The sequence below is a fragment of the Leucobacter sp. OLIS6 genome (assembly GCF_002752355.1).
Classification (GTDB): domain Bacteria; phylum Actinomycetota; class Actinomycetes; order Actinomycetales; family Microbacteriaceae; genus Leucobacter.
The window spans coordinates 111,814-168,373 of the sequence record NZ_MRAV01000008.1 but is presented as its reverse complement, the minus strand read 5'-3'; the positions used below and the strand labels follow the sequence as shown (position 1 = coordinate 168,373).

The following is a 56,560-nucleotide window of genomic DNA, read 5'->3' as shown; positions in this document are numbered from 1 at the left end:
GACAGCTCGAGCGGCTGGCGCACCGCGGTCGAGATCATCCCGGGCAGGATCGCGCGCAGCGCGATCTCGCCCGCGCCCGCGAGCACCGCGAGGATGACGACGATCCAGAGGATCCTCAGCCACCAGCGCGGTCGGCGCTCCCGCTGCTCCGTCATCGTGCCGGGCCCATCAGAGGCGCTCGGGCGCCGAGACGCCGATCAGGTCGAGCCCGTTGCGCAGCACCTGCCCCGCGGCGTCGTTCAGCCACAGGCGGGTGCGGTGCAGGTCCTCCACCGGGGCGTCGCCCAGCGGGATCACGCGGCAGTTGTCGTACCAGCGGTGGAACGCGGCGGCGAGCTCCTCGAGGTAGCGCGCGATGCGGTGCGGCTCGCGCAGCTCTGCGGCGCCTGCCACGATCCCGGGATACTCCTGCAGCTTGCCGAGCAGTTCGGTCTCGGTCTGGTGCGTGAGCAGCTCGGGCGCGAAGGCGCTGCGGTCGATGCCCGCGGCGGCCGCGTTGCGGTCGACCGCGCAGGTGCGGGCGTGCGCGTACTGCACGTAGAAGACCGGGTTGTCGTTCGTCCGGCTGCGCAGCTTCTCGCCGTCGAGCGCGAGCGGGGAGTCCGCCGGGTAGCGGGCGAGCCAGTAGCGCAGCGCATCGGAGCCGAGCCACTCGAGCAGATCGTCGAGCTCGACGATGTTGCCGGCGCGCTTCGACAGGCGGGCGCCGTTCAGGTTGACGAGCTGGCCGATGAGCACGGTGATGTCGGTCTCGATGTCGTCGCCGGCAGCGCCGGCGATCGCCGTCAGACGGCCGATGTAGCCGTGGTGGTCCGCGCCGAGCAGGTAGATCTTCTCGCCGAAGCCGCGATCCTTCTTCGTCAGGTAGTAGGCCGCGTCGGCCGCGAAATAGGTGTAGATCCCGTTGCCGCGGGTGAACACGCGATCCTTGTCGTCGCCGAAGTCGGTCGTGCGCACCCAGATCGCGTCGTCCGCCTCGAAGACGTGACCCTGCTCGCGCAGGCGGTCGACCGCCGCGTCGATGGGGCTCTTCTCGCCGTTCTCGCCCGGCGCGTGCAGCGAGCGCTCCGAGAAGAACACGTCGAAGTGCACGTTGAACCGCTCGAGCGATTCCTTGATCTCGGCGAGCTGCTGCTGGTAGCCGATCTCCTGCGCGAGCTCGAGCGCGCGGTCGCGATCCTGCGCGGCGATCTCGGCGAGATCGGGCTGCTGGGCGAGCACGTGCGCACCGAGCGACTGGATGTAGGCGCCCGGATAGGCGTCTTCCGGTGCGGGTTCGCCGAGTGCGGCGGCCAGCACGGAGCGACCGAACTTGTTCATCTGCGCGCCGGCGTCGTTGATGTAGTACTCGTTCGTGACCTCGGCGCCCGCGGCGCGGAGCACGCGCGAGATCGAGTCGCCGAGCGCCGCCCAGCGGGTGTGCCCGAGGTGCAGCGGTCCGGTCGGGTTCGCGCTCACGAACTCGAGGTTGATCTTCTGCCCGGCGAGCGCGTCGCCGCGCCCGTAGGCCTCCCCCTGCTCGACGACCCGGCGCGCGGTCTCGCCGGCGCTCGCGGCGTCGAGGGTGATGTTGATGAAGCCGGGGCCCGCGATGTCGGCAGCGGCCACGCCGTCGATCTCGGCGATGCGCTGCGCGATCTCGGTCGCGAGCTCGCGCGGGTTGGTGCCGATGCGCTTCGCGAACTTCATCGCGGCGTTCGACGCCCAGTCGCCGTGCTCTCGGCTCTTCGGTCGCTCCACCTGCGTGTCCGCGTCGGTCACCGGGACCTCCACGCCGCGCGCGGCGATGAGGTCGGTGAGGATCCGGGCGATGGCGGTGGCAAGTTCCTGTGGCGTCACAAGCACCGATCCTACCGGCCGTCGGACGACCGGCGCGCGCGGGCCCCGAGAAGTGCGCTAGGCTTGCGGAGTCGCCTCCGTAGCTCAGGGGATAGAGCGCCGGTTTCCGGTACCGTAGGTCGGGAGTTCGAATCTCTCCGGGGGCACGAGACATCAGCCGGGTCGGTTCGCAGAAATGCGGACCGGCCCGGCTTTTTCGTGCGCACCCGCGGCGATCCCTGAAGACTCAGCTCAGCGCGCCCGCACGGAACGCCTCGCGGTAGCTCGCAGGAGTCGTACCGAGCTCGGCACGGAAATGCTCGCGCAGGATCGCGGCCCCGCTGAACCCGCAGGCATCGGCGATCGCCTCGACGGCGAGATCGGTGCGCTCGAGGAGCTCGCGCGCCCGCGACACCCGCTGCCGAGTCACCCATCGGGCGACCGAGCTGCCGGTCCGGCGGCGGAAGGCCCGGGTGAACGTACTCCGGCTCAGGTGCGCGCGTGCCGCGAGCTCGTCGATCGGGAGCGGACCGTCGAGATGCGCGAGCGCCCACTCGCAGGCGCGCCCCACCGGGTCGTCCGATTCCGATACCGCGGGCTGCTCGATGAACTGCGCCTGCCCGCCTCGACGGTGCGGCGATGCGACGATGCGGCGCGCGACCCGGTTCGCGGCGCTCTGCCCGACCCGCGAGGCGAGCAGGTGGAGGCAGGTGTCGATCCCCGCGCTGGCGCCCGCACCGGTCAGCACGGCGCCCGCATCGACGTAGAGCGCAGCCGGATCCAGCCGCACCTCGGGGAATCGTCGCCGGAAGGTCTCGACCCACTTCCAGTGCGTGGTCGCGTCCTCGCCGTCGAGGACTCCGGCGTCGGCGACCGGGAACACGCCGAGGCACAGGCCCACGATCGTGGCACCGCGCCGGTGCGCTGCGCGGATCGCGGACACGACCGGAGCAGGCGCGGGCGTCGCGGGATCGCCCCACCAGGGAACGATGACGATGTCGGCGGTCTCCGTCGCTTCGAGTCCGCGCGGGACGAGGATCTCGTACCCGGCGGAGGTCCGCAGCGGGCCGGGGCGTTCCGCGCATATCTCGATCGGCCAGGGCTCCGCCTCGCCGGGAGGGTTCTCGGGCCCGAGCACGAGCGAGGGCACCGAGAGGTGGAAGGGGCTGATGCCATCGAAGGCGACGACGGCGACCGATGGTGCGGGCATGGGACTCCTCGGAGGCTCGGCCGCTTCGCACGCGAAGTGACCCGATTTCACCTGTTCATGCTATTTCAGCTCACGGATACTGGACCGCAGCACCCACGATCCCGACGAAAGGCCGACCATGACCGCCTCCGCCACCCTCCGCTCGCTCAGCGGACTCCCCCAGAAACCCGCATCGCTCGCCGACGCCACCCTGGTCCTCATCGACTTCCAGAACACCTACACGACCGGAGCGATGGAGCTCGAGGGCTGGGCGCCGGCGCTCGAGGCTGCTGCGGATCTGCTGGCGCGGGCCCGCGCCGCCGGTGCCACGGTGATCCACGTCGTGCACGACGACGGGCCGGGCACCCCGTACGACATCCGCAGCGAGATCGGCGCGATCCACCCCGCCGTCTCGCCCGTCGACGGCGAACCCATCGTCGTGAAGCACGCGCCGAACGCCTTCGTCGGTACGGAGCTCGGCGACCTGATCGATGCCGCGGGCCACGAGGAGGTCGTCATCGCGGGGTTCATGACCCACATGTGCGTCACGTTCACCGCCGAGGGCGCGTTCCTGCGCGGCAACAGCCCGACGGTGGTCGCGGACGCGACCGCGACCCGATCGCTGCCGACACCGTACGGCGACGTGCCCGCGGAACAGCTCCACCGTTCGGCGCTCGCGACGATCGGCGACCTCTACGCGGTCGTGGTGCCGAGCGCGGGCGACCTCCGCTAGCCGGGAACGGGGCTTCCGGCACGCCCGGCCGGGAACGGGGCTTCCGGCACGCCCGGCCGGGAATGGATCCCGGCCGGGCCTGTTATCGTCTTCCGGCGGTTGCCGGTTCGGATCGAGCCCGATCGCCCACCGTCGCTCTCCGAAGGATCCCACCATGCCCCGGACTCCCCTCCTCCGTCGCGCCCGCACGCGAGCCGCCGTGCTGGCACTCGTCGCCGCGTTCATCGCAGCGCCGCTCGCGGCGAACCCGGCCGCGGCGAACGCCGCGGCCGCCGCTCCGACGCCTCCGCCGCAGTACGAGGTCACCGGGTCCGCGGACATCGGCCGGGCGAACGAGGGCATCGCGGTCGACCCCGACCGCGACCTCGTCTACGTCGCGTCCCGCTCGGCCGGCCTGCTCCGGGTCATCGACGGCGCGAGCCTCGACACTCTGCGCACGGTCGACCTGCCGCAGCAGCCGTATCAGGTGCTCGTCGGTCCGAGCGGAGTCGTCTACGTCACGCTCTACGGCGGCAACAACGCGCCGGGCTCGATCGCGGTGATGGCCCCGGGCGCGACCGGCACGCCGACGGTGCTGCCCGCCGGCATCTCGCCGGCCGGGCTCGCGATCTCCCCGGACGGCTCGCGGCTGTACGTCTCGAGCTTCGCGAGTCCGGGAGGCATCCGGGTCTTCGATCTGAGCGTCCCGACCGCTCCGGTGGAGCTCCCGACGCTCGGCTCCCCGTCCTGGGTCGACAGCCTCACCGTCTCCGCGGACGGAGGAACCGTGTACGCGGCCGGATACAACGCGGGCGCGGTGCAGGCGATCGACACGCGTACCGGCGGGAGCCGCGCGCTCTGGCCCACGGGACGGTTCCCGCACAAGATCGCGCTCACGTCCTCCGGGAACCGCGCGGTGATCGCGCTCCAGGGCGAGGCCGCCGCGACCGTGCTCGACACGGGCACCGGTGTCGCCTCGGCCTCGATCCCGCTCGCGAACACCTACTTCCAGGACGAGGACCCCGGGCTCGGCGCGATGTTCATCACCGCGCCCTTCACCGGCACCGTAGGAGTGCTCGACCGCAGCACGGGCGAGCTCGCGCAACGGGTCGACGGCGTCGACGGCGCGTTCTTCATCGCCGCGAACCCGAGGACCCACGCGGTGTACACCACCTCGGCGATCGGCAGCCGACTGACCCGGATCGAGCCGGCCGTGCGGGTGACGAACCCCCAGGGCGTCGTCGTCACGGAGGGCGATGATGCCACCTTCACCGCCGGGATCTCGGGGATCGCCGCCGACGGGGTGCGGTGGGAACGGCGCAGCGGCGAGTCCGCGCCGTGGGCCCCGATCGCCGAGGCCTCCGCCGCGAGCTACACGCTGCCCCGCGCGGAGCTCGCCGATACCGGCGCGCAGTTCCGGGCCGTGTTCACCGCGGGTGCGGCGAGCTGGACCACCCGAGCGGCCGTCCTCACCGTTCGCGGCATGGCGCCGAGCGTGGTCGCGCACCCGGAGGACCGCAGCATCCGTGCGGGTGGCCGCGCCGTCTTCGAGGCCTCCGCGACGGGCTCCGCCCCGCTCTCGGTGCGCTGGGAGCGCAGTTCCGACGATGGCGCGAACTGGGCCGTGGTCCCGGGAGCGACCGGCACCGTCTTCGAGGCGGACTTCGGCACCGCGGATTCCGGAACGCTCTTCCGCGCCGTCTTCGAGAACCCCTTCGGCGCCGCGGTCTCGGATCCGGCCGAGCTCACCGTCACCGCGGGGTCGGACTCGAGCGCCTCTTCCACGGCCGATGCGGCGGCGAGCGCGTCCGCCGGCAGCGACGGCGGTCCTGCAGGGAGCGGGAGCGACGGTTCGCACGGGAGCACCGGCGCCGGCGGGGCGGCCGAAGCGACGGCGGCCGACGGCGGCACGCACCGCGGCGGCCTCGCGACGACCGGGGCGCCGGCGCCCACCGCTGCGCTGGCGGGAGCGGTGACCGTCCTGCTCGGCGGTCTCGCCCTGCTGGCAGCGACTGCACGGGGGCGTCGCCGACCGAGGTGACCGGATCTGCGGATCCTTGCTCGCCGAACGGGGGTCATGGCTACTCAACGATTCACATGAATTGTCATGTTTCGGACGTACCATTGAGCCGTCGATCCACGGGCAGTGCCGCTCACCGGGTCCTCAGGCGGGTGGTGCGGGATGGTGTCGGAGAACGAGGTCGGGCGTGAGATCGGATCCTCCGCGGACCCCGCTTTCGTTCCGGCCTCGCCGCACTCGGCACCGTTCTGGGGACGGAGCGCGTTACTGGCCGAAGCTCGGGGCGCGCTCGAACCCGACGGCGCGAGCGCGATCATGGTGGGCGCTGCGGGTTCCGGGAAGACCCGCCTCGCGAGAGAAGCGACGCTCGGCTTCCTCGAGGCCCGTCCGAACACCCGCATCGCTCGATTCGCGGCCACGACCGCGACGCAGCGCACGCCGCTCGCCGTCTTCGCGCCCGCGCTGCGCGCGCTCCGCGGGCCGGCGGGCGACTCTCCCGAAGAGGTCGCGCGGTCGCTCGTCCGCGCCTGCACGGGAGGCGCGAAGGGGATTCCGCTCATCGTCCTGATCGACGACACGCCCCAGCTCGACCCGATGAGCGAGGCCGTCACCGATCTGCTGCTGGCGCTCCCCGATGTCCGCGTCCTCCTCACCTGCCGCAGCGTCCCGGGCCCCTCCGCCCTGCTCGCCCGAGCCTGGCGCGATGGAGAGCTGCGGCGGATCGAGGTTCCCGAGCTGACGCAGCCGGAGACCGCGGAGTTCTCTGCCGCGATGCTCCCCGGAAAGCCCTTCGCTCCCGACACGATCCACCGTCTGCACCAGTCGACCGGAGGGAACCCGCTGTTCCTCGCCGAACTCATCGGCGCGCTCGACCGGTCCGGAGCATTCGAGGACCGGCACGGTCTGCGGGTCTGGCCCGGCTCGCTCCCGCCCGGCACCTCCCTGCACGACGTCCTGCGCGCCGAGATCGCCCGGCTCCCGGCCGACGAACGGACGGCGTTCGAGACGACGGCGCTCTGCTCCCCGGCACCGCTCCACCTGCTCGACGACTCGATCTCGCCCGACGCCCTCGAACGACTGCTGGAGAAAGAGGTGGTTCGGATCGTCTACCGGACCGACGGCAGACCCGTGCTGGAGCTCGCCCATCCGATCTACGGCGAGACGGCGGAGACGATGCTCAACCGGGTCCGTATCAGGCAGCAGTACCGCGAGCTCTACGATCGGGCCGTCGAGCCGCTCATCGCGGAGGACCTCGAACGCACCACCGGCGGAGGGACGATCCCCACTGAAGACCTGCTGACGGTCGTCGACTGGGGTCTGCACGGCGATCGCGAGGTCCCGCTCGAACTCCTCGAGCCGGCGTTCCGATTCGCTCGCCCGCTCGTCGACCACGGGTTCCGGGTGCGCATCGCCTCCGCGCTGCTCCGGCGCCCCGGACTCGACCCGTCGCTCCGGATCGCCGCGCTCGTCAACCGGCTCGAGGCGTTCCGGTACCTCGGCGATCCCGAGGCCGTGGCCGCCGACGAGGCCGCCGCACGGGCCCTCATCGAGACCATGCCGGCGAGCGCCGAACGCACGGGCCTGGCCGCGGACCTCGCAATCGCTTTCGCCGACGCGGCGGTGCTGATGGTCGGGCGCTGGGAGGACGCGGTGGCCGCGCTCGACTGGGCGGATCGGCTCGGCGCCGCGGGCCCGCCAGCAGCGGCGACGACCGCCGGGATCCGTGTCGAGGCGCAGCGCGGCATCGCGCTCTGCTACGGCGGTGAGATGGTCGCCGCCACCGAACTCGAACGGCGTCTCTCCGAAGCCACGCAGGGCACCCCGGGGTTCCTCCCGTTCGCCCCGACCTCGATCCTGCTGCACGGCCAGCGGGGCGAGACCCGGCAGGCGCGGCAGATCGCTCGGCAGCAGCTCCGCTTCGCCGTGCAGGTCGCAGCCGACTATCCGCTCGCCGCCGGCGAGATCATCGGAGTCTGGTGCCTCGTCGACGTGTTCGCCGGGCACAGTCGCGAAGCCGCGTTCATCTACGGGGTGATGGAGCAGGCGATCGCCCGGGGTGCCGGCGGTCCGCGACTCCGAGAGACGGTCGTCTCATCCGGACGGGGCCTGCTGGCGCTCATGCAGGGCGATTGGACGCGAGCGTCCGAGTGCCTGGCGATCGCGTGCTCGGAGCTGGACGACTTCACCGGTACCGGCTCGGAGGGACTGCTGCTCGCCTCGCTCGCCCTCGCTCAGACGGCGAGCGGAGACCTCGCCGGTGCGAGGGTCACCCGTGCCAGCATCGCCGGGTGGACGACGGGGACGAGCCGGCTGCTCGACGTCCCGAGCCGATACCATCTCCTGCTCGCGCGGCTCTGGGCCCCCGACGGTACCGAGCGCGGAGAGGCCGAGGCGATCGCGCAGCGAGCTCGGGAGTACGGATTCGGACTCATGGAGCTCCGGGCTCTGCACGCGATCCAGCTCTGCGGTGGACCGCCGCTGCCACCCGAGCAGCTCGCTCGGGCCCGGGAACTCGGTTCCTCCCTCGCCGCCCCCATCGCTCCCCTGCTGGCGCAGCACATCGACCAGCTGCGCGCCCCCGGGCGGGAGAACGCGGGAGACACCGCGCGACGCCTCGCCCGGCGCGGCATGTTCGTTCCCACCCCCAGACACCCCGCGCTCACGGTGCGCGAGCAGCACGTCGCGGAGCTCGTCTCCCTCGGCTACAGCAACGCCCAGATCGCGAAACGGCTGCAGAACTCCCGGCGCACGGTCGAGACCCACGTCGCGCGGATCCTCATGAAGCTCGGCGCCGGATCTCGGGAGGCCGTGGCCGAAGCGCTCGATGCGACCCGCTGGGATGATGAGGAGGCCGCCGGATGACCGGGCGCGCTCCCGCGGAGCCCGACCGAGGGGCATACTGAAGCGATGACCCTCACCGTCCGCACCGTCCTCGACCCGCACGGTCCCGCGACCGCCATCGTGCTCAGCGACGCGCAGGTCGCCGAGCTCGGCGGCGGCAAACGCGCCGCCGTGCGCGTCACCATCGGAACCGCCTCCGTCCGTCTCCGCCTCGGCGTGATGGGCGGGCAGAACCTCATCGGCATCTCGAAGGCGAATCGCGCGGCGCTCGGCGTCGAGATCGGCGACGAGATCGAGGCGCGCATCGAGCTCGACGAGGCGCCGCGCGAGGTCGAGATCCCCGCGGAGCTCGCGGCGGCGCTCGACGCGGATCCCCTCGTGCGCGCCCGATTCGAAGCGCAGTCCTTCACCGCGCGCAAGGAGGACGCCCGCGCGGTCGCCGATGCGAAGCGTGAGGAGACGCGCGAGCGCCGGATCCTCGCGATCGTCGAGCGGTTGCGGGCCGAGGCCTGATCCAGGATCAGGCGCGCGCCGCGGCGACCGCGGCCCGCACGATCCCCGCGTCGGTCGCGTCGTAGGACGAATCGCCGCCGCCCGGCCCGGTCGGCCCGCCGGTCAGGGTGCGTCGAGCGGACAGGTGCAGCGCGTCCGCTCCGGCGGCGCGCAACGCAGCGGCGTCGCCCGGCGTCGCTCCCCCACCGGCCATGATCTGCACACCGGTTCCCGCGGCGGCGAGCGCCCGCAGCACGGACATGCCCTCCGAGACGCGCGCGGCGCCGCCCGAGGTCAGCACGCGCGCGACGCCGAGCTCGGCGAGCGCCGCCAGCGCGGCTACCGGGTCGGTGCTGAGGTCGAGCGCGCGATGGAAGGTGACCTCGGCCGCACCGGCCGCGTCGCGGAAGGCCGCGACGGCCGGGAGATCGATCTCGCCCGACCGGTCGAGCGCGCCGACGACCGCGCCGGACGCACCGAGACGGACCGCGTGGGCGGCATCCCGACGCATGAGTCCGAGCTCCTCAGCGCTGTAGACGAAGTCGCCCGGACGGGAGCGGATCAGGACGTGCACGAAGCCCTCGCGTCCGGCGTCGCGCGCGAGCTCCGCCGCCGATTCGATCAGCGCGGCGCTCGGCGTCAGGCCGCCCGTCACGAGCGCGGTGCAGAGCTCCACGCGGTCCGCGCCCTCGGCGAGGGCGATCCGCACGCCGTCGAGGTCCTGCGCGACGATCTCGACCGCCAGCCGACCCGGTGCCGGCGTCTCCGCTGCTGTGTTCATCTGCCCAGCCTAGAAGGTCTGACCGGAGGCCCCCGGTCCCGGGGCACCCGCGGGTGCCTTCCGGGTGACTCGTCGCCCCGACGACCGCTGCACGCTGCCAGTATGGACCCGTGCGGTGTGCGCCGCCCCCTGGGAAGGATCACCGATGAACGAATCCCGCGAAGCGGATGCCCTGCGCGAGCGCATCGCCGAGCTCGAGACCCGCAACCGCGAGCTCGAGGCCGCTGGGAGCAGCGGCGGGGCCGGCCGCGTCGGCCCGAAGCGGGGTCGACTGCGCGCAGCCGGGGTGATCGCGCTCATCGCGATCGGCGCACTCCTCGCCCCCGTCGCCGTCATCGGCAGCTGGGCGCGCGCCGAGCTCGTCGATACGGATCGCTTCGTCGAGACCTTCGCCCCCGTCGTCACCCGTCCGGCGGTGCAGGACTACATCTCGGCGCAGGCCGAGCAGGCGATCGCGCAGCACGTCGACGTGAAGGGGCTCGTCGGCGACCTGCTCGGCGGAATCGAACAGCTCGATCTGCCGCCCCAGGCCAAGGCTGCGCTCCCGCTGCTCACGGCGCCCGCGGTCGCAGGAGTCGAATCGCTCATCTCCACGGCGGTCGACCGCGTCGTGCGCTCGCCCGAGTTCGCCAGGGTGTGGTCGACCGCGCTCCGCGAGACCCACAGCCGGGCCATCGCGGTGATCCAGGACGACCCGTCGAGCGCCGTCCGGCTCGGCGACGACGGTACGCTCTCGCTGCAGCTCGACTCGGTCGTCGCCGAGGTCAAGCGCTCGCTCCAGCAGCAGGGCTTCGGATTCGCTTCGGCCATTCCCGAGGTCCACCGCAGCATCCCGCTCGCGGCCTCCGACTCCCTCGTGCTCGTCCGCACCGTCTACCAGCTCGCCACCGCGGCGGGCACCTGGCTCCCCTGGCTCTCGCTGGGCCTGCTCGCCCTCGGCGTGCTCGTGGCACGGGGCCGGCTGCGCGCCATCGCGTGGGCCGGATCCGCACTCGCAGCGTCGCTGCTGCTGCTCGCGTCGGGCCTCGGCATCGGCCGGCAGTTCTTCATCGGGTCCGTGAGCCCCTCGATCATGCCCGCGGCCACGGCCGATGCGCTGTTCGAGCAGCTCACCCTCGTCATGCGGTCCTCGCTCCTGGCACTGGTGGCGCTCGCGATCTGCATCGCGGCGGGCGCGTGGATCGCCGGTGGATCCCGCATCGCGGTCGCCGCGCGCGCGGCGGGCGCCGCGGGGTTCGGTGCGCTGCGGGCGGCGCGCGACCGGGCCGGGCTCGATCCCCGCGGCTTCGGCCGGGCGATCGAGCGGCTGCGCCCCGCGATCCTGTCCCTCGTCGCGGCGCTGGGCGTGCTCCTCGTGTTCCTGAGCCGGCCCGCGTCGTTCGCCGGCGTGGTGTGGACCCTGGTCGCCGTCCTGGCGACGGCCCTGGTGGTCGAGCTGCTGCGGCAGCCGGGCGATCGTCCGTCCTCCACCGAGATGTCCGAAAACCGCGTGTCGAGAGCCCCTGCCGCCACCACAATGGAGGAATGACGAGCGACGCCCCATCCCACCCCGCCCAGGGCCTCGACTTCGCCGCGAGCTATCGCGCGATCTCCGGGCGCGACGCGCGCTGGGACGGCAGGCTCTACCTCGGCGTGACCAGCACCGGCATCTACTGCCGACCCTCCTGCCCGGCGCGTAAGCCGAAGCCCGAGAACTGCCGGTTCTTCCCCAGCGCCGCCGCCTGCGTGGCCGCGGGGTTCCGCGCGTGCAAGCGGTGCCGCCCCGACACGATCCCGGGTTCCCCCGACTGGAACGCCCGGGGAGACCTCGCGGCCCGGGCCGTCCGCCGGATCCGGGACGGCGCCATCGACGAGGCCGGAGTGCCCGGGCTCGCCTCCGAGCTCGCCGTGAGCGAGCGGCACCTCCGCAGGATCCTCGTCGAGGAGATCGGTGCGGGTCCGCTGCAGCTCGCCCGCACCCGGCGGGCGCACGCGGCGCGCGCCCTCATCGAACAGACCGATCTGCCGCTCGCCGACATCGCGTTCGCCGCAGGATTCGGCAGCGTCCGCCAGTTCGGGGACACCATGCGCGAGGAGTTCGGCGTCGCGCCGTCGTCGCTCGTCCGGGACTCCGCTCGTACACCGACTGCCCGGGGGTCCGGCACGGCGACCTCCGACGAGCGTCCCGCGCTCGCGCTCAGGCTCCGCACGCGAGCGCCGTTCGCGGCGGCCCAGGTGCGTGCGTACCTCGCCGCGCACGCGGTGCCCGGGCGCGACGAGGTCCCGACAGATCCGTCGGAACCGACGCGCCACGCGATCGACGCGCCCGGCGGCACGGCCGTCGCCCGCATCGACTGGGGCAGGGTCGCCGCCGTCGGCGCAGGCTCCGTCGCGGTCCCGGTCGGGCTCGAACTGCCCTCCCTCGCCGACACCCTCCCGGCGATCGAGAACCTGCGCCGCCTGCTCGACCTCGACGCAGACCCCGGCCTGCTGGGCGACGCGTTCCGCGAGGACCCGCTGCTCGCGCCCCTGATCGCGGCCCGGCCGGGGCTCCGCTCGCCCGGCGCCCGCACCCCCGCCGAGTTCGCGCTCGGCGTGGTGCTCGGCCAGCAGGTCTCGCTCGCCGCGGCCCGGACGGTGCAGGGGCGGCTCGCCGCCGCCTTCGCGAGGCCGGACGATCGGCCGCTCGCCCGAGCCGACGGGTTCCTCGGCGCACCGGATCCCGCGCGGATCGCCGACACTCCGCTCGAGGAGCTGCGCGCCGCGCTCGGGATCATGCGCAGTCGGGCGGAGACCCTCCGGACGCTCGCCGCCGCGATCGCGGACGGCCTCGACCTGGGTCCGGGCGCCGATCGCGCCGAGGCACGGTCCCGCCTGCTCGAGCTCCGCGGCATCGGCCCCTGGACGGCGGAGCTGATCGCGCTGCGGGGGCTCGGGGATCCGGACGCCTACCCCGCCGGCGACCTGATCCTGCACCGATCGCTCGGAGTCGGGACGGCGCGCGAGGCGGTGCGGCGCGCCGAGGGCTGGCGACCGTTCCGCGGGTACGCCGCGCAGCTGCTCTGGGCCGACTTCCTCGAATCGACCGCGACCCCGACCCGGAAGGACCCGTCATGACCGCAGCACCGCTCGCCCACACCACCGTCGTGATCGCCGGAAGCCCGTTCCGCGCGATCTGGGCCCCTGAGGACGGCGTCGTCCGCGCCGGCGGTTTCGATACCGAGTTCGACCCTGGCCACCGCCTCCTCCGGGAACGGCTCTCGGCGAGCGCACCCGAGCTGTCCCTCCGCGGGCTCGACGACCGGCCCGACGACGAGCATCCGATCGCCGGGGCCCTGCGCGCCTATGCGGCAGGCCGACTCGATGCGATCGACGGGATCCGCGTCTCCCAGCCCGAAACGGAGTTCCGCGGCGGCGTCCGACGCGCGCTGCGTCGGGTGCGCGCCGGAGAGCACGTCACGTACACCGGGCTCGCCGAACGCGCGGGACGGCCGGACGCCGTGCGCGCGGCCGCATCGGCCTGCGCCACCAACCTGATCGGGCTCATCGTCCCCTGCCACCGGATCCTCCGTCGGGACGGCGGGGTCGGCGGCTACCTGTTCGGAGCGGATCTCAAACGGCGGCTGCTGCAGCACGAGGGAGCTCCGGCACCCTCGGCCGCGGGCGCTCAGCGCAGGCGGTAGGCGAGGTCGCGGATCTCGCGCCCCTTGTCGATCCCCTTCTGCTCGAACGCGGTGAGCACCCGCCCGTCGAAACGAGGGGCCCAGTCGCCGTCGAACGCGCGCTCGAAGGCGGCGGAGGCGGCGTCGCCGACCTCGCGCATCTGCTCGGCGTAGTCCTCCCAATCGGTGGCGAGGCGCAGCACGCCGCCGGGGCGCAGCGCCCGCGCTGCGATCCGCATGAAGTCCTCGGAGATCAGGCGGCGCTTGTTGTGCCGAGCCTTGTGCCACGGGTCCGGGAAGAACACCCAGATCTCGTCGACCGAGCCCGCGGGCAGGGCGTGCTCCAGCACCTCGGGGGCGTTCGCCTCGACCAGCTTCAGGTTCGTCGTGTCGGCCCACTCGGCCCGGATCATCGTGCGTGCGAGACCGGCCTGGAACACCTCGATCGCGAGATAGTCGCGATCCCGATGCTCGGACGCCGCGTGCACGATGGCGTGCCCCTGTCCTGAACCGACCTCGACCGTCAGCGGCGCCGTGCGCCCGTAGACCGCCGAGGGATCGAGAATCGCGTCCTTCGCGATGCTCGTCACGGCGTGATCGCGGGGCAGATCGACCAGGAACCGCGGGCCGAGCTCGTCCCATGCGCGCTCCTGCGACGGGGTCATCCGGCCGCGACGCACGAAGGAGACCGGCTTCTCTCGGAAGGTCCGCGGGTCGAAGCTCTTCGCCGGGAGGGGCTGCTGCGGGGTCTCGTTCGGGGTCTCGCTCACCCGACAACGGTAGCGCAGCGGGCGCCGAGCGACCGCGACGATACGATGGGGGCAGGAGCACGGCCCGCGATCGAGCGGCATCGGAACGGCTCCCGAGACGGAGCGAGCATGTCGAAGCGGATCCTGCTGGTGAACGGGCCGAACCTGAATCTGCTCGGCACCCGCGAACCCGAGGTCTACGGGCACGACACCCTGGCCGGCATCGAGGCGCTCGTCTCGTCCGTCGGAGCGGAGCTCGGCCTCGAAGTGCGGGCCGTGCAGAGCAACCACGAGGGCGAGCTCGTCGACGCGATCCAGTCGGCTCGCGGGGACTGCGCCGCGATCGTCATCAACCCGGCCGCGTACACGCACACCTCCGTGGCGATCCGCGATGCGCTCTCGGCCGTCGCGCTCCCCGTCGCCGAGGTGCACCTCTCCAACGTGCACGCGCGCGAGGAGTTCCGTCACCATTCCTTCGTCTCGCCGATCGCCGCGTTCGTGATCGCGGGAGCCGGGATCCAGGGCTATGAGTTCGCCGTCCGGAGGCTCGCAACGCTGATCGGGTGACGCCCGAGCACCCGATCAGGAATCGAGAAGCCCGATGTCGGAGGCGCACGCTACTCTTTCGGCATGAGCGCAGCTGCACGCCCCCCGCACCCCGCCGACGGCCACGACGTGATCCGGGTCTCCGGCGCCCGCGAGAACAACCTCAAGAACGTCTCGGTCGAGCTGCCCAAGCGCCGGCTGATCGCGTTCACCGGTGTCTCCGGCTCGGGCAAGAGCTCGCTCGTGTTCGGCACCATCGCGGCCGAGTCGCAGCGCCTCATCAACGAGACCTACCCAGCGTTCGTGCAGGGCTTCATGTCATCGCAGGCGCGACCCGACGTCGACGTGCTCGAGGGGCTCACCACGGCGATCCTCGTCGACCAGGAGCGCATGGGCGCGAACCCCCGTTCGACCGTCGGCACGGCGACCGACGTCAACGCCATGCTCCGCATCGTCTTCTCCCGCCTCGGCCGGCCGCAGATCGGTTCCCCCAACGCCTTCTCGTTCAACGTCGCATCGGTCAGCGGCGCCGGCGCCGTCACCTTCGAGAAGGACGGCAAGAAGGTGAAGGAGCGACGCGAGTTCCAGGTGCTCGGCGGCATGTGCCCGCGCTGCGAGGGCCGCGGCACCGTCTCCGACTACGAATTGTCCGAGCTGTACGACGCCGACAAGTCGCTCGCCGACGGCGCGCTCAAGATCCCGGGCTACAGCATGGACGGCTGGTGGGGGCGCATCTTCGGCGACCTCTTCGACCTGTCGAAGCCCATCAAGGACTACAGCGACGAAGAGCTCGACCGGCTGCTGCGCGCCGAACCGACCAAGGTCAAGGTCGAGGGCGTCAACCTCACCTACGAGGGCCTCATCACCCGTATCGAGAAGTCGATGCTGTCGAAGGACCGCGAGGCCATGCAGCCGCACATCCGCGCCTTCGTCGACCGCGCGATCGTGTTCCACGCCTGCCCCGCCTGCGACGGCACCCGCCTCAACGAGAGCGCCCGCTCGTCGAAGATCGGCGGAACGTCCATCGCCGACGCCTGCGCCATGCAGATCAGCGACCTGCTCGACTGGGTGCGCACCGTGCAAGACCCAGGCATGGCCCCGCTCATCGAGAAGCTCGTCGACACCCTCGAGTCGTTCGTCCAGATCGGACTCGGCTACCTCTCGCTCGACCGCGCGACCGGCAGCCTGTCGGGCGGCGAGTCCCAGCGCACCAAGATGATCCGCCACCTGGGCTCCAGCCTCACCGACGCCACCTACGTCTTCGACGAGCCGTCGATCGGCCTGCACCCCCACGACATCCAGCGCATGAACACGCTGCTGCTCAAGCTCCGAGACAAGGGCAACACCGTGCTCGTGGTCGAGCACAAGCCCGAGATGATCGCGATCGCCGACCACGTCGTCGACCTCGGCCCGCGCGCGGGGGTGAACGGCGGCGAGGTCTGCTTCGAGGGCACCGTCGACGGGCTCCGCGCCTCGGGCACCCTCACCGGCACGCACCTCGACGACCGCGCCCGCATCAAGGATTCAGTGCGATCCGCCACCGGCGCCATCGAGGTGCGCGGGGCCTCGACCCACAACCTGCAGGACGTCGACGTCGACATCCCGCTCGGGCTGCTCTGCGTCGTCACGGGCGTCGCGGGCTCGGGCAAGAGCTCGCTCATCCACGGATCGGTCTCGAACCGCGACGGGATCGTGTCGGTCGACCAGGGTGCGATCAAGGGCTCCCGTCGATCCAACCCGGCGACCTACACCGGGCTCCTCGACCCGGTGCGCACCGCCTTCGCGAAGGCCAACGGGGTCAAGCCCGCCCTGTTCAGCGCCAACTCCGAGGGCGCCTGCCCCGAGTGCAAGGGCGCGGGCGTGATCTTCACCGACCTCGGCATGATGGCGACGATGGAGAGCCCCTGCGAAGTCTGCGAGGGCAAGCGGTTCAACGCCGAGGTGCTCGAGTACACCTTCGGCGGTTCCTCGGGCGAGGGCGGCAAGAACATCGCGGAGGTGCTCGCGCTCAGCATGAGCGAGGCGCACGAGTTCTTCGCGCGCGCCGAGTCGAAGGTGCCCAAGGCCGTCAAGATCCTCGAGCGCCTCGTCGACGTCGGGCTCGGGTACCTCTCGCTCGGGCAGCCGCTGTCCACGCTGTCCGGCGGCGAGCGCCAGCGTCTCAAGCTCGCGATCCACATGCTCGAGGACGCCGACACCTACGTGCTCGACGAGCCGACCACCGGACTGCACCTCGCCGACGTCGAACAGCTGCTCGGTCTGCTCGACCGCCTGGTCGACGCGGGCAAGAGCGTGATCGTGATCGAGCACCACCAGGCGGTCATGGCGCACGCCGACTGGATCATCGACATCGGTCCGGGCGCCGGCCACGAGGGCGGCACTGTCGTGTTCGAGGGGACGCCGTCCGACCTCGTCTCGCAGCGCAGCACGCTCACCGGCCAGCACCTCGCCGAGTACGTCTCGGCGTAGGTCTACGGGCCGAGAGCTTCACAGGCAACCGGGTCCCCTGGGCCGCGATCCTGCTGGGCCGCGATCCTGCGGGAGTGCTGGCTGTTGTCCTACTGACCGGCCCGTGGCCGAGGACGCCTGTGGACGGAGCGTGGGCGGGGTCGCGAGCCCCTGACGTATTCCCGGATTTCTCCTCAGACTGAGATCCTCGCTCGGACTGAGAAATGCCGCCCGCATCTCAGTCGGAACACGAATCTCAGTCCGACGGCGACCCGCAGGCGGGACGCCGTCCGGGCACGCGAACCCACGAGCACGCGAACCCGGTCGTCACGGGAGCCTGCTCAGACCGGATCGGGCACCGTCGCCTCGTCCGGGGCCGACGCGAGACGGTTGAGCGCCCGGATCAGGCGGTGCAGCTCACCGACGGCACGCCGCTGCGGGGTGAAGACGATCCGCGGCAGCTCGGCGGTCTCGGGTTCGTCGCGCTCGTCGGCGAGGGGCACCGTGCGCGCGAAGCCGCCCGACAGGCACATCTCGCCGAAGCGCTCGTTCAGCTCCGCGATCTCGGCGTCGCTCGGCTCGGCTCGCAATCGCAGCACGAGCTCCGGACCGACCCAGCGGAGCGAGTGGTAGTTCCGCCAGAAGCCGGTGATCTCGGCGATCGCCTCCTCCGGCGACTCGGTGATGAGCACGCGGTCGAGATCCCCCGCAGCGATCATGCCCGACCCCGCGAGCTCCTCGGTGACGAAGCGCTCCAGTCCGCGCCAGAACGTGCCGCCCCGCCGATCGAGCAGCACGATCGGCACCGGCACCATCTTGCCGGTCTGCTGCAGGGTCAGCAGCTCGAAGGTCTCGTCCATCGTGCCGAACCCGCCGGGCAGGCAGACGAAGCCGAGCGACTCCTTCACGAGCATCAGCTTGCGGGTGAAGAAGTACTTCATCGACACGTGGTGCCCGTCGAGAGTGACCAGGTCGTTCGGCTGCTCCTCGAAGGGCAGCCGGATCGAGACGCCGAGCGAGTGTTCCGGGCCCGCACCGGTCGCCGCGGCCTCCATGATCCCGGGGCCGGCACCGGTGACGACCATCCACCCCTGCTCGGCGAGCCCGTGCGCGACGGCCTCCGCACCGAGCCAGAGGGGATCCTGCACCTGAGTGCGCGCGGACCCGAAGATCGTGACCTTCGAGGTCCCGACGAACGGCGCGAAGAGGCGGAATGCCGCCCGCATCTCCTCCACCGCCGCGGCCGTGATCTTGAGATCGAGCCGCTCGGTCCCGTCCGCGCCCAGCCCGACGCCGGCCCGCAGGATCCGACGGACCAGCGCGCGCTGCTCGCGCACGCCGGCCGCCTCCATCGCCGCGTCGAGGGCTTCGGTGATCCTGGGGTCGTCTTTCTCGCTCACGGCCTCAGTCTAGGGAGCGACCGGAGCCGCGACCGCTCCGGCGCGCAGCAAGCGCTCCCGCACCCGGTCGATCGGGATCGCCCGGGCGGTGCGCCCCTCGAACCCGACCCGGGTCTCGGCTCGCAGCACCGAGTTGACGAGCGCTTCCTCGACCGCTTCCATGGTCGCGAGGAAGACGGGCGACAGCGCCTCGTCGTCGGGGGCGGGTCCTTCTCCGACGGAGAACGCGATCGCGTAGTCGCCGCTCCCCTGCGCGAAGTCGGATCCGGTGCCGCGCAGCGCGAAGACGGCCCGGTTCGCGACGCGTCCGAGCTGGCGCCCGTCGAGCGGGGCGTCGGTTGCGACGACGATCATGCACGAGTTGCCGATCGTCTCCGCCGGCTCGGCGTCGAGCAGTTCGTCGGCGGGCAGCGCGACGCCGGCGAGCCGCATGGTGCCGGTGTAGTTGCTCTGCACGATCGCCCCGACGGTGCAGGCGCGCCCGTCGATCTCGACGAGACGCGAGGCGGTCCCGATCCCGCCCTTGTACCCGAGCGCGACGGTGCCGGTGCCGGCCCCGACGCCGCCCTCGGCGACCTCCCCGCCGGCCGCGGCGTCGAGCGCCGCGCGTGCCTGCGCGTCGCCGACCGGACGGCTCCGGATGTCCGAGAGGAATCCGTCGTTCGTCTCGCCCACGATCGGGTTCAGGGTGGTCGTGCCCGCGTGCCAGGGCTGCTCGAGCAGGTACCCGACGAGCGCGTCGGCGACGCGGAATGCCGAGAGCGTGCTCGTGAGCAGGATCGGCGTCTCGATCGCGCCGAGCTCGACGAGCTGCGTCGCGCCGATGAGCTTCCCGTAGCCGTTGCCGACCGAGAGCCCGGCGGGCAGCCAGCGCCGGTCGGCGCCGAGCGCGTCGGGCACGATCGCCGTGACGCCCGTGCTCAGCCGGTCGTCCTGCACGGTCGTGTGCCCGACCCGCACCCCCGGGACGTCGGTGATGGCGTTCCACTCGCCCCGCGGGAACGACCCGGAGGGGATCCCGAGGTCCTGCGCGCGGGGTCGCGCCTGCGCGCTCACCGGACCCGGTCCACGAACGCCCGCGTGCGCTCCGACCCGCTGCCCGAGAGCACCTCCTCGGGGGTGCCCGATTCGAGCACGCGACCGCGATCGAAGAACGAGAGGGTGTCCCCGACTTCGCGCGCGAAGCCGATCTCGTGCGTGACGACGATCATCGTCATGCCGCGCTCGGCGAGTCCGCGCATCGTCTCGAGCACCTCGTCGACGAGTTCGGGATCGAGTGCGCTCGTCGGTTCGTCGAACAGCATGAGGTCGGGATCCATCGCGAGTGCGCGCGCGATCGCGACGCGCTGCTGCTGGCCGCCCGAGAGCTGGTGCGGCCGCTTGTGCGTGTGCTCGGCGAGGCCGACCCGCGCGAGCTCCTCGAGCGCGCGCTCGGTGGCTTCGCGACGGGGCATCCGCTTGACGTGGATCAGGCTGGCCGCGACGTTCTCGGTGGCGTCCATGTGGCCGTAGAGGTTGAAACGCTGGAACACCATGCCGATGCGGGAACGGAACCGCGCCCACTCGGCCCCCGTCCAGGGGTGGTAGCGCCCGCCCTGCAGCCGGAACCCGACCTGCTCGCCGTCGACCACGAGACTGCCGTCGTCGACGGTCTCGAGCCCGTTGATGGTGCGGAGGAACGTCGACTTGCCGGACCCCGACGGCCCGATGATGCAGCTGACCTCGCCGGGCCTGACCGCGAAGTCGACCCCGGTGAGCACCCGGTGATCACCGAACGATTTGACCACGCCGCTCGCGTGGACGAGTGCGTCGCTCATGCGCCCGCTCCTTCCTTGACGTCGCCGCGGCGCGGCACGCGGATCGCGCCGGTCGCGACGCGGACGATCTGCTGGCTGAAGGTCTCGCCGCGCACGAGCCGCACGCGATCCTGGCCGAACCGCTTCTCGAGCCGGGACTGCAGGAACGTGGCGACGGCGGTCATGAGCATGTACCAGAGGCTCGCGACGATCAGCAGTTCGATGATCAGGTTGTTCTGCTTGTAGACCTGGCTGGCGCGGGTCATGAGGTCGTTGCCTGCCACGACGACGATGAGCGAGGTCGTCTTGAGCATCGAGATGAACTCGTTGCCCGTCGGCGGGATGATGATCCGCAGCGCCTGCGGCAGCACGATGAGCCGCATCGTCTGCGCACGCGTCAGGCCGCCCGCGAGCGCGGCTTCGGTCTGCCCCCGGTCGACGGCCTGGATCCCGGCCCGCACGGTCTCCGCGAAGTACGCGGCGAGGTTCAGGCCGAGGCCGAGCAGTGCCGCGACCGACCCCGAGATCACTGCGTTGGTGTCCCACCGCATGCCGATGTCGGTGAACGGGATCTGCAGCGTGATGTACGGCAGCAGGAAGGCGAGGTTGAACCAGAAGATCAGCTGCACCAGCACCGGGGTCCCGCGGAAGAACCAGATGTAACCCTCGGCGATCCAGCGCAGGACCGGATTCTGAGAGAGCTTCATCACCGCGAGGATCACGCCGAGCACGAGACCGAGGATCGTCGCGACGATGCTCACCCAGATGGTGACCCAGACCCCCTCGAGGATCCGAGCGGAGAACAGGTACTCCCAGACGCGGTTCCAGCGGATGTTCTCGTTGAAGACGACGATGGAGACCGCCCAGGCGACGAACGCGAGAGCGAAGGCGCCGACGATCCAGCGCTTCGGATGCCACTGCCGGGCGATCTCGATACGGGTGCCGTCGGTGGAGACGATGGGGGCCGTTCGGACCCCGGATGCTGCGGACACGATGTTCCTCCCCTCGGCGTTGCCGCTCAGGCCCCGCCGTTGATGGTCGCCTTCGAGAGCGCCATCTCGCCGACGCCCCAGGCGTCGAGGAGCTTCTCGTAGCTGCCGTCGTCCATCAGGGACTGCACGGCACCCTGCACCACCTTCGCGAACTCCGCGTTCGAGTTATCGACACCGATCCCCCAGATGCTCTCGTCGCCGTCGATGCGCACCGCCTCCGACTTCGAGGCCGGATCGGCCGCGTGCGCGACGGCGACCGGGTAGTCGGTGATCGTGGCGACCGCTCGGCCGCTCTGCACGGCGAGGTTCGCCTCGCTGTCGCCCGCGAGCTTCAGCACGTCGTAGGCGGGCTTGCTCTTCGCAGCGCAGTCCTTCGAGAACTGCTCCGCGAGGAGCGCCGAGGAGCCTCCTTCGACGACCGCGACGGTCTTGCCGCACAGGTCGGCGGGGACCGCGACCCTGGACGGGTTGCCGGTGGCGACGAGGAACGCGTTGCCGGCCTTCACGTAGTCGACGAAGGTGGTCGTCTCGCGGCGCTCCGCGTTGTCCGTCATCGAGGAGAGCAGCAGGTCGTAGCGGCCGGAGATGAGGCCGGGGATCATGGAGTTGAACTCCTGATCCTGGATCGTCATCTTCAGCCCGAGCTTGCGGGAGATCGCGTTCGCGAGCGCGGGGTCGACCCCGATGATGTCGGTGCCGTTCGTCGCCCACTCCTCCATGGGCGGGTACCCGACCGAGGTCGTGACCCGCAGTCCGCTCTTCCGGATCTTGTCGGGCACCTGCTTCGCGAGCGCCTGGTCCACCTCGATCCGCTCGATGACGTCCTTGGCCTTCTCCTCCGACGGCGCCGGCAGGGCGCCGTCGTTCGAGTAGGTGCCCCCTGCAGCCGCGTTCTCGGATTTCTTGACGTCGGAGAGGCTCTGGCCGCCGCAGGCGGTGAGACCGACGAGCAGGGCGCCGGCGGCGATGATCCCCGAGGCGATTCGGATGGTGGTCGGGCGTTGCGTCATTGCGACTCCTTCGATGGGCCCGGCGGGTGCCGGGCGCGGTGGGCTGACGGCCTCGCGGTCGCGGGGCCGGGTCTCGGGGTCCCGGCTCACCCGCCGGGCGCGAACACGACCTCGCCGTCGACGATCGTGCCGGCGATGGCGATCCCCGCGATCTCCGCGGGGTCGACGGTCGTGGGATCGGCACCGAGCGCGACGAAGTCGGCGTCGCAGCCGATGGCGACCCGCCCCGCGCTGCCCTCGAGGCCGGCGGCGAGCGCGGCGCCCGAGGTGTAGGCGGCGAGCGCTTCGCCCGCGGTCAGCCGCTCCTCGGGCTCGAAACCGCCCGCCGGTGCGCCGTCAGCGCGTTGCCGCGTGACCGCTGCTCGGATCCCGGCAAGCACGTCCGCCGGTTCGATCGGGGCATCGGACCCGAATGCCAGGATCGCGCCGCTGTCGAGGAAGGACCGCCAGGCGTAGTTGGCGAGTCGGCGCTCGCCGATGCGGCGTCCGGCGAGTTCGAAGTCGGTGGTGCAGTGCAAGGGCTGCAGCGAGGCGACGACGCCGAGTGGGGCGAAGCGCCGCAGATCCTCGTGGATCAGGTGCTGCGCGTGCTCGATGCGGTTGCGGAGGCCGCGCTCCCGAGTCAGCGCGACGTTCCGCTCGTACGCGTCGAGCACGCGCCGGTTGGCCTCGTCGCCGATGGCGTGGGTGGCGACGGCGAGGCCCGCGGCGTTCGCGCGCGCGACGTGATCGGCGATCTGCTCGACCGTCATCACCTCGATGCCCCGGTTGCCCGGATCGTCGGCGAAGTCGGCGTGCATGTGGGCGCTGTGGGAGCCGAGCGCGCCGTCGGAGAACAGCTTCACGGGCCCCTCGGTGATCCACCGGTCGCCGGCGCCCGTACGCCGCCCCTCGGCGATCGCTCGCTCGAGGTCGGGCATCGGGGTGCCCTTGTGCACGCGGATGCGGAGCCGATCGTCGGCGCGCAGAGCCTCGAACGCCTCCCGGGTGGGCTGCTCGTCGAGATCGGTGAGGCGGGTCAGGCCGAGGGAGTGCAGGTGCGCCTGCGCCCGCAGCAGCAGTTCGGGCAGCGCCGCGTCCTGCTCGCGCTCGGACAGTTCGCGGACGGGGTCGACGGCGGTCTCACGGAGCACCCCGGCGGGGGTCGCGCCGTCGGATTCGCGGGCGATGTCTCCGCCGACCGGGTCGGGGGTCGACCGGTCGATGCCGGCGAGCTCGAGCGCGAGGGTGTTGAGCCAGATGGAGTGCCCGTCGAGGCTCGGCAGCGCGAGCGGGCGGTCCGCGCACACCGCATCGAGGTCGTGACGGGTGGGAACCCCGGTCGGCCATCGGTTGCTGTCCCAGCGTCCGCCCGTCACCCAGCCGTCGCCCGGGTGCGCGTCGAGGTGCGCTCGGAGCACGTCGAGCGCGTCCTGAAGGGTATCCGCCGCGCGCAGGTCGAAGGAAGCGAGTCCGCGGGCGACGTTGCCTGAGTGGATGTGCGCATCGTGGAAACCGGGAACGAGCACCGCACCGGGCAGTGCGAGTTCGGGGACCCCCGGATGCGCCGCTCGCAGGTCGTGCCGGGACCCGAGCGCCGCGATGCGCCCGTCGTCGACGAGGATCGCGTCGACCCCGTCGAGCGGGCGACCGGTGTCGGTCAGGATCCTCGGATGCGTCAACAGGCGCTTGACCATCAGCGTTCCTCCCTCACCTCTTGGCGTCGATGCCAATGCAAGCAACAATAGAGTCCATTGTTTGCCGCGGCCAATCCCCCCGGCCGCCGCAATCCGACACGCTGACAATAAGGAGCGCTGATGCTCAATCCGGTTCATCTGCGGACCCTGGTCGAGGTGATCGGCCACGGGTCCTTCGCCGGGGCCGCCAACCGTCTCGGCTACACGGCGTCGGCGGTGTCGCAGCAGATGGCGGCGCTCGAGGCTGCGGCGGGGCTCCCCCTGTTCGAACGGACCGCGCGCAGCACGCGCCCCACCGAGGCCGCGCTCGCCATGGCGCGCCGGGCGGCCCCGGTGTTCGCGGACCTCGATGCGGTGCTGCAGGCGGCGCGCAGCGCGCACGAGGCGAACGTCGACGAGCTCACGATCGCGCTCTACGCGAGCCTCGCCCGCGTCGTCGCGCCCGAGATCCTGCACGACCCGCGTCTCGCCGAGACGGGCACCCGGGTGCGCTTCTCGGTCCACGACCCCTCGGCAGCGATCCGGGCGCTGGCCGACGGCGACACCCCGGATCTCACCGTGGTCTACCGCTGCTCGAGCACCGGGCTCGCCTGGCCCGCGACGCTCACCGAGGTCGACCTCGGCGTCGAACGCTACCGACTGCTGCTGCCCCGCGAGTGGGACCTGCACCGCGACGGCGCGCTGCAGGCCGACACGCTCTCCGGCCTGCCCTGGGCGCTGCACCACCCGGGTTCGAGCGACGCGACCGTCATGGCCGACGCATTCCGCACCGCTGGGATCCTCCCGCGCCCGCTCGCCTACGCCGACGACTTCGACGTCTTCGTCGACCTCGTCGCCTCGGGATCCGCGGCGGCGCTCGTCCCCGAGACCGTCGCGAACGCCGCGCCGCCGACCGCGGTCGCCGTCGACGCGGTCGGCCTGCACTTCTCCCGCAGCCTGCACGCGCTGGTCTCGCCGGCAGCGCCGCGCGCGGCCACCGGCGCCGCGATCGATGCCCTGCGGCGCGCATTCGAACGGGCGCTCGCGCGCTAGCGCCTCAGGGAGCCGGCCGCGCGACGAGCCCTTCGGCTTCGAGCCGCAGACCGAGGGCGAGCGCATCGGCCTCGGTGCGGGCGACGATCTGCACTCCGCCGATGGCGAGGGCGGGCAGGTCGAGCGCCGACCACGGCGCCGCGAAGCGGCCGAGGGCGTCCTGCACGGCGAACTCGTCGCTCCCGACGGGAGGCACCGGGCAGCCGAGCGTCGGGGTGAGCACGGCATCGATGCCGTTCGCGTCCCAGTCGGCGAGCAGCGCGCTGCGCCTCCGCACGAGGGCGGCGAGCGATGCCGCGTGCACCGCGGTCTCCACGCCGGCTGCGCCGGCGAGCTTGCGCGCCACGCTCGGGTCGTACTCCGCGGCACGCGCGGGGAACCACCGGGCGTGCGTGCGCGATGCTTCGAAGCGGAAGGCGGGCCAGAAGTCCTCCAGCACGCGGTCGAGCCCGGCGCAGTCAATGCCGGGGTCCGGATCGGTGCGCGCGCCGATCTTCCCGAGCGCCGACCCGAGCCCGTCCGACCCAGTGCCCCGGTCCAGCGCGTGCGCCATGCCGGTCGCGGGGTCGAGGTCGAACCCGATCAGTCCGATCCGCGGACCCTGCGAGGCGTCCCCGCCGAGGTGCGCCCCGTTTCGGCTCCTGTCGCGGACGACCGCGGCAGGTCCGGGCGCTCCGTCGACCAGGGCGTCCCACGCGAGCACGACGTCGGCGACGGTGCGAGCGAGCGGCCCGACCGCGTCGAAGCTCGGGCAGAGGGGGCGCACTCCCGAGCGATCGAGGCTTCCGGTACGCGGTCGGAGGCCGACGACCCCGACGCACGCGGCGGGCATGCGAATGGATCCCGCCGTGTCGGTGCCGAGCGCGAGGTCGGCGATGCCCGCGGCGAGCGCAGCAGCGCTGCCTCCGGAGGATCCGCCGGGGATCCGGTCGGGCCGCGCCGGATTGGGCACTGCACCGAACCAGGGGTTCGCACTCGTCGTGCCGTAGGCGAACTCGTGCAGGTTGACCTTCGCGACAGTGGTCGCACCACGCTGCTCGAGCGCCGTGACCACGGGCGCGGTCGCGGAGGCGACCTCTCCCGCGAACCGTGAGCCCTGAGTCGTCGTGACGCCCGCGATATCGATGTTGTCCTTCACCGCGAGACGCAGGCCGCGCAGCGCGCCCCGGCGCGCACTGCCGGCGAGTCGCTCGTCCTCGCGGAGCGCGAGGATCACGATCCCGTCATCACCCGCCGTGGTCGGTCGTTCCATCGCTCCCCCTCGTTCCGATCCGCATCCGTTCCCGGCGCGCGGCTCACGCTAGCAGCGCCCCCCGCGGCACGGCGCGCTGCGAGGCTCACCGTTGCTGCGGCTCAGCATCGATGACCCGCGTGCCCGCGGGGATGCGCTGGAACGCCGCACGGATCTAGCGTGAAGAGGCCGGCGCGGAGCCGGTGGCGAGGTGCGGAGGGAGACGGGAATGACGGTCATGGGATCCTCCGCACCCGTCGTCGGCGTACTCGGCGGCATGGGCCCCGCCGCCACCGCGGACTTCTATCGCAAGCTCGTCGAGGCGACGCCCGCGCACCGGGATCAGGATCACCTCCGCACGCTCATCTGGTCGGATCCCTCGATCCCGGACCGGGCAGAAGCGTTCCTCCGCGGAGGGCCGAGCCCGGTGCGCGGTCTGATCGCGGGCGCCCGCCTCCTCGAGGAGTCCGGGGCGGACTTCATCGCCGTGCCCTGCAACACGGCGCACCTGTTCCTCGGCGCCGTGCGACGGCGGGCGGGAATACCCGTTCTCGACATGATCGGTTCGACGGTGGACGAGATCCTGACCGCCGGGAGCGGCGCCGAGCCGCCCCGCGGCGCGGTCGCGGTGCTCGGAACCGCGGCGACGATGGCGAGCGGGATCTACACGGACCGACTCATCGGCAACGGTGTCGCGGTCCTCCATCCGCGGGACGCGGAGCAGCACGCGGTCATCGCCGCAATCACCGCGGTGAAAGCGGGCGAGATCGAACGCGGAGTCGAGCTGCTGTCGCCGGTACTCGAAGCGCTCGCGCGGAGCGGGGCGACGCGGGTCGTCACCGCCTGCACCGAGCTGCCGATCCTGAGCGAGCGGATCGATGCAGGCCCTCAGATCGTCGATCCGACGGCTGCGCTGGCTCGAGCCTGCGTCCGCTCGGCGCTGGTGCTCCCCGTCACCTCCGCCGGGCGGTGACGGGGAGACCCGCGCACCTATTCGAACCTGGTCGCCGCCGCACCGCGCCCCGGCCGCGAGGCCGCGAACGCGACCGCGACCGCGAGACCGACGAGCAGCAGGCACACGCCGAGCACACCGAACGCCTCGGGATCCGGAACGGAGACCGTGCGCCGCCCCTCCGAAAGCCCGGTCACGAGTCCCCACGCCGACAGCCACCCGAGCCCGATGCTCGGCACGATGACCGCGAGCAGCGGCACGGCCGTCTCGATCACGATCATGCGTCTGACGAGTCGGGCGGGCGCACCGCTCAGCCGGAGCAGACCGAGTACGCGCCGCCGATCGATGATCCCGGCGGCCGTCGAGATCGCGAGCGAGATCGCCGAGATGGCGGCGGCGATGAGCACGCCGATCCCCGCGAGGATCGAGTACCTCGCGGCCCAGCTCGCCGCTCCGATGCCGATGCCGGCGTCCTCGGCGCGCGTCGTCGGCCCCGCCTGCAGCGGGAGGTCGGATTCGACCACGGCGGTACGGGCCCGGTCGAGCGCGGCTGCGGAGCCGTCGGTCCCGATGAGCACCTGCATGGGGTTCATCGCCATCGCGTCCGCCGCAGAGACGGTCGAGATGCGCGCGGGCTCGCCGGTCACCTCGAAGTTGCCGAAGTACCCGCCCGGATCCTCGATCGCGATGAACTCGGCTCCGGGTTCGGGGTCGAGTCCGATCGCGCGGGCGCCGTCGGCCGGGATCACGAGGCCCGAGATCTGCTCGGTCCCCTCTCCGGTGATGCCCTCGAAGGAGCGCCCCACGAACGCGGCGTTCACACCCGGCGTCCGCGCGATCTGCGCGAGACCGCGTTCGAGGCGCGAATCGGTGTCCGGCTCCCCCGGCGCGACGGAGGCGACGAGCACGTTCGGGCTCAGGAGCTCCGCCGGCGGGGCGACCGCGAACTCCGCCTCGCGCTCCGTCGTCGCCCCGACGACGAAGGTGGTCACGACGAAGAGGGCCAGCGCCATGCCGCCGACGGCGCGGAAGGTCGCGCGGGGGTGACGGGTGATCCGGTTCATGGCGAGCAGCACCGACGGTCGCCCGCTGCCCCGCGCACCCGCGCGGCTCACGAGCCCGGTCAGGTACGGACCGGCGAACAGCAGTCCCGTGGTCATCAGGACGAATCCCGCGACGAGCAGCTCGCCGGTATACGGGATCGGCACCCCCGAGATGGTCAGCACCGTGGTTCCGGCGATCACCGCACCGCCGAGCACCAGCGGGAGCAGCGAGAGGATCCGCGGGCGACGCTCCTGCCGCTCGCGGCTGGCGCCGAGCGGACCGAATCCGGTTCGCAGTGCGGTCACGTAGGCGATCGCGCAGGTGATGACGGCCACGCCGAGGGCGACGCCCGACTGAACCGCGCCGGAGACGGCGAGGTCGTCGGAGTAGAAACGCATCCCCTCGACGGGCACCATCGCGGCGATCGGGCGCAGTGCCCAGAACAGGCCGACACCGAGGATCGCTCCGACGAGGCTCGGGAGCCCCGTCTCGACCGCCGTCGCGCCCGCGACCTGGCTCGGGCGCGCCCCGATGAGGCGGATCGTCGAGATCCGCTCGGAGCGCGCGGCCTGCCCGAGCCTCGTGAGGATCACGATGAGCACGCCGACCGGGAAGATCACGGCGAACCCGCCCGCGAGCGTGACCAGTTCGTAGCCCTGGCTCGGGAAGGTGAACGTACCGAAGCCGTGCACGAGCGTCGCCCCGAGCCGGTTCTTCACCTGATCGACGTCGGCGCCGACGACCGCGACGAGCGCGTCGGGGCTCGCGAGCCCCGAGTCGTCGATGGTGCCGATCGGGTTCCCGTACCGGTCCCCCAACTGGTCGGCGGGGTTCTCGGCGATCAGCCGTTCGAGCGCCGGCGATGCCAGGTACTCCCCCGGTCGCGGGATCCGTTCGACGCCCGGGATCCGCAGCGCGGTGTCGGGCGACGTCGCCACGTCGAGGCGGGTGATCCCGGCGCCCCGGAACGGCTCGGGCGCCGCCCCCACCCGGCCGCTCGTGAGCGCGACGGCCTCATCGGGGCCAAGCGGCTCGGTCCGCTCGGCGTTCGCGTGCTCGCCCGACAGGTAGGTCCAGGTCGAGCGCTCGTTGCGGCTGTTGAGCCCGTTGTAGGCCGCCACCACGAGGAGCATGAGCGCGACGCCGACGGCGACCCCCACGGCGACGCCGGCGAGCCGGCCCCGCCCCGACCGCTCGGTGCGGGCGAACAGCCAGCCGAGGCGGAACGCGTTCACGCGAGGATCCCGACGCCCGAGATGCGTCCGTCGCGCACGACGACCTCGCGGTCCGCGTACGCGGCGACGCGGGGATCGTGGGTGACGATGACCACGGTGGCGCCGGTTCCCTTCGCGAGCTCGAGCAGGGTCGCCATGACCTGCTCGGCGGAGAGCGAGTCGAGCGAGCCGGTCGGCTCGTCGGCGAAGACGATGCGCGGTGCGGTCACGAGCGCACGCGCGATCGCGACGCGCTGCGCCTGCCCGCCCGACAGTTCGCCGGGACGCTTGCCCGCGTGGTCCGCGAGACCGAGCTGCACCAGCCAGGACTTCGCCTGGCGCACCGCCTGCCGACGCGGGCGGCCGGCGATCAGCAGCGGAAGCGCCACGTTGTCGAGCGCGGTGAGGTCGGGCAGCAGCTGTCCGAACTGGAAGACGAAGCCGAACTCCTCGAGCCGGAGCCGGGCGCGGTCGGCCTCCCCCAGCTCGCTCACGAGCGTGTCGAGGTAGTGCGCGGATCCCTCATCGGGTGCGTACACGCCCGCCAGGACGTGCAGCAGCGTCGACTTCCCGGACCCCGAGGGGCCCATGATCGCGAGCACCTCGCCCGCGCGCACATCGAGATCGACGCCGTCGAGGGCCGTGTCGAGGCCGAAGCGCTTGCGCACGCCGCGGAGCCGCAGAATGGGAGGTGCCGAGCTCACGCGCGCACCTCCTCGCGGAGCGCGCCGAGGCGCGCGGAGGTGAGATCGATCCAGCGCAGATCGGCCTCGATGTGGAACAGCGCGTGGTCGCACAGCAGCACGGTCGGCAGGTCGGAGCCGATCTTGCGCTTGGTGAGGTCGCGCATGCGCGCCAGGTGGCCGGAGCGCTGTGCGTCGAGCAGGCGTTCGGCGTCGTCGTCGAGGAGCAGCGCGATCACCGTCTTCGCGAAGAGGTCGCTCTGGAGCGCGGCCGAGGGCACCTCGACGGCGAAGAGCCACTCGGCGATGCGCTCCCGGCCGGCGGGCGTGATCTCGTAGCGCTTGCGATCGGGGCCGCCGCCGGCCTCGTCGCCGAGCAGTTCGATCAGGCCGTGCTTGAGCAGACGCGCCAGGGTCGCGTACACCTGCCCGAAGGCGAGGGGCTTCTCGGCGCCGAACAGCCGGTCGTAGTCGTGCTTCAGGTCGTACCCGTAGCCCGGCCCCGTCCCCAGGATGCCGAGCAGGGCGTTCGAACTATTCATTCCGCTCATACACCGAGCGTATACACCGAATGTATAGATGCGCAAATCATGCGCGGATCCGACAGGACTAGGCTGACCCCATGCCCAGCCGGCACATCTCACTCCCCCGGATTCCCAACGCCGCCGACGAGCGCGCCGCGCTCGAGCAGAGTCTCGCCGCGCTCCGCGACGAGCTCGAGCTCCCCGGCGAGTTCTCGCCCGAGGCGCTCGCCGAGGCGGCGTCGACCCGACCCGACGAGCCGCGCATCGACCTGCGCGACATCCCCTTCAGCACGCTCGATCCCCTCGGATCGAAGGACCTCGATCAGGCTTTCCACCTCTCGAGAGCCCGCCGCGGGTACACGGTGCGCTACGCGATCGCCGACGTGCCGGGCTTCGTCCGGCCGGGCGGGGCCCTCGATACCGAGGCGCGCCTCCGCGGGCAGACGATCTACCTCCCCGACGGCTCGATCCCGCTGCACCCTCGCTCGCTCAGCGAAGGGCGGGCATCGCTCCTCCCCGCCGAGGAGCGCCCCGCCTATGTCTGGACGATCGAGCTCGACGCCGATGGCGCGCAGACCGACGCGCGCGTGGAGCGGGCGCTCATCCGCTCCCGCGCGCAGCGCGACTATGCGAGCGCCCAGCGGGAGGTCGACGACGGACGCGCCGACGAGCAGCTGATGCTCCTGCGCGAGGTGGGCGGGCTCCGCACAGCGCAGGAACGAGCGCGCGGCGGGGCGAGCCTGCCGATGCCCGAGGAGGAGGTCGTCAAGGACCCCTCGGACGGATATCGGATCGAACGCCGGAGCGTGCTCGCGGTCGAGGACTGGAACGCCCAGCTGTCGCTGCTCACCGGCATGGCCGCCGCGGAACTGATGCTCGCCGGAGGCACCGGGATCCTGCGCACCATGCCGAAACCGGACGAGGCGGCCATCGCCCGCTTCCGATCTCAGGTCGCCGCGCTGGGCCACCCGTGGGCGCCCGACATCGAGTACGGCGAGTTCCTGCACGGCATCGACGGCGCGGCCCCGGAGTCCGTGCCCCTGCTGCAGGCAGCCTCGGCGCTGTTCCGCGGCGCCGGCTACACGCCGTTCGACGGTGCGGCGCCGGAGCAGCCGTCGCAGGCGGCGATCGCCGCACCGTACGCCCACGTGACCGCTCCCCTGCGTCGCCTCGTCGACCGGTGGGGCCTGACGATATGCGCGGCGATCAGCGCCGGCACCCCGGTTCCGGAGTGGGCGCGGGCGAGCCTCCCGGAGCTCCCGGAGCTGATGCGCGCTTCGGCCCAGCGCGCCTCGCGAGCCGAGGCCTCGGCACTCGATCGCATCGAGGCGGCGCTGCTGGCGCCGAGCCTGGGCGAGCTGCGCACCGCGCTGGTGGTGGACGCGAGCCCGAGCCGGGCCCGCCTGCTGCTCGACGATCCGCCCGTCGTCGCGAGCGCGGAGATCGCCGACGCGACGCCCGGGTCCCGGATCGAGGTGCGCGTGACCGCCGCGGACATCGCGACGGGCAGGATCTCGCTCTCGGCCCGGGAGGCCGACGACGCGGAGCCGCTCGCCGCTACAGCGTGACGACCTCGGGGGCGCCCGACTCGGCATTCGGCATCTCGGCCGCGATCCGGTTGGCCTCCTCGATCAGGGTCGCGACGATCTCGTGCTCGGGCACGGTCTTGATGACCTCGCCCTTGACGAAGATCTGGCCTTTGCCGTTGCCGGACGCGACACCGAGATCCGCTTCGCGAGCCTCGCCGGGGCCGTTCACGACGCAGCCCATGACGGCGACGCGCAGCGGCACGCTCATGCCCTCGAGCCCCTTCGTGACTTCTTCCGCCAGGGTGTAGACGTCCACCTGGGCGCGACCGCACGAGGGGCAGGAGACGATCTCGAGCTTCCGCTCGCGCAGGTTCAGCGACTGCAGGATCTGCAGGCCGACCTTGACCTCCTCGACCGGGGGCGCCGACAGCGAGACGCGGATCGTGTCGCCGATGCCCTCGGAGAGCAGGATCCCGAACGCGGTCGCGCTCTTGATCGTGCCCTGGAACGCGGGACCCGCCTCGGTGACTCCGAGGTGCAGCGGCCAATCGCCGCGCTCGGCGAGCTGGCGGTACGCCTTGACCATCACGATCGGGTCGTTGTGCTTCACCGAGATCTTGAAGTCGTGGAAGTCGTGCTCCTCGAACAACGAGGCCTCCCAGACCGCGCTCTCGACGAGCGCCTCGGGCGTCGCCTTGCCGTACTTCTGCAGCAGTCGGGGGTCGAGGGATCCGGCGTTGACGCCGATGCGCAGCGAGACGCCGGCGGCCTTCGCGCGCCGCGCGATCTCGCCGACCTGATCGTCGAACTTGCGGATGTTGCCGGGGTTCACGCGCACCGCCGCGCAGCCCGCATCGATCGCGGCGAACACGTAGTTCGGCTGGAAGTGGATGTCGGCGATCACCGGGATCTGCGACTTCTTCGCGATGATCGGCAGCGCCTCGGCGTCGTCGCGGCTCGGGCAGGCGACGCGCACGATGTCGCAGCCTGCGGCCGTGAGCTCGGCGATCTGCTGCAGCGTCGCGTTGATGTCCGTCGTGGGCGTGGTGGTCATCGACTGCACCGAGACCGGCGCGTCGCCTCCCACCATCACGGAACCCACGCGGATCTGGCGGGATGTGCGTCGCGGGGAGAGGACCTCGGGAACCGAGGGCATGCCCAGGTTGATTGCTGCCACGAGCAGGATTCTACCGGCGCGGACTGTGCGCGCCCTCGATTGCGGAGGCGCCGGGCTACGGCTTCGCGTAGTCGGGAGCCGCCGGAAGCCCGAAGAACTCCTCGAGCGTCGCCACCCCGGTGCGTTTCATCTCGGCGGCGAGCTCGGGACCGACGTAGCGCAGGTGCCAGGGCTCCGGCATGAATCCGGTGATGCCCTGCTTGCCCTCGGGGTACCGGATCACGAAGCCGTACTCCGCTGCGTGCGCGGCGATCCACGTGCCCGACGGCGTCTGCCCGAAGCAGGCGGCCAGGTAGCAGTCCCCGAAGTCGTCGAGATCGACCGCGAGGCCGGTCTGGTGCTCGGAGTGCCCGGGGCGCGCCGAGTAGGTGTCGGCCTGCTGCTTCCCGTCACGCTCGACGTATCGGTCGTAGAGCGTCACCTGGGTCGCGTAGTCGCGGTAGGCGCTGATGATCCGGACTTTGAGCCCGGCCTGCTCGGCTCCCCGGATCAGCCGCACCACGGCGGTGGCCGCGGGCGCCCGCAGCGGCTGCGCGAACTCGTTCTCGACCCCCTCGGGCATCGCCAGGTCGTTCGGAGCGAAATCGACGGGCTTCAGCGCCCGTCGCTTGTTGCTCACGACCCAGATCGACTGCGGATCGTCGATGGAGTGCGCCGCTCGGTCGAAGGCGGGCGTCGTCGGCTTCGCCGAGGGCGACGGCGAGCTCTCGGTCGGTGCGACGCTGCTCGGCTTCGCCGCCGAACGCTCGGGCTCCTGGGCGCAGGCGAGCAAGGTGCTCGCGAGCACCGCGCCGGCGGCGACGGCGGACAGGACACGTACCGCGCGCACGCTAGCGGGACTCCAGCTTCACTTCGGGGCCGAGGACCTTCGCGGACGCCTCCGCCTGCTGCGCGGGGGTCACGCCGAAGCGGGTGCGCGACAGCAGCGCGGCGGAATCGGCGAGCGGCGTGATCGAGAGGTTCTTGCGCGCGTCCAGGCGGTTCGCCGCCTCGTCGTCCGCGGTCCAGTCGTAGTGCATGTAGGTGAGCACTCCGGTGGGGTTCTGCACGGTGACCGGTCCCCCGGCCTTCGCACGGGCCAGTTCGAAGCCGGCGATCAGTCCGGTGCGCTGGTCGAGCTCGATCTGGGTGTTCAGCATGTTGCCGATCGAGTACCAGACGAGGGTTCGTCCACCGCCCGAGCGGTCGAGCCAGGCAACGGGCTGCAGCACGTGCGGCCCGGTTCCGATCACCACGTCGGCCCCGAGGTTCGCGACCTTCTGGGCGAATCCGCGCTGCTGATCGTTCACCTCGTGCGAGTCCTCGGTGCCCCAGTGCGCCGAGACGATCACCACGTCGGCCTGCTTCCGCGCCTGCGCCATCAGCTGCGTCACGAGTGCGTCGTTGCTCATGAGGTTCAGGGAGACGCCGTCGATCGGCGCGTTCGAGTACTCCGCGAACGAGACGAGGGCGATCTTCACGCCGTCCTTCTCGAAGATCGGCACGGTCTGCTGCTCCTGCGCACTGCGGTTCGCGCCATCGACGATGGCGGGTTTCAGCGCGTCCCAGGCCTTGCGGGTCGCGGCGATCCCCTCGACCCCCTTGTCGGCGGTGTGGTTCGTCGCGGTGTTCACGAGGTCGCAGCCGACGGTCTTGCGCAGGTCGCGCGCGAACTCGGTCGGCGCGTTGAACGTCGGGTAGCCGCTGATCCCGAACTCCACGCCCGCGCTCGGCACCTCCTGATTGCAGAAGCGGACGTCCGCGGCGTCGAGCTCCTTCTTGATACCGGTGAAGAACTGGCCGTAGTTCCAGGTGCCGTCGGCCTGCTTGGCGTTCTGGTTGACCGAGTCGTGCGGCAGCATGTCACCCATCGCGATCACCGAGATCGGTTTCGGAACGGCCGTGGCGGTGGGCTTCGACGAGGCGCTCGGCGACGGGGTCGCGGAGGAGGAGGCTTTCGGTTTCGACTCGACGGGGTGCGGCATGAGCGCGAAGGCCGCGGCCGCTCCCCCGCCGATGAGCAGGAGCGCGACGACGCTCAGCGTGATCGCGAGCCGGGTACGGCGGGCCGGCCGGCGACGGGCCGGTGCGACCGGAGTCGGATCGTCAGACATGCGACCACACTACCGAGCACCGCCTGGGCGTCTCCGAGCGCGACCGGCGTTCCGCTCAGCCGAAGAACGAGATGGGCTTCACCAGGTCCGCGTAGACGAGCAGGACGGTCATCGCGCCGAGCATGATCACGACGCCGAAGGTGATCGGGACCATCTTGGCGGTGTCCACGGGCCCCGGATCGGGCTTGCGGCGCAGGCGGGCGATGCCGCGCTTGATCGCCTCATAGATCGCGCCGGCGACGTGGCCGCCGTCGAGCGGCATGAGCGGGACCAGGTTGAACACGAACAGCGCGACGTTCAACGATCCCAGCAGGCCGAACATGACCTGCGCCTTCGCCGCGACCGGTGCGTCGGTGCTCACGATCTCGCCCGCGAGCCGTCCGACTCCGACGACGCTCATGGGACCGTTCGGATCCCGCTGCTCCGGACCGAAGGCCGCGTTCCAGACGTCGACCATGCGCTGGGGAAGCCCGACGACGACCCCGACCACGCGGCCGACGTTGTCGCCGACGAAGCCGGGCACCTCGGTGATCGACTGCTGCACGAGCTCCGACGCCGGAGTCGCGCCGACCATGCCGACCTGCTCGGTCTTCGCCGAGCCGTCGGAGTTCTTGACCGTCTGACCGTTCGCGTCGGTCACGACGCGCGTGTTGGTGACGGGAGTGAGCGAGAGCTGCCTCGTCTCGCCGTCGCGCCGGATCTCGATCGAGAGGGTGCGGCCGGGCGACGCGCTGACCGTGTCGCGGAACGCGTTCCAGTCGCGGACCGCGGTGCCGTCGATCGACAGGATCTCGTCGCCGGGGCGCAGGCCGGCCGCGGCCGCGGGCGCCTCGGGGTCGTTCGCGCTGCACGCGGTCTCCCCGCTCTGCGACGCGGATTTCAGGCATTCGTTCACCGAGCCGAGGGTCGTGCTGTTCTGCGGCACGCCGAATCCGCACAGCACGATCGCGAAGAAGACGAACGCGAGCACGAGGTTCATGAACGGCCCGCCGAGCATGATGATGATGCGCTTCCAGGCCGGCAGCCGGTAGAAGGTCCGCGAGTCCTCGCCGGCCTCGATGGTCTCGGCGCTCGCGAGCCTCGCCTCGTCGACCATGCCGGCGACGCCCCGACGCGGCGCACCCTCCTGGACCACGGAGTTCAGGAACCCGGTGGTCGACTCCCGCGGGGCCTCACCCGGTTTGGCGGGCGGGAACATGCCGGTCATCGAGATGTAGCCGCCGAGCGGGATCATCTTGACGCCGTACTCGGTCTCGCCCCTGCGACGCGACCAGATGGTGCGCCCGAAGCCGATCATGTACTGCGTGACCTTGACCCCGAACAGCTTCGCGGGGACCAGATGGCCGATCTCGTGCAGTCCGATGGACACGGCGAGCCCGACGAGGATGATCAGGATCCCGAGCACGTAGAGCAGCACATCGAACACCGGTTCAGCGTACCGCCCACGCGCTGTGGCCGGGCTGTGGCCAGGATCCGCGGCCGCTGCGAATCACGGGGACTACACTCCGAGCATGAGCACCAGGCCCGAAACGATCGAGTTCCTCTTGGATCAGCTCGGCCACGCGCCGATCTTCCGCACGAAGGCCATGTTCGGCGAGTACGCGCTCTACCGCGACGAGAAGGTGATCGCCTTCATCTGCGATGACGAGCTGCTCATCAAGCCGACGCCCGAGGGACGAGCCTGGCTCGAGGGCTTCGGCCCCGTCGAGGAATCCGAGGCCTACCCCGGTTCGAAGATGTACTACCTGATCAGCGGCGACCGCTGGGAGGATCGCGACTGGCTCGAGGAGCTCACCCGGGTGACCGCGGACGCGCTCCCCGCACCGAAGCCGAAGAAGCCCCGAGCGCCGAAGCGATAGCCGCCGTCATCCTGCGCGACGAAGAACCCTCACCGTCATCCTGCGCGACGGAGGAGTCGAACCGTCATCCTGCGCGACGGAGGAGTCGCAGGATCAGCGCCGCCCCGCGCGCGCCGAGATGACGATCTGTGCGCGCTCGCGCGCCCAGCGCTCGATCTCGGGCAGCGCGTCGAGCGTGAGCTGAGCGGGCGCCTCGTGCGCCTCCAGCACGTCGCGCACGGTGTCGACGATGTCGAGGAAGCCGATGCGCCCGTCGTGGAACGCATCCACTGCCTCCTCGTTGGCGGCGTTGTAGACCGCGGGATAGCTGCGGCGCGCTCGCCCCACCTCTTTGGCGAGGTCGACGGCCGGGAACGCCTCGGCGTCGAGCGGCTCGAAGTCCCAGCTCGTCGCGCGGGTCCAGTCGATCGGCGCCCCGACGTTGGCCAGGCGCGCCGGCCAGGTGAGCCCGAGGGCGATCGGCAGGCGCATGTCGGGCGGCGAGGCCTGCGCGATGGTCGATCCGTCGATGAACTCGACCATCGAGTGCACGACCGACTGCGGGTGCACCACCACCTCGATGTCGCCGTACGAGACGCCGAAGAGCAGGTGCGCCTCGATCACCTCGAGGCCCTTGTTGACCAGGGTGGCCGAGTTCGTCGTGACCACCCGTCCCATGTTCCAGGTCGGGTGGTTCAGGGCCTCCGCCGGCGTCACGTCGCGCAGCGACTCACGGTTCCGTCCGCGGAACGGCCCGCCGGACGCGGTGAGCACGAGCCGTCGCACCTCGTGCTCGGAGCCCGATCGGAGCGCCTGCGCGATCGCCGAGTGCTCGGAATCGACCGGGACGATCTGGCCGGGTGCCGCGAGCCCCGTCACCAGATCGCCGCCGACGATCAGGGATTCCTTGTTGGCGAGGGCGAGCGTGCGCCCCGCTTCGAGCGCGGCGACGGTCGGGCCGAGCCCGACCGATCCGGTGATGCCGTTGAGCACCACGTCCGCCGGCACCTCGCGGATCAGCTGCACCGCCTCGTCGGCGCCGAGCCCGGTGTGCTCGACGTTGAACTCCTCGGCCTGCGCGCGGACGCGGTCCGCCTGCGACCCCGCGACCAGGCCGACGACCTGGAATCGCGAGGGGTTGCGGCGGACCACGTCGAGCGCCTGCTCGCCGATCGAACCGGTCGAGCCGAGGATCACGATGCGGCGCACGGGATTATCCTTCGTGGACGGTTCCGAGGATGTCGAGCACGAAGACCATCACGTCGTCCGCCTTGTGCCCCTGCTGCTGCAGGGCCTCGGGGCCGTAGCCGCCCTGGTCCTTCGCGGCCGGGACGACCGAGATGATCTGCGAACCGACCTTCTGGCCCTCGAGCGCCTTCTGGAATCCGCCGATCACGCCGGTGGTGAGGAAGTCGGTGGGCTTGCCGCGGCTCCAGCTCGAGTCGAACTCCTTGCCCGTGCTCCAGATCACGCCGCGGTAGTTGACGTAGACGCGGTCGCCAGGCTTGACGGTCTCGCCCTTGCCCTCGATGAGCGTCGCGGTCTTGAGGGTGGTCGGCGCCTTCACGCCCTTGGGGATCGTGATCGTCGGCTCACCGTTCTCGGCCAGCTTCACGGTCGGGAAGCCCTCGGGCGCCTTCTTCGCGGTGCCCTCGGCCTTCTTGAGCAGCTTGCCCTCCGAGAGCGTGCCCGGCTGCTGCTTGGTGACATCGATGACCGCGACGATCGAGTCGCCGTCCTTGAGGTCGGGGATCCCGAGCGAGGAGGCCGGCTGCCCGTTCGCGAGGTCGGTCGCGGGCATCGCCATCGCGACGCGCTGGCCCTTCACCGAGCAGCGCACCGCCTGGTACGCCCAGTTCGGCAGCTGCTGCGCGTCGTTCATGAGCGGGGTCTCGGGGATCGCCTGGACGACCTTGCCGGTGCGGCCGTTGAACAGGGTGACCGCGGCGGAGACGCCGCCGTCCTTCGCCGTGGTGTCGCCCTTGCCCTCGATCAGCACCGAGCGCTCGAGCTCCTTGGCCTTGAGCGGGGTCTTGGAAGTGAGCTTCAGCGTCTTGCCGAAGTCGCCCTCGACCTGGACCGACTTGCTGGCGTCGCCCGCGGGCGTGCAATCCTTCGGCATGCCGGGGGCCGCCTGAGCGGTGCAGCCGGCGAGGGCCAGGGGCAGTACGAGGGCTGCGGGGATGAGGAGGCTCAGACGCTTCACGAACACGGATCCTTACGGTCGAGGCACGGTTTTCCTCCATCATGCCGGAGTTTCCCCGGCCCCGCCTGAGCGTCGTGCCAGGGTCCGTCCGAGGATCACCCGGACCGGCCGGATCGGTCACCCTGCCCGAGGGGCGCACCTGCGATTAGGCTCGTGGCGTGTCCGATCCCGCAGCAGACTCCGCACGCCCCGGGCCCGTCTTCTTCATCGGCCGCGCCGTGCTCCGCCCGCTCCTCCGCCTGCGCTTCCGCCCCCGGGTCTCCGGCCGCGAGCACGTCCCCGCGGCGGGTCCGGTGCTGCTGGCGAGCAACCACCTCAGCGGCCTCGACACGATCCTGATCCCCTCGTTCGCACCGCGCCAGGTGCAGTTCCTCGCGAAGGAGTCGCTGTTCTCCTCGCGCATCGGCGGCTGGTTCTTCCGCGGGATCGGCGCGATCCCGGTGCATCGCTCCGCCGGATCCGCCGCGCAGGCCGCGCTCGACGCCGGACGGGACGTGCTCGCGGCCGGCCGGGTGTTCGCGGTGTTCCCCGAGGGAAGCCGCTCGCGCGACGGCCGGCTCTACCGCGGGCGCGGAGGCGCGGCCTGGATGGCGCTCGAGACGGGCGCGACCGTCGTTCCCGTCGGCCTCATCGGCACCGATCGCTCGCTGCGGGATCCCGCGACCGGGCGCGCACCGCGCGTCGAACTCCGGTTCGGCACGCCGATCCCGCTCGACGATCTGGCCGCGCTGCCCGGCGGTCGGGCACGCAGGGCGGCCACCGAGCGGATCATGGCCGCGATCCGGGAGCTCAGCGGCCAGGAGGCCGCCGACGACTACGCGGCCGGCGGTCGCGGGGCGTAGCCGGGAACGCTCTGACGGTTCAGGCGCTCCGTGCGGCGAGCGCGGCGGCGTAGAGCTCGCGAGCCGACAGCCCGGTCGCCTCGGCGACCTCGCGGGACGCGTCCTTGAGGCGGTCGCCCGACGCGACGCGACGCTGCACCTCGGCCAGCGCGTCGGCCGGCGAGGCGACGGACTCGGGGGCTCCGGCCACGACCACGACGATCTCGCCGCGCACCCCGTCCTCGGCCCAGCTCGCGAGCTCGGCGAGCCCGCCGCGCCGCACCTCCTCGTGGAGCTTGGTCAGCTCGCGGCAGACGGCCGCGGGCCGCTCGGGGCCGAACGCCTCGGCCATGGCGCCGAGGGCGTCCGCGATCCGGCTCGGCGCCTCGAAGAACACGAGGGTGCGCCGCTCGGGCGCGAGGGCCGCGAGGGCGCGGGCGCGATCCCCCGATTTGCGGGGCAGGAATCCCTCGAACGCGAAGCGGTCGGTCGGGAGGCCCGAGAGCGCGAGAGCGGTGAGCACCGCGCTCGGCCCGGGCACCGAGGTGACCAGCACCCCGCGCTCGGCAGCGAGTTGCACGACGCGGAAGCCCGGATCCGACACGGTCGGCATGCCCGCGTCGCTCACGAGCACGATGTCCTCGTGCTCGGCTCGATCGACGAGCGAGGCCGCCCGGTCGCGCTCGTTGTGATCGTGCAGGGCGATCAGCTCCGGGCGGGTCTCGATGCCCAGCAGCCGCAGCAGCTGCCCGGTATGCCGCGTGTCCTCCGCCGCGATCGCAGAGGCCGAAGCGAGGGTGTCGCGCAGGCGCTGCGACGCGTCCCCGAGGTTGCCGATGGGGGTCCCCGCGATGATGAGCATGCGTCAATCGTAGGCGCGCAGCTCCGCCTGGCAGAATTGCCGCCATGAGCGATTCCCAGCCTCCGACTCCCGACGAGCAGCCCTCGCCCGTTCCCGCGCCGCAGCCCGGCGCGTCCGTTCCGCCCGGTGCCCCCGTTCCGCCGCCGCACCCCTACGCTGCGGCGGCGCAGAGCAGGAGCGGACTGTCGACTGCGGCGCTGGCGCTCGGTTCGCTCGGGCTGCTGCTCGGCCTCGGCGCCATCGTCGTGCTCGCCGCGGTCGGCGGCTTCCCGGCCGCCGCCGTCTCGGGGCTCGCGATCCTCGTCGGCCTCGCCGGTCTCGTGCTCGGCATCGTCGCGCTCGTGCGCAAGCAGCCGAAGGGCTTCTCCCTCTCCGGCATCATCACCGGTGCGCTCGCCATGGTGCTCGGCATCGCGCTCTTCGGCGCTTCCCTCGTCGTGGGCGTCGGGCAGGCGATGGTCCAGGGGTCCGGCGGTTCCGAGTCGTCCAGCGGATCCCAGGGGAACGACGGGTCCGGAGGCGCCTCGCCGAGCGCGGACGCATCCGGGCCGAAGGGCATGCAGAGCGGCGGCGTCGTGTTCGGCAAGGATCTGGTCCCGGCCGAGACCCCCGCCCTCGGTTCCGGTGAGCCGCCGGTCCCCTCGAAGGTCGCGCGCGACGGCAAGACCGCGGACGTCCTGCTCTACGTCGACTTCCGCTGCCCCGTCTGCCGCATCTTCGAGGAGACGAACGCCGATCTGCTGCAGCAGGTCGTGCAGAGCGGCTCCGCGACCCTCGAGGTGCACCCGCTGACCTTCCTCGACAAGGTGTCGGCGGGCACCCAGTACTCGTCGCGCGCGGCGGGCGCGTTCGCCTGCACGGTGCAGGAGGATCCCAAGGGCGCCTGGCCGCTGTACCGGTCGCTGCTGACCGCCGAAGTGCAGCCCCCCGAGAACACGGGCGGCCTCACCGACGAGCAGCTGATCGCCCAGGTCGAGCGCGCGACCGGCGGCGCGAGCAGCGCCCTCAAGTCCTGCATCACCGACCAGCGCTTCGTGCCGTTCGCCCAGGCGATGAACCAGTACACGCTGTCCACGCACGTGCCGAACGCGGTGGATCCGCAGCTCCAGGTGGCCGGAACCCCCTTCGCCGTCGTGAACGGCGTCCCGTTCACGGGCGCCCCCAACGACGCCGCCGCATTCCGGGCGTTCCTGACGCAGCAGGGCATCGCGCTGCCCGCCCAGTAGGCGTCCCCCGCCCCGGGCACCCGTCGCGGTCCCGTCGCCCATCGCCCGATGGACGACGGGACCGCGCTGCTATACTCGGTCGGCTATGCACAAATCGCCTCAGTCCCCGACCCTCGTCTCCCTCGCAGGGATCGGGTACTTCCCGCTCGCCATGGTGGCGCGCCTCCCCTTCGCCATGATGGTGATCGGCGTACTGACCCTCGTGGTCGCGGCGCGCGGGTCGGTCGAGCTCGGCGGCATCAACTCCGCGATGGTCGGCCTCGGCACGGCCTGCGTCGGCCCGCTCATCGGCGCCGCCGCCGACCGCTTCGGCCAGCGACCCACCCTGCTCATCGCCGGGGCCGTCAACAGCGTCGCGCTGCTGCTCTTCGCCTGGCTCGCCTACAGCGACCTGCCCGTCTGGGTCATGTTCTTCGGCGCCTTCCTCGTCGGCGCCTCGGCGCCGCAGGCCTCGCCCATGTCGCGTTCGCGCCTCGTCGCGCTGGTCGGCGAGCTCCCGGTCGAGCGCCGCCCCCGGGTCATGAGCACGACAATGGCCTACGAGTCCGCGGTCGATGAGGCGATCTTCGTCTTCGGCCCGGTCGTCGTCGGGCTCCTCGCCACCTGGTTCGGCGCTGGCGCACCGGTCATCGGCGCGGCGGTGCTCACGGCGATCTTCATCACCCTGTTCGCTCTGCACCGCACGAGCGCGCCCGCCAAGTCCGCCGAGGAGCGCGCGGCGACCCTCGCACCGGTGTCGGAGCTGTGGCGGCCCCGCCTCCTCGTCGTGGTCGTCGGCATCGCGACCGTCGGCGTGCTCTTCGGTTCGACGCTCACCGGGCTCACCTCGTTCATGAAGGATCGGGGCGCGGTCGAGCAGGCCGGGATCCTCTACGGCGTCATGGGTGTGGGATCCGCGATCTTCGCGATCGCCATCGCCATGCTGCCCCCGAGCTTCACGCTGCGCCTGCGCTGGCCGGTGTGCGCGGCCATGATCCTCGCCGGCACGCTGCTGCTGCAGACCGCGCACGACATCCCCCGGCTGCTCGCCAGCCTCGCGCTCATGGGCATCGGCATCGGGCCGCTGCTCGTCACCATGTACAGCCTCGGTGCGCTGCGCAGCCCCGCGGGTCGCTCGGCGACCGTGATGACGATGCTCGGATCGGGCATCGTCGTCGGCCAGTCCGCGGCGTCCGCGATCACGGGCACCGCCGCTGAGCAGGCGGGCACCTCCGCTGCGCTCGTGGTGCCGCTGGTCGCCGCGGCACTGGCGCTCGCCGCGGGCATCGCGAACTGGTTCCTCACGCCCGAGTCGGAGCGCCGATCGGCGCACTGATCCGGACTCGCGGACCCTGGATGCACCGAACGCATCGGGCGACCCGGGCGCCCTCGATCAGACGCCGTCCGCGGGCGTCTCGCGCAGGCGGGGCTTCGGCAGGTGCCAGCCCAGCTTCCGCGAGGCGAGGCGCAGCACGATCGCGCACCCGCCACCGACCACCGTGGCGAGCGTCTCGCTGCCGCCGAGCGCGACGACGCCGACCGCGATCCCCGCGCCCAGGATCGCGGAGACCGCGTACAGCTCTCGCGTGAGCACTCCGGGCACGGTGTTGACCAGCACATCGCGGATCACGCCGCCGCCGATCGCGGTGATGGTGCCGACGAGGATCGCCGTGAGCGGGGTCTGCCCCGAAGCGAAGGCGATCGCCGCGCCGTTCGCGGTGAACAGGCCCAGGCCGAAGGCGTCGAACACGACCTCGAAGTAGCGGATCCGGGTGATCCCCGGGTGCACGAAGAACACCGCGAGCGAGCCGGCCACGGCGACCGCCAGGTTCGGCCAGTGCGTGAACGACACCGGCGGGTGCACGCCGAGCAGCATGTCGCGCAGGATTCCGCCGCCGACGCCGGTGAAGCTGCCGACCACGATCACGCCGAGGATGTCGAGGCCCCTGCGGACGCCGACGAGGGCGCCCGAGATGGCGAAGGCCAGGATCCCCGCGAGTTGCAGGATCTCGTACAGCACGGCAGCGGTCACCCGCTCAAGTGTAGGGCGGTGTTCCGCTTCGAGCGGAACACCGCGGTGCGGGTGGGACAATGGAGGAATGCTGCCTCCTCTCACCGCCGACGGGGTCGCCGAACTCCGCGCGGCCTTCCCGTACTTCGCAGACCTCCCCCGAGTCGACGGCCGCCCGGTCGCCTATCTCGACTCCGCGGCGACGTCGCAACGTCCCGCGGCGGTGCTGGACGCGGAACGGGCATTCCTCGAGCACTCGAACGCGGCGGTGCACCGCGGCACGAGCGGGGCCGTCGGCGCGGCGACCGAGGCGTTCGAGGGGGCACGGGCGACCGTCGCCCGCTTCGTCGGCGCGGCTTCCGCCGAGCAGATCGTCTGGGCCGAGAACGCCACCGACGCGCTCAACATCGTCGCGCTCGGCATCGGCGAGGCGAACGCCGGGCTCGATGTCGCCGGCTCCGAGCGCTTCGCGCTGAGCGCCGGCGACGAGATCCTCGTGACCGAGGCCGAGCACCACGCGAACCTCATCCCCTGGCAGCGGCTCGCTGCCAAGACCGGCGCGAGCCTGCGCTGGATCCCCGCGCGGGAGGACGGCACCTGGACCCTCGACGACGCGCGCGCCGCGCTGAACCCGCGCACGCGCGTCTTCGCCTTCGGCCACGTCTCGAACGTGACGGGCCTCGTCGCCCCCGTCGCCGAGCTCGCCGCACTCGCACGCGAGGTCGGCGCCGTCACCGTGCTCGACGCCTGCCAGTCGGTGCCGCACATCCCGGTCGACTTCGATGCGCTCGGCGTCGACTTCGCCGCGTTCTCCGGCCACAAGGCGCTCGGCCCCAACGGCATCGGCGTGCTCTACGGACGCCCCGAGATGCTCGCCGCACTGCCCCCGGCGCGCACCGGCGGATCCACGATCACGCGGGTCACGATGGAGAGCGCCGACTTCCTGCCCGCACCGCACCGCTTCGAGGCCGGCACCCAGCCGGTGTCGCAGGCCGTGGGGCTCGGTGCCGCGCTCGACTTCGCCGCAGCGATCGGCATGGAGCGGTCCGCCGCGCGCGAGCACGAGCTGGTGGAGCGTCTCGTCGCCGGCGTGCTCGAGATCCCTGGCGTGCGCCTGCTCGGCCCGCAGGGCACGCAGGATCGCGTGGCACTCGCCTCGGTATCGGTCGAGGGCCTGCACGCGCACGACGTGGGCCAGTTCCTCGACGAGCAGGGCATCCTGGTGCGCGTGGGCCACCACTGCGCGCAGCCGCTGCACCGGGCGCTCGGCATCGCTTCTTCGACTCGAGCGAGCGTGCACGTCACCACGACGGAAGACGAGATCGATCGCTTCCTCGACGCGCTCCGCGGCGCCCAGCGGTACTTCGGAGTGGAGGTCTCCCGATGAGCGGACTCGACGGGCTGTACCAGGAGCTGATCCTGGATCATTCGAAGCGGCCGATCGGTCGCGGCGAGCTCGCGGGCGGTGACGGCGACCTCACCGCCTCGCACCACGAGTTCAACCCGAGCTGCGGCGACGAGATCACGCTGCGCATCGCCGTCGATCCGGCATCGGGCCGGATCGACTCGCTCGCGTGGGAGGGCCAGGGCTGCTCCATCTCGACCGCGTCGGCGTCCGTGCTCTCGCAGATGGCGCGCGACGAGGGGCTGACGCTCGAGACGGCGCAGCAGCGCATCGACGCGTTCCGTGAGATGATCCAGTCCCGGGGCGAATCGGAGCCCGACGAGGACCTGCTCGGCGACGCGGTCGCGTTCCAGGGCGTCTCGAAGTTCGTGATGCGCGTGAAGTGCGCGATGCTCGCCTGGGTCGCCCTGGAGGCCGACCTCCGGCAGGTCGAAGCCCAGCAGCAGGCCTGAGTGCGGGCCTGAGTGCGGGCCCGCACTCCTGTGCGGGGCGCGGGCTCGGGCGGTCGGGCGCTCGTCCGTTCGTGCGTTCGTGCGTTCGTGCGTTGCTCGGTTTCAGGTCGCTCGCTCGGTGGCGGGCCGGCGACGTGGCGACGTGACGACGTGACCCGCCCCTTTCGCCCTGCCCTCCCCTTCCCGCTGCGCCCCTCGAGTGAACGCGTGTACACGTAATGCGGCCGCTTTTCGTGTACACGCGTTCACTCGGCGACTGGCCGGGTTCGGTCAGCGACGCGACGCCTGCGGCGCGCGCCTGCGTCAGGGCTGAATGGGGTGGACGCAGCCGGGCGACAGCGGAAACGAGGTCGGCAAAGGCGAGATGCGAGGCCGGCCCGCGCGAGGTGCTTTCGCTGCTGACCTCCGCGCCCCGGCCGCTCCACCCCAACCGTCCTCCGCACCAATCGTCCTCCACACCAGGCATCTGATCCGGATCGAGCGTGTCCTCCCGGGAACGGCCTGTGGATCGGCAAGTCCGTCGGGTCCCGCGCATCCAGGATCGAGGGCATGCACACCGATTCCCCTCCCGAAGCGCTGCAGATCACCCGCTGCCGCACCACCGCCGACTTCCTCGCCACCCTGCCCTGGCTCATCGGTGAGGCACCGCGCAACTGCCTGCTCATCGTCGACTTCGCGCAGTCCCGCGCCGGTGTTGCAGCGCGAATCCCGCTCCCACGGCAGCCTGCTCCGGGCATCGCGACGGCTCTTATCGAGTCAGTGCTCTCCCTGCTCGAACGTTCCGGTTCGAGCGACCGCGAGCCCGCGGTCGTCATCACGACGGATCAGCCTTTCGGGCCGCGTGGCGAGGCGCCGTTCCGCGCGCTCGCCGAGCAGCTCCTGCGTCGGCTGCGACGCTCGGGGTGGCACCCCCGTGAGCTCGCCTGCATGGCGGCAGACGGTTGGATCGGGTTTCTCGATCGTTCCCCGGCACGCACCAAACGGCCGTTGAGTCAGATCGAAACTGCGCGCGACGCGCTGGGCCTCGACCCCGCCGATATCCCCGCCGACCCCAGCGACCTTCCCGTGCGCCGCCCCGGCCTCGCCGCCGAGATCACGGCTCGTTGCTCCGAACTCGCACTCGGAGCGCCATGGCCGCCGGCTGCCTCCGAGACCTGGCCGTACGAGACCATCGATCTGCTCGAAACCGCCGAGGCGCCGGGGTTCGCGCCGACCGCGGAATGGTGCGCGCGATTCGCCCAGGCCGTCTCGACTCCGCAGGGATGGTTCGTCTTCGCGATGGTCGCCGTCTCGGACCGGGTGCTCATCGATTCCGTCGTGGAGACGTACGGCGCGACCGCACTCGCGGCCACCTGCGTCGATCGCACATCTGCCGCAGAACGCAGCGAGGGCGAAGCGGTATCGATCTGGCACCTCTTCAGCGACATCGTCTCGACCCCGCGCATGCGCGCTCGTCTTCGAACTCTGCTTCCGATCCTCAGCGATGCGGCGTCGCAACTTCCGGCGGAGTGGCGCGCAGGTCCGCTATCACTCATCGGATGGTTCTGGTGGCTCTGCGGGATGCCGTCGGTCGCCGAGCGGCGCATCGGCGAGGCGCTGGACCTCGATCCCGCGCACGCCCTCGCCCTCCTCGCCCGACGATTCCTCACGCTCGATCCGGTCGCCGAGTGGGCGGTCCGATCGCAACCCTCCAGGCTCGCAGCATGAGGAGCTCGCCGTTGTCGAGGCCCGATCGTGCTCGACCGCATGAACGCACGGTGAATGCGCGCTGGCCGGTCACTCCGGAACCCCGATTCGGGGCAGACTGGTGCCGTGTTCGAGGTGTTCCGCATCTTTCTGCTGCTCGGGCTCACCTCGTTCGGTGGGCCGACCGCTCATATCGGCTACTTTCGCACGGCATTCGTCACGCGAAAGCGATGGCTCGACGACCGCGCCTTCGGCGAGCTGCTGGCGATCTGCCAGTTCTTGCCCGGTCCAGCGTCGAGCCAGCTCGGCATGGGAATCGGACTGCACCGGGCGGGGCTCCCCGGCTTCGTCGCGGCCTGGCTCGGTTTCACCCTTCCCTCGGCGGTGCTCATGGGGCTCTTCGCCGCAGGGGCTCCGACGATCGCGGCGGTGCTCGGCTCAGGCTGGCTGGTCGGACTCGTGGCGGCAGCCGTGGCGGTCGTCGTGCACGCGGTGTCCGGCATGGCCCGCACCTTCTCGCCCGATCGGCTCGGCTTCGCGTTTGCGGTGCTGGCGTTCCTCTGCGCTGTGCTCGTGTCGAACCCGTTCGTTCCCGCTGCGGTGATCGCGCTCGCAGCCGCCATCGGCGCGTGCGTGCGGAACGAGCAGGCTCCCTCAACCCACGCGTCAGAGCCGCCTGCCGTCGCGTCGGGCAGCGCTCCGCTCCGAGTCACCATCCGGCCAGGCGTCGCGATCGCGGCTCTCGCCGTCTTCACTGCGCTCCTGGCAGGCCTCCCGGTACTGGCCTCGGTCTCCGGCAGCGCGATGCTCTCCGGGATCGACGCGACCTATCGCGCAGGCGCGCTCGTCTTCGGCGGTGGACACACGGTCCTCCCCGCGCTCGAAGCCGCGTTCCTCGACAGCGGGACCGTCTCGTCTTCGGACTTCTTCGCCGGTTACGGAGCAGCGCAAGCGATGCCGGGACCGCTGTTCACCTTCGCGAGCTACCTCGGGGCGTCCGGGGCGATCTCTCCGGGCGGGACGCTGACCGCGATACTGGCGACCGTCGCGATCTTCCTCCCGGGCGCACTGCTCCTCATCGGAGTGCTGCCGTTCTGGGCTCGAGTGCGCGACATCGCCGCCGTCCACCGTGCGCTTCGCGGCGTGAATGCGGCCGTCGTCGGCTTGCTCGCCTCCGCCCTGTACAGCGCGATCGGATCATCCTGGTTCCCGCACGGGACACCAGACCCGCTGGCGATCGCGGTCTCGATGCTCGCACTCGCGGGTATCGTTTCACGGCGGATCCCGCCGTGGGCGGTCGTACTCGCTTCGGGCATCGTCGGCGCAGCCGCGGACGCGGTCCTCCGCGTGCTCCAACGCTAGCGCCCGAGAGGTCTCCCCGGCTCGCGCTGCCGAAGCGGCTTTGCGAGAGACGCCGCCAGCGCTACCTTCTGCGGCTCACCGCAGGGGACGCCTCAACGCGCCGGCGACATGGGCGCGGATCAACACACGCAGCCGCCATCAGCACGCCAGCAGCACGCTGTCAGCAGCACTCCGTCAGCGGCGGTGCGCTCCGGTGCTGACCTGGAAGGATCCCAACAGTTCGTCGACGCGCTTGATGTCGTTCTGCCAGGCTTCGATCGCCTCACGGTCCGGAGCGGAGGCCTGCTCCTCGGAACGGATGCGACCCCTGATCTGGTCGATTTCACCCTCGAGTCCCGTGGTCACGATTCGCTGTACGGCCAGCGGCAGGGCAGAGAAAGACGATGTACTCACCGATCCAGGCTAATGCCAAACTCGCCGGACGCCGATTCAACGTGAAGCTGCAACCAACCGAGGGAGCCCGAAACCGTACTGAACCAAACGAATCCTGGGGGTTTCTCCGCGCGCGAACACGGCGACACGCGGGCACCGTTCACCCCCGTCTGCGCGCCTCCAGCGCGACGAACGGCGCGGCCGGCGCACCGGGAGCCGTGATCGAGACCGCCACCTCCTCGATCATGCGCTGCATCGCATCGGCCGCGTGCGTCGGCGCCATATCGGCGCGGCGCGCCAGGCTGACCGTGCGCGAGAACTCCGCTCCGGCCAGCGGGATCGCGCGCAGTCCAGGGCGCTCGATCGCCACCATCGCGGGCACCACCGCGACACCCAGGCCCCGCTCGACGAAGCGCAGCGAAGCGTCCATCTCCGCCCCCGAGACCGCGGTGACCGGCTCCAACTCCGCGGCGCGGAACGCGGCGGTCATCGACGCGTGCAGATCGTAGTTCTCGGGGAACCCGACCTGAGGCAACGCCGCGACCTCCTCGAGCGTCGCGGTCACTCCCCGCACCGGCGAAGGCTCCGCGGCGGACGACACGAGCACGAGCCGCTCGCTCAGCACCGCCTCGCGCTCGAGCACCGCGCGCGCCGCACCCGAACCGACGCTCGTCACGATCAGAGCGAGATCGAGCGTCCCCTCGAGAAGCGCCTCGATCAGACTCCGCGAACCCCGCTCCAGGATCTCGACGTCCACCCCGGGATACCGCTCCCGGAACTCCACCAGCACCTCCACCACCAGGCTCGTGCAGAGCGTCGGCGTCGCCCCCAGCCGGATCCGGCCCCGACGCAGCCCCGCGAGCTCGGCCATCTCTCCGCGCGCCGCCTCCGCATCCGCGAGCATCCGCTTCGCGATCGGCAGCAGCCGCTCCCCCGCGGCCGTCAACGTCACGTTCCCTCGGGCCCGATGGAACAGCTCCACACCGAGATCGGACTCGAGCGTCGCGATCTGACGGCTCAGCGACGGCTGCGCCAGATGCAGGTGCTCCGCCGCGCGCGTGAAATGCCCCGTCAGCGCGACCTCGGCGAAACCGCGCAACTGCTCCAGATTCATGGCGATAGCCTACGTGCATCATCATCATGAAATCTATTCATTGGAGTAATCGCCTGGGCGAATCTAGCGTGAGTTCCATGAACACGACACCCGCCTCCGGCACCCGCACCGAGCGCATCCTCGCCACCTCCGTCCTCGTCATCGGCACCGGCGGAGCCGGCCTCCGCGCATCGATCGAACTCGCCGAGCGCGGCGTGCAGGTGCTCGCCGTCGGCAAGCGCCGCGCGCACGACGCGCACACCACGCTCGCAGCGGGCGGCATCAACGCCGCACTCGGCACTATGGACCCCGAGGACAGCTGGGAGCAGCATGCCGCCGACACGCTCCGCGAGTCGTACTTCCTCGCCGATCCGGCCATCGTCGAGGTGGTCACGCGCAACGCTGCCCGCGGCATCGAGGACCTCGAGCGCTGGGGGATGCCCTTCGCGCGCGAGGCGGACGGACGCATCAGCCAGCGCTTCTTCGGTGCGCACAAGTACCGCCGCACCGCGTACGCCGGCGACTACACCGGCCTCGAGATCCAGCGCACCCTCATGCGCCGCGCACGGGAGCTGAACGTCCCCATCATCGACACCGTCTACATCACCCGCCTGCTCGTCAGCGACGGTCGCATCTTCGGCGCGTACGGCTTCGACATCGTCGACGGCTCGCCCGTGGTGATCCACGCCGACGCCGTGATCCTCGCCGCCGGCGGTCACACCCGGATCTGGCGCAACACCTCCTCCCGCCGCGACGAGAACACGGGCGACTCGTTCCGCCTCGCCGCTCTCGCGGGCGGCAGGATCCGCGACGCCGAGCTCGTGCAGTTCCACCCGTCCGGGATCCTCGAGCCCGCGGACGCGGCCGGCCTGCTCGTCTCCGAGGCCGCCCGCGGCGAGGGCGGGATCCTGCGCAACGCCCTCGGCGAGCGGTTCATGGAACGCTACGACCCCGAGCGCATGGAGCTCTCGACGCGCGATCGCGTCGCGCTCGCGAGCTACACCGAGATCACCGAGGGGCGGGGCACCGAGAAGGGCGGCGTCTACCTCGACGTCTCGCACCTCCCCCGCGAGCAGATCCTCTCGAAGCTGCCCCGCGTCTACCGCAACCTCATCGACCTGCAGATGCTCGACATCACCGAACAGCCGATCGAGATCGCCCCGACCGCGCACTACTCGATGGGCGGCGTCTGGGTGCGCCCCGAGGATCACGGCACGGGCGTCGACGGCCTCTACGCGATCGGCGAGGCGTCGAGTGGCCTGCACGGCGCGAACCGCCTCGGCGGCAACTCCCTCATCGAGCTGCTCGTCTACGGCCGCATCACCGGCACCGACGCCGCCGAGTACGTCTCGGGCATCACCGACGTGCACCGCGACCCCGCCGCCGTCGCCGAGGCCCGGACCGAGATGCAGCGCCTGCTCGGCCAGGACGCCTCGGGCCGCACCGCGAAGGCCGCCGACGCCGCGGCCGAGAGCCCGCGCCTGCTCCAGCGCGCCGTGCGCGACCTCATGACCGAGCACGCGGGCGTCGTCCGCAGCGAGGCAGGTCTGAACGCCGGGCTCGCGAAGCTGGCCGAGCTCGAGGACCGCGCTTCCCGGGTCACCGCGCACCCCGACATCGCCGGCTTCGACGACCTCGCCCACGCGTTCGACCTGGCCGGTTCCCTCCTCGCCGCCCGCGCCACCCTCGAGTGCGCGGTCGAGCGCCGCGAAACCCGCGGCTGCCACAACCGCTCCGACTTCCCGGAGCAGAGCGAGGCGCTGCGCGGCAATTTCGTCTGGACCCCCGAGGGCGGCCCGGTCTTCGAAGCGCTGCCCGAGGCCCCCGACTCGTTCCGTGAGCTCGCGTACGCCGACGCCGACGACTCGGTGCAGGGCAAGCTCGTCGAGTAACCGGACCATTCCGTACCGTGGGCGGTGGGCGATCCTCGATCGCCCACCGCCCACGCTTTGCTCCTAGACTCGGGCCATGGACGCTGACGTCATCATCATCGGGGCCGGGCTCTCCGGCCTGGTCGCGGCGCGGGAGACCGCGCGGGCGGGACTGCGCACGCTCATCCTCGACCAGGAGGGGGCGCAGGACCTCGGCGGACAGGCCTGGTGGTCCTTCGGCGGACTCTTCCTCGTCGATTCCCCCGAGCAGCGCCGCCTCGGCGTGCGCGATTCCTTCGACCTCGCCTGGCAGGACTGGCAGGGCAGCGCGCAGTGGGACCGCTTCGCCCCCGGCGACGACGGCTCCGCGGCCGAGGACGACTGGGCGTCGAAATGGGGACGAGCCTACGTCGAGTTCGCGGCGAGCGAGAAGCGCGACTGGATTCGGGAAGCGGGGATCGATCTCACCCCCATGGTCGGCTGGGCCGAACGCGGCGACCTGCGCGCGGGCGGGCACGGTAATTCTGTGCCCCGGTTCCACGTCTCCTGGGGCACCGGCACCGGCGTCGTGAATCCCTTCGTCGCGGCCGCGCTCGAAGCCGTGGAGCACGGGACGACCGAGATCCGCCACCGCCACCGGGTCGACCGGCTCCTCGTCGAGGACGGCACGGTCGTGGGCGTCGCCGGCACGATCCTCGCCCCGCACGCGGGAGCCCGCGGCACCGCATCCAATCGCGACCGCATCGGCGACTTCGAACTGCGCGCCGGGGCCGTCGTCGTGGCGAGCGGCGGCATCGGCGGCGACCACGACCTCGTGCGCCGGTACTGGCCCGAACGACTCGGCACCCCGCCTCGCGAGATGGTGACCGGGGTTCCCGCGTACGTCGACGGGCGCATGCTCGGCATCGCCGAGGACGCCGGTGCCCGGCTCGTGAACCGCGACCGCATGTGGCACTACACGGAGGGCGTCCGCAACTGGGCTCCGGTCTGGCCGGGGCACGCGATCCGCATCCTGCCCGGCCCATCGCCCCTCTGGCTCGACGCGATCGGGCGACGGCTGCCTCCTCCGGCGCTCCCCGGCCACGACACACTCGGCACCCTGCGGATGCTCCGCACGGATCCCGCGATCGCCCCGCACGATCATTCCTGGTTCATCGTGACGAGCCGCATGGCCGCGAAGGAGTTCGCGCTGTCCGGGTCCGAGCAGAACCCGGATGTGACCAATCGCGACCGCAAACTGCTGATCAAGACCCGCGTCGGGCGCGGAGCCCCGGGGCCCGTACAGGCGTTCCTCGACCGCGGTCCCGACTTCGTCGTCGCCGAGACCCTGCCCGAACTGGTCGGGCTGATGAACGGGCTCACCGACGAACCGCTGCTCGATCCCGATGCCGTCGCGCGCGTCGTGCGGGAACGCGACGCCGAGATCGAGAACCGGTTCTCGAAGGACGCTCAGGTGATGAGCATCCGGAACTCGCGCAGCTACCTCGGCGACCGGCTGACCCGCACGACGGCGCCGCACCGGATCCTCGACCCCGCGGCCGGGCCGCTCGTCGGCGTGAAGCTGCACGTGCTCACCCGCAAGTCGCTCGGCGGGATCCAGACGGATCTCGGTTCGCGCGCGGTCGGCGCGGACGGTTCCGTCGTGCCCGGCCTGTACGCGGTCGGCGAGGCCGCGGGCTTCGGCGGGGGCGGCGTGCACGGGTTCAACGCGCTCGAGGGAACATTTCTGGGCGGCTGCCTGTTCTCGGGAAGAGCGGCGGGTCGCGACATCGCGGCCCGGTCATGACCGGTTCGGGCAGGGTCGATCCCCGGCCGACCGGTTCGAACGCAACGGACGACGGCGCGGCAGCGCGCGTAGGAGCAGAACGGAGCACCGCATGAGCGACCAGGATCCCGAGCCCCTGGAGCGGGTCTGCACGGCGGGGCCCGCTCCCGCGGGAATCGAGGTGCTCGAGCCGCGCGCGGTCCCGCTCGGCGGCGTCCGCGCGATGACCGTGCGCCGCACGCTGCCCCAGCGGCAGCGCTCGCTGATCGGCGCCTGGTGCTTCCTCGACCACTACGGCCCCGACGCGGTCGATGCGACGGGCGGCATGAACGTGCCCGCGCATCCGCACACCGGGCTGCAGACCGCGAGCTGGCTGTTCACGGGCGAGATCGAGCACCGCGACAGCTCGGGCGCCCACGCGATGGTGCGTCCCGGCGAACTGAACCTCATGACCGCGGGCAGCGGCATCAGCCACTCCGAACGCTCGACCCCGGACACCTCGATCCTGCACGGGGCGCAGCTTTGGATCGCGCTCCCCGAGTCCGCCCGGCACGGCGAACGGCGGTTCGACCATTACGCCCCACCCGTGCGCGCGGGCGAGGGATGGCGGGCGAGCGTGTTCCTCGGCTCCCTGCTCGGCGAGACGTCCCCCGTCCCCACGCACACGCCGCTGGTCGGTGCGGAGATCACCCTCGACCCGGGCGCTTCGGTCGAGCTGCCGGTCGACCCGGCGCACGAGCACGGCGTGCTCGTGGATCAGGGCTCCGTGCGCATCACGCGCGGCGCCTCGGACGGCACCGGCACGGACGGATCCGCTGCGGGCCCCGCATCGGATCCCGACCCCGCATCGGATCCGGAGCATCCGCTGGAGGCGCACGAGCTCGGGTTCTCCCCCGTCGGCGAGGCCGTCCTGCGGGTGCGCGCGGGAGACTCGGGCGCACGGATCCTGTTGATCGGCGGCGAGCCGTTCGCCGAGCGGATCGTCATGTGGTGGAACTTCGTGGGGCGCACCCACGAGGAGGTGGAGCGGGCGCGCGCCGACTGGCAGCGCACGATCGAGGGCGCTGCGCCGGACGACCCGTTCGGGCTGCCCGACGGAGAGCCGGAGCCGCCGCTCCCCGCTCCGGTGCTGCCGCTCACCCGCTTGGTTCCACGGGCTCAGCCGGGTGCGCCCGCCGGCAGTATCGTCTCGAAGGGAGCCGCAATGGTCCAGGATCCGAACACCGCGCCCGAACCGCAGCGCGCAGACCCCGAAGCGTCCGCCGCCGAGGTCCGCGTCGTGCACCAGCCCGAGCAGCGCCGCTACGCGGTCACCGTCGGCGGAGAGCTCGCCGGCTTCACCGAGTACCTGCCCCGGGACGCCGGGCAGCGGCTGCTCTTCGTGCACACCGAGACGTTCTCGCAGTTCGCGGGACAGGGCCTCGCCTCGCGCCTCGTCTCGGAGGCGCTCGCCGAGGTGCGTGCCTCGGGCAAACGGATCGTGCCGCTGTGCCCCTACGTCGCCGCCTGGCTGCGCAAGCATCCGGAGTACGACGATGCGGTGGACTGGCCCGCTGAGTAGAGCGCCCGGCGCCCGGTGATTGCCGGGTGTAGCGCCCGCAGGCGGAACGCCCTCGCTATTCGGCCGCGCCGAGCGCTTCCGCGATCGGCGTCTGCCCGGAGTTGAAGCGGATCGTCTTGCGCACCGTGGACGGATCGGTGAGAGTCGCCGCGATCACGGCGGCGACATCGGCGCGGGAGACGTCGCCGGACTCGGTGGCGCGGACGTCGATGTGCCCGGTCGCCTCGCCGAGCGTGAGCGCGCTGGGGCCGAGGATCGTCCAGTCGAGAGCTGACGCGCACAGGTGCTCGTCGGCCGCGGCCTTGGCCTCCGCGTAGTGGAAGAAGGAGTTCTCGGGAGGGACCCCGTGCTCGGGTGAGGACCGGAAGTACGACACCATGACGTAGCGGGGCACCCCCGCGAGCTGCGCCGCCTCCATCGAACGGATCGCCGCGTCGCGGTCGACCGCGAGCGTGCGTCG

General features: G+C 71.7%; 49 protein-coding genes and 1 tRNA gene (2 of these 50 running past the window's edge). 24 read left to right on the top strand and 26 right to left on the bottom strand.

Features of this window, described 5'->3' with window-relative positions; genetic code table 11:
• Together BMH31_RS04075 and argS are read right to left on the bottom strand one after the other, a co-directional pair.
• Nucleotides 1-155: the 5' end (the start) of a DUF2993 domain-containing protein gene (locus tag BMH31_RS04075; protein WP_099724328.1), read on the bottom strand. Its footprint begins 622 nt before the window's first position; only the first 155 of its 777 coding nucleotides appear in the window; its start codon is at nt 153-155; its stop codon lies beyond the left edge, outside the window.
• A gap of 13 nt (nt 156-168) precedes the next feature.
• Nucleotides 169-1,839, bottom strand: coding sequence for an arginine--tRNA ligase (argS, locus tag BMH31_RS04070; protein ID WP_099724329.1), 1,671 nt, complete (start codon nt 1,837-1,839; stop codon nt 169-171).
• 73 nt (nt 1,840-1,912) lie between these two features.
• Here argS and BMH31_RS04065 point away from each other — a divergent pair.
• A tRNA-Arg gene (locus tag BMH31_RS04065) sits at nt 1,913-1,985 on the top strand.
• A gap of 80 nt (nt 1,986-2,065) precedes the next feature.
• Here BMH31_RS04065 and BMH31_RS04060 read toward each other — a convergent pair.
• A complete protein-coding gene (locus BMH31_RS04060) occupies nt 2,066-3,028 on the bottom strand; it encodes a helix-turn-helix domain-containing protein (protein WP_099724330.1) in 963 nt (320 codons plus the stop codon).
• 118 nt (nt 3,029-3,146) lie between these two features.
• Between BMH31_RS04060 and BMH31_RS04055 the strand changes: the two genes are divergently transcribed.
• The 4 genes from BMH31_RS04055 to BMH31_RS04040 all read left to right on the top strand — a co-directional run bounded on the left by BMH31_RS04055 (nt 3,147) and on the right by BMH31_RS04040 (nt 9,093).
• The gene (locus BMH31_RS04055) at nt 3,147-3,740 is read left to right on the top strand and encodes an isochorismatase family protein (protein ID WP_099724331.1); all 594 of its coding nucleotides are present in this window, start codon (nt 3,147-3,149) and stop codon (nt 3,738-3,740) included.
• Nucleotides 3,741-3,894: 154 nt separating this feature from the next.
• A complete protein-coding gene (locus BMH31_RS04050; RefSeq protein WP_099724332.1) occupies nt 3,895-5,760 on the top strand; it encodes a YncE family protein in 1,866 nt (621 codons plus the stop codon).
• A 141-nt stretch (nt 5,761-5,901) separates the two neighbouring features.
• Nucleotides 5,902-8,601: a LuxR C-terminal-related transcriptional regulator gene (locus BMH31_RS04045; protein ID WP_099724333.1), complete on the top strand. Its 2,700-nt coding sequence runs from the start codon at nt 5,902-5,904 to the stop codon at nt 8,599-8,601.
• Between the two features lie 45 nt (nt 8,602-8,646).
• The gene (locus tag BMH31_RS04040; RefSeq protein ID WP_099724334.1) at nt 8,647-9,093 is read left to right on the top strand and encodes a YdeI/OmpD-associated family protein; all 447 of its coding nucleotides are present in this window, start codon (nt 8,647-8,649) and stop codon (nt 9,091-9,093) included.
• A 7-nt stretch (nt 9,094-9,100) separates the two neighbouring features.
• Here the strand turns inward: BMH31_RS04040 and BMH31_RS04035 are convergent, their stop codons facing one another.
• Complete coding sequence (locus BMH31_RS04035; protein WP_099724335.1) at nt 9,101-9,853, bottom strand: copper homeostasis protein CutC; 753 nt, start codon at nt 9,851-9,853, stop codon at nt 9,101-9,103.
• 145 nt (nt 9,854-9,998) lie between these two features.
• On the opposite strand from BMH31_RS04035, the gene BMH31_RS04030 reads away from it, so the two are divergent.
• Genes BMH31_RS04030 through BMH31_RS04020 form a run of 3 tightly spaced genes read left to right on the top strand, consistent with a single transcriptional unit; the run spans nt 9,999 to nt 13,515 of the window.
• The gene (locus tag BMH31_RS04030) at nt 9,999-11,381 is read left to right on the top strand and encodes a hypothetical protein (protein WP_099724336.1); all 1,383 of its coding nucleotides are present in this window, start codon (nt 9,999-10,001) and stop codon (nt 11,379-11,381) included.
• Nucleotides 11,378-12,949: an Ada metal-binding domain-containing protein gene (locus BMH31_RS04025; protein ID WP_099724337.1), complete on the top strand. Its 1,572-nt coding sequence runs from the start codon at nt 11,378-11,380 to the stop codon at nt 12,947-12,949. The genes BMH31_RS04030 and BMH31_RS04025 overlap by 4 nt, the downstream gene beginning before the upstream one ends.
• A complete protein-coding gene (locus tag BMH31_RS04020; RefSeq protein WP_099724338.1) occupies nt 12,946-13,515 on the top strand; it encodes a methylated-DNA--[protein]-cysteine S-methyltransferase in 570 nt (189 codons plus the stop codon). The genes BMH31_RS04025 and BMH31_RS04020 overlap by 4 nt, the downstream gene beginning before the upstream one ends.
• Here the strand turns inward: BMH31_RS04020 and trmB are convergent.
• Nucleotides 13,500-14,159: a tRNA (guanosine(46)-N7)-methyltransferase TrmB gene (trmB, locus tag BMH31_RS04015; protein WP_241898139.1), complete on the bottom strand. Its 660-nt coding sequence runs from the start codon at nt 14,157-14,159 to the stop codon at nt 13,500-13,502. The two genes, BMH31_RS04020 and trmB, sit on opposite strands and share 16 nt — an antisense overlap.
• 213 nt (nt 14,160-14,372) lie before the next feature.
• Between trmB and aroQ the strand changes: the two genes are divergently transcribed.
• Together aroQ and BMH31_RS04005 are read left to right on the top strand one after the other, a co-directional pair.
• Entirely contained in the window at nt 14,373-14,810 is a 438-nt protein-coding gene (gene aroQ / locus BMH31_RS04010; RefSeq protein WP_099724340.1) for a type II 3-dehydroquinate dehydratase, read from the top strand.
• Nucleotides 14,811-14,873: 63 nt separating this feature from the next.
• Nucleotides 14,874-17,258: an excinuclease ABC subunit UvrA gene (locus BMH31_RS04005; RefSeq protein WP_099724341.1), complete on the top strand. Its 2,385-nt coding sequence runs from the start codon at nt 14,874-14,876 to the stop codon at nt 17,256-17,258.
• 320 nt (nt 17,259-17,578) lie between these two features.
• On the opposite strand, the gene BMH31_RS04000 is transcribed toward BMH31_RS04005, so the two are convergent.
• The 6 genes from BMH31_RS04000 to BMH31_RS03975 form a co-directional block, all read right to left on the bottom strand.
• Entirely contained in the window at nt 17,579-18,589 is a 1,011-nt protein-coding gene (locus BMH31_RS04000) for a TIGR00730 family Rossman fold protein (RefSeq protein WP_099724473.1), read from the bottom strand.
• A gap of 57 nt (nt 18,590-18,646) precedes the next feature.
• Entirely contained in the window at nt 18,647-19,693 is a 1,047-nt protein-coding gene (locus BMH31_RS03995; protein WP_099724342.1) for a P1 family peptidase, read from the bottom strand.
• The gene (locus BMH31_RS03990) at nt 19,690-20,454 is read right to left on the bottom strand and encodes an amino acid ABC transporter ATP-binding protein (protein WP_099724343.1); all 765 of its coding nucleotides are present in this window, start codon (nt 20,452-20,454) and stop codon (nt 19,690-19,692) included. The genes BMH31_RS03995 and BMH31_RS03990 overlap by 4 nt, the downstream gene beginning before the upstream one ends.
• Nucleotides 20,451-21,425 (bottom strand): amino acid ABC transporter permease, encoded by a 975-nt coding sequence (locus BMH31_RS03985; RefSeq protein ID WP_241898123.1) that lies wholly within the window; start codon nt 21,423-21,425, stop codon nt 20,451-20,453. The genes BMH31_RS03990 and BMH31_RS03985 overlap by 4 nt, the downstream gene beginning before the upstream one ends.
• Before the next feature lie 26 nt (nt 21,426-21,451).
• The gene (locus tag BMH31_RS03980; protein ID WP_099724344.1) at nt 21,452-22,435 is read right to left on the bottom strand and encodes an ABC transporter substrate-binding protein; all 984 of its coding nucleotides are present in this window, start codon (nt 22,433-22,435) and stop codon (nt 21,452-21,454) included.
• An 86-nt stretch (nt 22,436-22,521) separates the two neighbouring features.
• Nucleotides 22,522-24,111, bottom strand: a complete 1,590-nt coding sequence (locus tag BMH31_RS03975; protein WP_143469789.1) for an amidohydrolase — start codon at nt 24,109-24,111, stop codon at nt 22,522-22,524.
• 120 nt (nt 24,112-24,231) lie between these two features.
• On the opposite strand from BMH31_RS03975, the gene BMH31_RS03970 reads away from it, so the two are divergent.
• On the top strand, nt 24,232-25,143 hold the full coding sequence (locus BMH31_RS03970; protein ID WP_099724345.1) for a LysR family transcriptional regulator: 912 nt from the start codon (nt 24,232-24,234) through the stop codon (nt 25,141-25,143).
• Between the two features lie 4 nt (nt 25,144-25,147).
• On the opposite strand, the gene BMH31_RS03965 is transcribed toward BMH31_RS03970, so the two are convergent.
• Nucleotides 25,148-26,395, bottom strand: a complete 1,248-nt coding sequence (locus tag BMH31_RS03965; RefSeq protein WP_099724346.1) for an amidase — start codon at nt 26,393-26,395, stop codon at nt 25,148-25,150.
• Between the two features lie 208 nt (nt 26,396-26,603).
• On the opposite strand from BMH31_RS03965, the gene BMH31_RS03960 reads away from it, so the two are divergent.
• Nucleotides 26,604-27,347, top strand: a complete 744-nt coding sequence (locus BMH31_RS03960; protein WP_199068302.1) for an amino acid racemase — start codon at nt 26,604-26,606, stop codon at nt 27,345-27,347.
• 17 nt (nt 27,348-27,364) lie between these two features.
• Here BMH31_RS03960 and BMH31_RS03955 read toward each other — a convergent pair whose 3' ends face one another.
• Genes BMH31_RS03955 through BMH31_RS03945 form a run of 3 tightly spaced genes read right to left on the bottom strand, consistent with a single transcriptional unit; the run spans nt 27,365 to nt 30,818 of the window.
• A complete protein-coding gene (locus BMH31_RS03955; RefSeq protein WP_099724347.1) occupies nt 27,365-29,605 on the bottom strand; it encodes an FtsX-like permease family protein in 2,241 nt (746 codons plus the stop codon).
• Entirely contained in the window at nt 29,602-30,288 is a 687-nt protein-coding gene (locus BMH31_RS03950) for an ABC transporter ATP-binding protein (RefSeq protein ID WP_099724348.1), read from the bottom strand. The genes BMH31_RS03955 and BMH31_RS03950 overlap by 4 nt, the downstream gene beginning before the upstream one ends.
• Nucleotides 30,285-30,818: a PadR family transcriptional regulator gene (locus BMH31_RS03945; RefSeq protein ID WP_231580832.1), complete on the bottom strand. Its 534-nt coding sequence runs from the start codon at nt 30,816-30,818 to the stop codon at nt 30,285-30,287. Before BMH31_RS03945 ends, BMH31_RS03950 begins: the two co-directional genes overlap by 4 nt.
• Before the next feature lie 71 nt (nt 30,819-30,889).
• Between BMH31_RS03945 and BMH31_RS03940 the strand changes: the two genes are divergently transcribed.
• Nucleotides 30,890-32,359 carry an RNB domain-containing ribonuclease gene (locus BMH31_RS03940; protein ID WP_099724349.1) on the top strand — a complete coding sequence of 490 codons (1,470 nt, stop codon included), beginning with the start codon at nt 30,890-30,892 and terminating at the stop codon, nt 32,357-32,359.
• Here BMH31_RS03940 and ispG read toward each other — a convergent pair.
• From ispG to BMH31_RS03920, 4 genes are all read right to left on the bottom strand, one after another.
• A complete protein-coding gene (gene ispG, locus BMH31_RS03935) occupies nt 32,349-33,476 on the bottom strand; it encodes a flavodoxin-dependent (E)-4-hydroxy-3-methylbut-2-enyl-diphosphate synthase (RefSeq protein WP_099724350.1) in 1,128 nt (375 codons plus the stop codon). The two genes, BMH31_RS03940 and ispG, sit on opposite strands and share 11 nt — an antisense overlap.
• Before the next feature lie 76 nt (nt 33,477-33,552).
• Complete coding sequence (locus BMH31_RS03930) at nt 33,553-34,326, bottom strand: M15 family metallopeptidase (RefSeq protein WP_099724351.1); 774 nt, start codon at nt 34,324-34,326, stop codon at nt 33,553-33,555.
• Nucleotide 34,327: 1 nt separating this feature from the next.
• Nucleotides 34,328-35,590, bottom strand: a complete 1,263-nt coding sequence (locus tag BMH31_RS03925; RefSeq protein WP_099724352.1) for a CapA family protein — start codon at nt 35,588-35,590, stop codon at nt 34,328-34,330.
• A 55-nt stretch (nt 35,591-35,645) separates the two neighbouring features.
• Nucleotides 35,646-37,016: a site-2 protease family protein gene (locus BMH31_RS03920; RefSeq protein ID WP_199068299.1), complete on the bottom strand. Its 1,371-nt coding sequence runs from the start codon at nt 37,014-37,016 to the stop codon at nt 35,646-35,648.
• Between the two features lie 85 nt (nt 37,017-37,101).
• Here BMH31_RS03920 and BMH31_RS03915 point away from each other — a divergent pair, with 85 nt between their 5' ends.
• On the top strand, nt 37,102-37,449 hold the full coding sequence (locus tag BMH31_RS03915; protein ID WP_099724353.1) for a TfoX/Sxy family protein: 348 nt from the start codon (nt 37,102-37,104) through the stop codon (nt 37,447-37,449).
• Nucleotides 37,450-37,542: 93 nt separating this feature from the next.
• On the opposite strand, the gene dxr is transcribed toward BMH31_RS03915, so the two are convergent.
• Nucleotides 37,543-38,637 carry a 1-deoxy-D-xylulose-5-phosphate reductoisomerase gene (gene dxr / locus BMH31_RS03910; protein ID WP_099724354.1) on the bottom strand — a complete coding sequence of 365 codons (1,095 nt, stop codon included), beginning with the start codon at nt 38,635-38,637 and terminating at the stop codon, nt 37,543-37,545.
• 4 nt (nt 38,638-38,641) lie between these two features.
• Nucleotides 38,642-39,634, bottom strand: a complete 993-nt coding sequence (locus tag BMH31_RS03905) for an FKBP-type peptidyl-prolyl cis-trans isomerase (RefSeq protein WP_241898122.1) — start codon at nt 39,632-39,634, stop codon at nt 38,642-38,644.
• 158 nt (nt 39,635-39,792) lie between these two features.
• Here BMH31_RS03905 and BMH31_RS03900 point away from each other — a divergent pair, with 158 nt between their 5' ends.
• Nucleotides 39,793-40,476 carry a lysophospholipid acyltransferase family protein gene (locus BMH31_RS03900; RefSeq protein ID WP_099724355.1) on the top strand — a complete coding sequence of 228 codons (684 nt, stop codon included), beginning with the start codon at nt 39,793-39,795 and terminating at the stop codon, nt 40,474-40,476.
• A 19-nt stretch (nt 40,477-40,495) separates the two neighbouring features.
• Here BMH31_RS03900 and rsmI read toward each other — a convergent pair whose 3' ends face one another.
• Entirely contained in the window at nt 40,496-41,317 is an 822-nt protein-coding gene (rsmI, locus tag BMH31_RS03895) for a 16S rRNA (cytidine(1402)-2'-O)-methyltransferase (protein WP_099724356.1), read from the bottom strand.
• Between the two features lie 44 nt (nt 41,318-41,361).
• On the opposite strand from rsmI, the gene BMH31_RS03890 reads away from it, so the two are divergent.
• Entirely contained in the window at nt 41,362-42,543 is a 1,182-nt protein-coding gene (locus BMH31_RS03890; RefSeq protein WP_099724357.1) for a thioredoxin domain-containing protein, read from the top strand.
• 85 nt (nt 42,544-42,628) lie between these two features.
• Complete coding sequence (locus BMH31_RS03885; RefSeq protein ID WP_099724358.1) at nt 42,629-43,858, top strand: MFS transporter; 1,230 nt, start codon at nt 42,629-42,631, stop codon at nt 43,856-43,858.
• Between the two features lie 57 nt (nt 43,859-43,915).
• Here BMH31_RS03885 and BMH31_RS03880 read toward each other — a convergent pair whose 3' ends face one another.
• Complete coding sequence (locus tag BMH31_RS03880) at nt 43,916-44,554, bottom strand: trimeric intracellular cation channel family protein (protein ID WP_099724359.1); 639 nt, start codon at nt 44,552-44,554, stop codon at nt 43,916-43,918.
• Nucleotides 44,555-44,621: 67 nt separating this feature from the next.
• Between BMH31_RS03880 and BMH31_RS03875 the strand changes: the two genes are divergently transcribed.
• The 4 genes from BMH31_RS03875 to chrA all read left to right on the top strand — a co-directional run bounded on the left by BMH31_RS03875 (nt 44,622) and on the right by chrA (nt 49,438).
• A complete protein-coding gene (locus BMH31_RS03875; protein WP_099724360.1) occupies nt 44,622-45,920 on the top strand; it encodes a SufS family cysteine desulfurase in 1,299 nt (432 codons plus the stop codon).
• Nucleotides 45,917-46,390 (top strand): Fe-S cluster assembly sulfur transfer protein SufU, encoded by a 474-nt coding sequence (gene sufU, locus BMH31_RS03870; protein ID WP_099724361.1) that lies wholly within the window; start codon nt 45,917-45,919, stop codon nt 46,388-46,390. The genes BMH31_RS03875 and sufU overlap by 4 nt, the downstream gene beginning before the upstream one ends.
• 549 nt (nt 46,391-46,939) lie before the next feature.
• Nucleotides 46,940-48,097: a DUF4192 family protein gene (locus BMH31_RS03865; RefSeq protein ID WP_099724362.1), complete on the top strand. Its 1,158-nt coding sequence runs from the start codon at nt 46,940-46,942 to the stop codon at nt 48,095-48,097.
• A 105-nt stretch (nt 48,098-48,202) separates the two neighbouring features.
• Nucleotides 48,203-49,438 (top strand): chromate efflux transporter, encoded by a 1,236-nt coding sequence (chrA, locus tag BMH31_RS03860; protein WP_241898121.1) that lies wholly within the window; start codon nt 48,203-48,205, stop codon nt 49,436-49,438.
• A 174-nt stretch (nt 49,439-49,612) separates the two neighbouring features.
• Here the strand turns inward: chrA and BMH31_RS15310 are convergent, their stop codons facing one another.
• Both BMH31_RS15310 and BMH31_RS03855 read right to left on the bottom strand, forming a co-directional pair.
• Nucleotides 49,613-49,831, bottom strand: coding sequence for a hypothetical protein (locus BMH31_RS15310; RefSeq protein WP_143469788.1), 219 nt, complete (start codon nt 49,829-49,831; stop codon nt 49,613-49,615).
• Nucleotides 49,832-49,970: 139 nt separating this feature from the next.
• Nucleotides 49,971-50,924: a LysR family transcriptional regulator gene (locus BMH31_RS03855; RefSeq protein WP_099724364.1), complete on the bottom strand. Its 954-nt coding sequence runs from the start codon at nt 50,922-50,924 to the stop codon at nt 49,971-49,973.
• 77 nt (nt 50,925-51,001) lie between these two features.
• Between BMH31_RS03855 and BMH31_RS03850 the strand changes: the two genes are divergently transcribed.
• The 3 genes from BMH31_RS03850 to BMH31_RS03840 all read left to right on the top strand — a co-directional run bounded on the left by BMH31_RS03850 (nt 51,002) and on the right by BMH31_RS03840 (nt 56,100).
• On the top strand, nt 51,002-52,795 hold the full coding sequence (locus tag BMH31_RS03850) for an FAD-dependent oxidoreductase (RefSeq protein ID WP_099724365.1): 1,794 nt from the start codon (nt 51,002-51,004) through the stop codon (nt 52,793-52,795).
• Nucleotides 52,796-52,871: 76 nt separating this feature from the next.
• The gene (locus tag BMH31_RS03845; protein WP_099724366.1) at nt 52,872-54,560 is read left to right on the top strand and encodes an FAD-binding dehydrogenase; all 1,689 of its coding nucleotides are present in this window, start codon (nt 52,872-52,874) and stop codon (nt 54,558-54,560) included.
• A 91-nt stretch (nt 54,561-54,651) separates the two neighbouring features.
• Nucleotides 54,652-56,100 (top strand): bifunctional pirin family protein/GNAT family N-acetyltransferase, encoded by a 1,449-nt coding sequence (locus BMH31_RS03840; protein ID WP_099724367.1) that lies wholly within the window; start codon nt 54,652-54,654, stop codon nt 56,098-56,100.
• A gap of 55 nt (nt 56,101-56,155) precedes the next feature.
• On the opposite strand, the gene BMH31_RS03835 is transcribed toward BMH31_RS03840, so the two are convergent.
• A protein-coding gene (locus BMH31_RS03835) for an SDR family oxidoreductase (RefSeq protein ID WP_099724368.1) crosses the window boundary here: on the bottom strand, nt 56,156-56,560 show its 3' portion. The gene runs 246 nt beyond the window's last position; 405 of the gene's 651 nt are visible here — the last part of the coding sequence; its start codon lies off the right edge, out of view; its stop codon occupies nt 56,156-56,158.

Excerpts from the sequence above, each read along its gene's own strand:
- BMH31_RS04005 (WP_099724341.1), top strand. The coding sequence starts at position 14,874 with ATGAGCGCAGCTGCACGCCCCCCGCACCCCGCCGACGGCCACGACGTG.
- BMH31_RS03890 (WP_099724357.1), top strand. The coding sequence starts at position 41,362 with ATGAGCGATTCCCAGCCTCCGACTCCCGACGAGCAGCCCTCGCCCGTT.
- BMH31_RS04025 (WP_099724337.1), top strand. The coding sequence starts at position 11,378 with ATGACGAGCGACGCCCCATCCCACCCCGCCCAGGGCCTCGACTTCGCC.
- BMH31_RS03875 (WP_099724360.1), top strand. The coding sequence starts at position 44,622 with ATGCTGCCTCCTCTCACCGCCGACGGGGTCGCCGAACTCCGCGCGGCC.
- BMH31_RS04020 (WP_099724338.1), top strand. The coding sequence starts at position 12,946 with ATGACCGCAGCACCGCTCGCCCACACCACCGTCGTGATCGCCGGAAGC.
- BMH31_RS03965 (WP_099724346.1), bottom strand. The coding sequence starts at position 26,395 with ATGGAACGACCGACCACGGCGGGTGATGACGGGATCGTGATCCTCGCG.
- aroQ (WP_099724340.1), top strand. The coding sequence starts at position 14,373 with ATGTCGAAGCGGATCCTGCTGGTGAACGGGCCGAACCTGAATCTGCTC.
- BMH31_RS03975 (WP_143469789.1), bottom strand. The coding sequence starts at position 24,111 with ATGGTCAAGCGCCTGTTGACGCATCCGAGGATCCTGACCGACACCGGT.
- BMH31_RS04030 (WP_099724336.1), top strand. The coding sequence starts at position 9,999 with ATGAACGAATCCCGCGAAGCGGATGCCCTGCGCGAGCGCATCGCCGAG.
- BMH31_RS04055 (WP_099724331.1), top strand. The coding sequence starts at position 3,147 with ATGACCGCCTCCGCCACCCTCCGCTCGCTCAGCGGACTCCCCCAGAAA.
- BMH31_RS04035 (WP_099724335.1), bottom strand. The coding sequence starts at position 9,853 with ATGAACACAGCAGCGGAGACGCCGGCACCGGGTCGGCTGGCGGTCGAG.
- BMH31_RS03960 (WP_199068302.1), top strand. The coding sequence starts at position 26,604 with ATGACGGTCATGGGATCCTCCGCACCCGTCGTCGGCGTACTCGGCGGC.
- BMH31_RS03840 (WP_099724367.1), top strand. The coding sequence starts at position 54,652 with ATGAGCGACCAGGATCCCGAGCCCCTGGAGCGGGTCTGCACGGCGGGG.
- BMH31_RS03885 (WP_099724358.1), top strand. The coding sequence starts at position 42,629 with ATGCACAAATCGCCTCAGTCCCCGACCCTCGTCTCCCTCGCAGGGATC.
- BMH31_RS03940 (WP_099724349.1), top strand. The coding sequence starts at position 30,890 with ATGCCCAGCCGGCACATCTCACTCCCCCGGATTCCCAACGCCGCCGAC.
- BMH31_RS04040 (WP_099724334.1), top strand. The coding sequence starts at position 8,647 with ATGACCCTCACCGTCCGCACCGTCCTCGACCCGCACGGTCCCGCGACC.
- BMH31_RS03915 (WP_099724353.1), top strand. The coding sequence starts at position 37,102 with ATGAGCACCAGGCCCGAAACGATCGAGTTCCTCTTGGATCAGCTCGGC.
- BMH31_RS03855 (WP_099724364.1), bottom strand. The coding sequence starts at position 50,924 with ATGAATCTGGAGCAGTTGCGCGGTTTCGCCGAGGTCGCGCTGACGGGG.
- BMH31_RS03990 (WP_099724343.1), bottom strand. The coding sequence starts at position 20,454 with ATGAGCGACGCACTCGTCCACGCGAGCGGCGTGGTCAAATCGTTCGGT.
- BMH31_RS03970 (WP_099724345.1), top strand. The coding sequence starts at position 24,232 with ATGCTCAATCCGGTTCATCTGCGGACCCTGGTCGAGGTGATCGGCCAC.
- BMH31_RS04050 (WP_099724332.1), top strand. The coding sequence starts at position 3,895 with ATGCCCCGGACTCCCCTCCTCCGTCGCGCCCGCACGCGAGCCGCCGTG.
- rsmI (WP_099724356.1), bottom strand. The coding sequence starts at position 41,317 with ATGCTCATCATCGCGGGGACCCCCATCGGCAACCTCGGGGACGCGTCG.
- BMH31_RS04045 (WP_099724333.1), top strand. The coding sequence starts at position 5,902 with ATGGTGTCGGAGAACGAGGTCGGGCGTGAGATCGGATCCTCCGCGGAC.
- BMH31_RS03945 (WP_231580832.1), bottom strand. The coding sequence starts at position 30,818 with ATGAGCGGAATGAATAGTTCGAACGCCCTGCTCGGCATCCTGGGGACG.
- BMH31_RS03980 (WP_099724344.1), bottom strand. The coding sequence starts at position 22,435 with ATGACGCAACGCCCGACCACCATCCGAATCGCCTCGGGGATCATCGCC.
- trmB (WP_241898139.1), bottom strand. The coding sequence starts at position 14,159 with ATGACCCCGTCGCAGGAGCGCGCATGGGACGAGCTCGGCCCGCGGTTC.
- BMH31_RS03850 (WP_099724365.1), top strand. The coding sequence starts at position 51,002 with ATGAACACGACACCCGCCTCCGGCACCCGCACCGAGCGCATCCTCGCC.
- ispG (WP_099724350.1), bottom strand. The coding sequence starts at position 33,476 with ATGCCCTCGGTTCCCGAGGTCCTCTCCCCGCGACGCACATCCCGCCAG.
- BMH31_RS03845 (WP_099724366.1), top strand. The coding sequence starts at position 52,872 with ATGGACGCTGACGTCATCATCATCGGGGCCGGGCTCTCCGGCCTGGTC.
- sufU (WP_099724361.1), top strand. The coding sequence starts at position 45,917 with ATGAGCGGACTCGACGGGCTGTACCAGGAGCTGATCCTGGATCATTCG.
- BMH31_RS03925 (WP_099724352.1), bottom strand. The coding sequence starts at position 35,590 with ATGTCTGACGATCCGACTCCGGTCGCACCGGCCCGTCGCCGGCCGGCC.
- BMH31_RS03865 (WP_099724362.1), top strand. The coding sequence starts at position 46,940 with ATGCACACCGATTCCCCTCCCGAAGCGCTGCAGATCACCCGCTGCCGC.
- BMH31_RS04060 (WP_099724330.1), bottom strand. The coding sequence starts at position 3,028 with ATGCCCGCACCATCGGTCGCCGTCGTCGCCTTCGATGGCATCAGCCCC.
- BMH31_RS04000 (WP_099724473.1), bottom strand. The coding sequence starts at position 18,589 with ATGGAGGCGGCCGGCGTGCGCGAGCAGCGCGCGCTGGTCCGTCGGATC.